Below are 54,757 nucleotides of genomic sequence, written 5' to 3'. Positions count from 1 at the left end.
TAGGGGTAGCCCTCCGTGAAAATAGCTCGATGCCAGGTTTAATATTTAACAACAACGCCTCCTCTATTCTTTTAGAGGGGGGTTTTGTTTTTTGGGTTGTTATTTACTCAAAGCGATTTGAGGTAAAACCTGATTTAATTTACCACTACGATAACCTTCTAAATCTAAGGTGACATAGATAAATCCCCAAGTTTGAAATGCAGATACTAGAGTTGGTAAATCTGTGTTCGAGACAAAATCTTTAATTTTATCTGGTGATAATTCAATTCTGGCTGTATCACCTTCGGAACGGACTCGTAAATTTTGCCACCCTAAATTTCGCAAATAAATTTCGGCTCTTCCTACTCGCTGCAATTTGGCTATGGTAATTTCTTCACCGTAGGGAAAGCGCGAACTTAAACAGGGTTGAGCGGGTTTATCCCACCAAGGTAAACCTAATTGTTGGGAAATTTGCCGAACTTCGGCTTTAGTCACGCCAATTTCTGCTAAAGGCGATCGCGCACCTCTTTCTTTTGCAGCTTGAATTCCTGGACGATAATCATGTAAATCGTCTGCATTTACACCATCTACTACATAAGGATAGCCTAGTTCTAAAGCCAAGGGTTTGAGGGTGTCGTGTAATTCGCTTTTACAAAAATAACAACGATTGACTGGGTTAGATGTGTAATTGGGATTGTCCATTTCCTGTGTTTGGACAATTTTATGAGATATTCCGATAGTTGTGGCTTGAATTTTCGCGTCTTCTAATTCTTCTGGTAATAGAGAAGGGGAAACGGCTGTTACAGCTAACGAGCGATCGCCTAACACATCATAAGCAATCTTAGCTACTAATGTACTGTCAACTCCGCCAGAATAGGCTATTAAAGCCTGTTCCATTTCTGTAAATAACTCTTTTAACTGCTCTAGTTTTTCTGTCCAACTCATTTTACTAAAACCCCGTAATGCCTAATCACTTCTATTTTAATCATTAGTTATTATTAGATTACCAATATTTTCGATGATTTTTCACCTAATATGTCAACTATGTATTATAATATTTTTTATGATCTATTATTTACTTACTATTGAGTGAATTACAAAGATGAGATAAAATATCATTAATTTCGCTAATTTTTCTTGAGAACTATGAGAATTAAACAGTTAAAAATGCAATCTTTTCGCGGAATTGGTGATTTAACAATAGATTTTGATGAAAAAGAACCAACAGTATTTATTGGTATTAATGGTGTAGGTAAATCAAGTATTCTTGATGCTATTTGTTTATTACTTTCTTATTTTATGCACTGGATAGGAGGTACTGTTGATTCTGAGAACGTTAAAACATTTAATGAATTTGATATTGCTAATAAAAATATTATTACAAAATTGGATATTAAAATATCATATCGTGGAGAAGATAGTTGGACAATTTACCGAGAACGCGATGGAGTTACCAAAGTGTCAGGACACGAAAAGAGACAAAATGCTTGTAATGGGATTTGGAGACATTGGTATAATGAGCCACAATATAATATACCTCTAATAGTTTATTATCCTACTAATCGAGCAGTGATTGATATTGATTTAGAAGTTCCTATTCAGTCTGAATTTAAACAAATAGATTCTTATGATAAAGCTCTAGCAGGTGGTAGGATTAGCTTTTCTCATTTATTTCAGTGGTTTAGAAATAGAGAAGATATAGAAAGTGAATTACGTCTAGAAAATAATCCTGATTATCGAGATAAACAATTAGAAGCAGTAAGACAAGCCATATCTTCATTAATACCGAATTTTACAAAACTGCGTGTACGTCGTTCTCCTTTGAGAATGACATTACAAAAAGATGGTGAAGAATTGATAGTTAATCAATTATCTGATGGTGAAAAGTGCTTATTAGCAATGGTAGGAGATTTAGCGAGAAGATTAGCTATTGCTAACCCAGGTTTAAAAAATCCGCTTGATGGTTTTGGAGTAGTTTTAATTGATGAAATTGAACTGCATTTACATCCAAAATGGCAAAGAGAAATTATCCCAGCTTTAACTAGAACTTTTCCTAATTGTCAATTTATAGTTACTACTCATTCTCCTCAAGTGATTAGTCAAATTAAACCTCAAGGAATTTATATTCTAGAAAAAACAAATGATGGTATAATTGCTAAACGTCCTGAAAGTTCCTATGGTAGAGATAGTAATCAAATATTAGAAGATTTAATGGATGTTCCTGAACGTCCACAAGAAATCAAACAAGACCTTTTAAAATTATTTCGTTTAATTGATGAAGGAAACTTAGAAGTTGCTAAAGAATTAAGAAAAGAGTTAGCTGAAATAATTGGTGAAGATGAAGCACAATTTGTAAAAGCGGATATTTTAATTAGGAGAAAAGGACTTTTACGTAAATGAAATATATTCAAAAAAGTGCAGAACCAACTAGTTTATCTACATGGAAAATCAAGCAAGGTGCTAAAATTCCTACTTGGAAAAGTTTTGGAAGAACTGTAGTTAAAGGTCAGCTTTTAGAAATTTTATTAAAAGAACAAGGTTATATTTGTTGTTATTGTGGTGTTGCTATAGATAAAGGAAGTTGTCATATTGAACATTTTAAACCTCAAGGTATAGATGAAACTGTGAAATTTGATTATTTTAATCTTATAGTTTCCTGTCAAGGAGAAGATCAACAACCCCGTGTTCCTGTACATTGTGGACATCAAAAAGATAATTGGTATGATGAAAAGTTGTTAGTTTCACCGTTAATAGCAAATTGTGCAGAGTTTTTTAAATGTTCTGCTGCTGGTGAAATTTTACCGACAGAAGAAACTATTAAAAGACTTGCTGCTGAAACAACAATAGAAAAATTAGCTTTGAATATTCCCAAGTTACAAAGAATGCGTAAAGCTGCAATTGATGCGGAATTAGAATTATTAGCAGATGAGGATTTTAATGAAGAGGAAATCAGGAATATTATTAAGGATTATTTAGAATTGAATAATGATGGAAAGTATCAACCATTTTGTGCTACCATTGTTTATTTTTTGGAAAATTATTACTGCTAACTTTTAATAGTATTTTAGTATAAACTCCATCTTAAAAGTAAAATTCTGGGTTTAGAAAAGAAGAGAAAAAACTTGTAATTAAATTAATCCAGGTTAAAACATATTTTGTGGACAATAAGCAGTATAATAATGTAAAGATATTAAGGAGCTTACATATTCCATGCCAACTATTAAACAAAGATTTACTGTAATTATTGAAAAAGAAGACAATGGGTATATTTCCCTTTGTCCAGAATTAGATATTGCTAGTCAAGGAGATACCATTGAAGAATCAAAAGATAATTTAAAAGAAGCAATTGAATTATTTTTAGAATTTGCTTCACCTTCAGAAATAAAAAATCGTCTCAAAAGCGAAATTTTTATTACTAATTTGGAGGTTTCGGTTGGGTAAATTACGCGTACTATCAGGTAAAGAAATCTGTAAAATTTTACAAGATAATGGCTTTACAGAAGTTAGACAAAAAGGAAGTCATATTGTTATGCAAAAAGCAATAGAAGACTCTACTCTCACTGCTATTGTACCTAACACTCATCTGTTAAACTGGGTACATTAATGTCAATTATTCGACAATCTCAACTACCTCGTTCTTTATTTGAATAATAATTTTATCATAATTTTATCTAAAATCTCAAATCACTATGACACAACAACCGATACAAGTAATTGGCGGCGGACTCGCAGGAACAGAAGCAGCATGGCAAATAGCCCAAGCCGGCGTGCCTGTAATTCTCCACGAGATGCGCCCTAAACGCTTCAGCCCTGCCCATCATACGGAAAATTTGGCCGAATTGGTCTGTAGTAACTCTTTCGGGGCTATGGCAAGCGATCGCGCCGCCGGTCTATTACATGAAGAATTACGCCAACTTGGTTCTATTGTCATCTCCAAAGCAGATGAACACGCAGTTCCCGCTGGTGGAGCTTTGGCGGTAGACAGAGGACAATTTGGGGAAGATTTAACCCAAACCTTAGCAAACCATCCTTTAATTGATTTTCGTCGGGGAGAAGTTACCGCAATTCCCGAAGGGATTGTCGTATTAGCCAGTGGTCCTTTAACCAGTCCAGATTTATCCGCAGATTTACAGCGGTTTACGGGGATGGAATATCTCAACTTTTTTGATGCTGCAAGTCCGATAATTCTGGGAGATTCTATCAATAAAGATATTGCATTTATGGCTTCTCGCTATGACAAAGGTGAAGCCGCTTATCTGAATTGTCCCATGAATAAAGAGCAGTATTTACATTTTTGGGAAGAATTACGTCAAGCTGAACAAACGGAATTAAAAGACTTTGAAAAGGAAACGGCGAAATTTTTTGAAGCTTGTTTACCAATTGAAGAAATGGCGAGAAGAGGTGAAGATACCATGCGTTATGGACCTCTCAAACCAGTGGGTTTATCTGATCCTCGCAATGGAGAACGTAATTATGCGGTAATTCAATTACGACAAGAAGATAAAGCCGGTCAACTTTGGAATATGGTCGGATTTCAAACTAATTTACGCTGGGGTGAACAAAAAAGAGTTTTTCAAATGATACCTGGATTGGAAAAAGCCGAATTTGTCAGATTAGGAGTAATGCACCGCAATACTTTTTTAAATGCACCGCAGTTGATGTCTGCAAGTTTGCAATTTAAAGAACGTCCAACTTTACTAGCTGCGGGACAATTAATAGGAACAGAAGGTTATACTGCTGCATCTGCGGGAGGTTGGTTAGCGGGAACAAATGCAGCTAGATTAGCTTTAGGAAAAGAACCTCTAATTTTACCTATTACAACGATGATGGGGGCATTATTTGAGTTTATCAGATCCGCTGCACCAAAACATTTTCAACCGATGGCTCCTAATTTTGGAATTGTGCCAGATTTGGGTGTGAAAATTAAGAGTAAACCGGAAAAATATGGACGTTACCGCGATCGCTCTTTGGCAGATTTAGCAACTTGGAAAATGGAAAATTTAGCCGTTTAAATTAATAGGAGGAAGTGTTTTAATCTTTCTCCTTCAACATCACTAAACCATGTATTCCCACTGCTGTAATCACACCTCCCAATAATCCCCAAGTAGCATCAGCAAAAACATTAATTCGATGGGCTAAAGCTCGATGATATGCAAATTGCAAAGTTCTTTCATTAGGCTTTTCCTCTTTTACCAATTTTTCTAAATAATTTTCAGCTTTTATTAGTGCGTCATAATCAGTACCAAAATAATAAAGGGATATCAATACTACCAATAAACCAGGTATGACTAAAGTAAGTAATAAAATTCCTGGGCGTGTCTTCATAAAAACGATATTATTAAATACCAACTAACAACTGATGAAAAAGGCAAGCTGACTGCTACTAACGCATCTATCGAGGAAAAAATGCCAGCGTGGATAGTCGTTTTTCTCATTCTATCAATATTACCTATTTGGGGAACATTATTTATCCATAAAACTTGTTGATTTACTAAATCTCTACAATTTGGCTTTCTTTTCCGTTAAATTCAAGGTTAGAATGACAACATTAAATTGTGCTTGAAACTAGAAAAAATTGCTAAAACAACTAACTAACAACGTGTTTCCCGGTTCAGTTATCAAATTAGATAACGGCTTGACATTCATTCACCAAGAAATATCCACTACACCCGTAGTCATAGCTGACGTTTGGGTGCGTGCGGGAGCTAACCTAGAACCAGAACCTTGGTTTGGAATGGCACATTTTCTAGAACACATGATTTTCAAAGGTACACCAAACTTGCTGCCTGGAGAATTTGATTATCATATTGAAAAAATTGGTGGTGTGAGTAATGCCGCTACGAGCCACGATTATGCCCATTATTCGATTACAACCGCTGCTAATTACCTAGAGCATACTCTACCACATTTGGGAGAATTACTCCTGAATGCAGCCATTCCTGACGATGAATTTATCAGAGAACGGGATGTGGTGCTAGAAGAAATCCGTTCTTACAACGATGATCCTGATTGGGTAGGTTTTCAATCTCTTGTTAAAAATGTTTACCAACAGCACCCTTACGGACGTTCTGTATTGGGAACTGAGGAAGAATTAATGCAGCATTCCCCTGAAGCTATGCGCTGTTTTTATCGCAGTTATTACCAACCAGAAAATATGACTGTGGTTGTGGTGGGGGGAATTGGTGAAAAAGCTGCGAGGGACTTGGTAAACCGGACATTTGTAGATTTTCCGCAACGTGATCATTGTCCCCAATTTACCAAAGTTACAGCACCGGTAATTTCAGGAATTCGTCGTCATGAGTTAATTTTACCTAGACTGGAACAAGCGCGGTTAATTATGGGTTGGAAAGTGCCAGGAGTAGAAGAATTTCGGGCTGTTCATGGTTTAGAATTATTATCAGCACTGTTAGGAGAAGGGAGAATTTCTCGATTAGTATCTGATTTGCGGGAAGAAAAGCAACTTGTTCAAGACTTATGCTGTGATTTCTCTTTACAACAAGAATCAAGTTTATTTACAATTACGGCTTGGTTGGAATCAGAATATCTGGAACGAGTTGAAGAGTTGATTTGTGATCATTTACAAGAATTGCAAAATCAAGAAATTAGCAAGCCAGAACTAAATCGTATTCAGAGGTTTTTATGTAATGATTATGCCTTTTCTACAGAAACACCAGATCAGCTAACTAATTTTTATGGTTATTATCATACCATTGCTAACGCTGAATTAGCTGTTACCTATCCCCAAGAAATCCAGTCTTTCAATCCTCAAGAACTGCAAAAATTAGCTCAACAATATCTTTCCCCAGCTAATTATGCTGTGACAATTCTCAAACCTTGTTAATTATTAAGTAAAAAATGCAAACTATTAATAGTCGCTCTCTGATTCATCGCACCGTATTAAGTAATGGCATTGTTTTATTAGTCTCAGAAAATCAAGCTGCTGATATTATTGCGGGACGGATTTTTATTCGCGCTGGTAGTTGTCATGAACAGCGAGAAAAAGCTGGTTTAGCGCATTTGTTATCAGCAGTAATGACAAAGGGATGTGATGGTTTATCGAGTTTAGAAATTGCCGAAAAAGTTGAATCTGTAGGAGCTGGTTTAGGCACAGATGCAGCTACAGATTATTTTTTGCTATCGTTGAAAACAGTAACTGCTGATTTTATTGATATTTTAACATTGGCTGGACAATTATTGCGATCGCCTACCTTTCCCGAAAACCAAATAGAATTAGAAAAGCGATTAGCAATCCAAGATATTCGTTCCCAAAAAGAGCAACCTTTTGGACTGGCTTTTGAACAACTGCGTCAGGTAATGTACCCAAATCATCCCTACTCCATGTCAGTTTTAGGTGATGAAACAACCATGAGCAGCATTACCCGTGATGATTTAGTAGAATATCACCAAACTCATTTCCGTCCTGATAATATTGTCATTAGCATTGCTGGACGCATTACACCAGCACAAGCAGAGAAATTAGTAAATAAGATCTTTGGTGATTGGCAAATACCAAATTCCAGCAAACCTACTCTTAATTTACCACCAATTACTGGATCACCTAAATCTTGCCTGAAACCCTTAAATACACAACAATCAATTATCATGTTGGGTTATTTAGGACCATCAGTAACCAACCCAGAATATGCGTCTCTCAAGTTACTTGCTACCTATTTAGGGAATGGTCTTTCTAGTCGTTTATTTGTAGAATTGCGAGAAAAGCAAGGTTTAGCTTATGACGTATCTGCTATTTATTCGACTCGACTTTTTCCCGCTTCCTTTGTAGTTTATATTGGGACTGCACCAGAAAATACCAAAATTGCTTTTAATGGACTCCGCCAAGAAGTAGAATTGTTATGTACCACCGAACTGTCAGCAGAAGCATTACAAACTGCTAAAAACAAAATTATCGGTCAATATGCGTTGGGTAAACAAACTAATGGACATATTGCACAGATATATGGTTGGTATGAAATTTTGGGTTTAGGAATTGAATTTGATCAAAAGTTTCCCGAATTAATTAATAATGTCACTGCAACGGAGGCAATGACAACCGCTTGTAAATATTTACAAGCACCATATTTATCTCTCGTTGGACCAGAAGAAGCCATTCAGACAGCTACTTTCTAAAACCTTAAATTGCGTAGGTTGGGTTGACGTATGTTACCCAACAAAATCAAGTCTTGGAAATATTCGATTATGTTTTATCTTCACACCAAAAAGATTAAAGGCAAACAAAGCGATCGCCACAGGGTAAGATCAGCATCGGAAAGTTATACAAAAATTCTATGAAATTTAGTTTGATAGCAAGTATTCCCAACTACATGAGCGCAAATTCTTGGTATTGCTTACTCTTGTTAACCACCACACCCGCGTTAATTAGTTCCTCTGCTTTTATATCAACAGCAGCAGCGGTTAAAATTGCCCAAGTCAACACAGAAGTTAAAATTAATCGTCCTCCTCTAAACTTAGGTAGTCAGGGTGAACGAGTTACAGAACTTCAAGCCGCTTTGACGATTTTGGGTTTTTATTCAGGTGCTGTGGATGGTACATATCAACAAAGTACCATTATTGCCGTTGCCCAATTTCAGCAAGCTGCTGGCCTAAATCCCACTGGTAATGTAGATAATATCACTTGGCAAAAACTGTTTCCCAGCCCATCAAATATTATTACTTCCGCACCTAATGCTGCCAGTAGTTTTACGACTGTTCCTACCCAACCGACCAGATTCACAAAACCACTGACTACTAAACGCACCACCAATCAGCCTAATTCTAGTATTCAACCCACTCCTCTCAATCAACAAATGCCCGGTATTCAATATACTCCCGAAGGATGGCCAATTTTACATTTAGGTACAAGTGGACCGGAAGTAATTAAATTGCAAAAACAACTAAAAATCCTGGGTTTTTTAAATGGTAAAATAGATGGAGATTTCGGAAGATCCACAGAAGCCGCAGTCAAAGCTGCTCAAACTCGTTATGGTTTAAAACCTGATGGTGTTGTCGGTGGTGGTACATGGAAAGTGTTCTTGAACCGCACTTCCCAGTCACGTTAATCTTGTTCTCGTCATCAAACTATGAAGCACTTTCTTTTAACTTGGATCGGGACTGCGGTAGCATTATTAATTACGGCTAAAATTGTTCCTGGAATCATTCTCACTAGTTTTGTTGCTGCCTTAATTGCCGCTGTTGTGATTGGTTTAGTAAATGCCATTGTGCGACCAATTTTGCAGATTTTAGCATTTCCCATCACCTTAATTACTTTGGGTTTATTCACCCTAGTGATTAATGCCTTAACGCTATGGTTTGCCAGTGCGATAACTCCCGGTTATGGTTTTGAAATTCGGGGTTTTATTCCTGCTTTTTTAGGTTCAATTGTTTTATCAATTGTTTCTGGTATTATTAATCAGATTGTTAATGCAGTTGATTAAAATATCAGGTTTTCACTTTTAGCAACGGCTACTGTGATTGTTGCTGGTGCTTCTGGTAATCGGAAAATCTGTTTAGGAACTAATAACATTATTTCCGTAGATGTGATTTCTGAAGCTGCAAGAATCGCGGAAGCCTCTGCTACGCTAGATGTTCCCACTAACTTAGTAATAGTATTATTAGGATTGGGAACAAATACATTATTTAAAAGTTCGGCACTAAAGGTTTTTAAAGGTAGTTTTTCTAAGTTACAAAATTCCAATAAACCAATTTCTGAGGCTTTTTTATCAATAGTTGCAATTCCAGCTATTTCATGATATATAAGTTGATTTTCCTGAAAAACTTTTTTGATTACTAAATTAATTAATTGTTGGGAAATTCCTTTTTGACAACCAATTCCTACCCATAATTTTTTTATAACCATATTATCCACTTTCTTTGACAACACTAATAAATGGGGTGTAAAAATAGCGAGCAAGATGCCCGCACTACAAGATTGATAATATTTCTCCAGAAAAATGGCAAAGGTATTGCTATTTAACTCGAACATTTTGCTTGATATCGTCCCAAAGCCATTAAAGGAAAATACTGCTGATAAAGGTGATACTTCAAATAAAAATGGCAAGGGAAGCCCGTTCCGGTAAAGTATTCTTCATCCCAAGTACCATCTAATTTTTGTGTTTCTAACAGGTAATTAATCCCCTTTTCAATACTATCAATAGCTAATTTATCCGTAGCTTCACCTGCTGCTATTAACCCAATTAAAGCCCATGCTGTTTGGGATGCTGTACTGTCACCTTTTCCTTTTAAACTAGGATCATTGTAACTAAAACAAGTTTCTCCCCAACCACCATCAGAATTTTGTACTTTCACTAACCAAGCTGCACCCTGATTTATATCTCTAGCATATTTCAAAGGATTAATTAAAGCCAAAGCTGATAAAACGCCGCTAGTTCCATAAATGTAATTTACACCCCAACGTCCAAACCAACAACCTTCTATTTCTTGTTCCTTCAAAAGATAATCTAAAGACTTTTCTAAATTATTTGCTGGAATTGATAAATTACAAGCCCCCAACATTTCCAATACTCTAGCAGTGACATCAGCCGTATTTGGATCAATCATCGCTTTCAAATCACCATAGGGGACAGAATTGAGCCATTCTTGATCATTATCAAGATCAAAAGCCGCCCAACCACCTGGTTTACATTGCATTGTCGCAATCCAATTTAAAGCCCTATCAATAGCTTGTTTTTTTAGTTCCTCATTCCGCAATTTTGCTTGATGTAAAGCCATGACAACCACAGCCGAATCATCCACATCTGGGTAAAAACGATTTTCAAATTCAAACGCCCAAGCACCGGGTTTTCCCTGCTTGTTTTTGACATTCCAATCACCATAATCGAGAATTTGTTTCTCTATTAACCATTCTCCAGCTTTAACAATAGCCGGATCATTTGGGGCAAAACCTGAATCAATCAAAGCCCGAATCGCCCAAGCTGTATCCCATACAGGAGAAACACAAGGTTGGACACAGTAACTATTTTCTGTTTCAATGGCGAAATTATCAACTGCTTTTAAACCTCGTTCGATCACCGGATCATTAGCATCATAATCTAAACACTTTAAAGCTAACAGAGAATTTAACATTGCGGGAATAATTCCCCCCCAATCACCTGTAACTTCTTGACGTTCTAGAATCCATTTTTCTGCGGCTTTAATTCCTTCATTTCTAAAAGGAACAAAATTAATACTTTCTGCTAATTTAAAGCCATCATCAAGGATATTAAAAATATCTGACCAATCACCATTTTTTGGTAATTCCCAGCAGACATTATTTACACCTTCAGCATATAATTCATCTAAATTAATTGGCTGATCAATGTTAAAAATTGGTTTTCGATCAAAGACAATTAATAATGGTACAGTGCTAGAACGCGCCCAACTCGAAAGTTCATAAATGTTGAAGAAAAAATTATCGGGTAGTAACATTACCCAAGGTGGCAAAGAAGGCAGTCCGCGCCAATTATAACAGCCAATTAAAGCTAGATGTAACTTTGTAAAAATCCGAGTTTTGCTAATACCACCTTTAGCTAAAATTAGAGATTTCGCTTTCAGCAATGCGGTATCTGTAGCGGGTACACCTAACAATCTTAAAGCCATATAGGCTTCTACAGTTGTGTTTAAATCTCCACCATCACCATAAAACAATTCCCAACCTCCATGTTCTCGTTGTTGAGAACGGAGATAATTTTCAACTTTATGTAAAGGTCTGGTTTTCTCAGTTCCCCAAATCTTATGTAATAAAACAGCTTCGGAAGTGATGGTAACATTAGACTCTAACTCAGCCCACCAATAACCATCGGGATTTTGAATAGAAAGTAGATGTTTTTGACTTGCGGCTATCGCATCAACAACTTGCTTGACTTTTATCCTATCTTGTGTTTGCATCAAATACCTACCTCAGCACCAAACAATATTTAAATAACATAACCGAATTACGAGAAAATTCTTCCGCAAAATCAGCAAACATTGTATTATATGCAAGTCAGTAAAAGAATTAAATTTGTCTGTTAAATTTTAAATTGGAGTACAGCAACAGTTATGGCAACAATTATATTCAGTTTGACCCTTCTATCCTTAGTCATTTGGTTATTTTTAATCTTATTTTGGGGGCAATTTTGGCAAGTTAATCACCAATTAGAAGCAAATCAAGATAAAGATATTGATAACAACATCTTACCGACCGTGTGCGTAATAATTCCTGCCCGTAATGAAGCCGATGTCATTCCTGTTAGCTTGCGATCGCTCCTCCTTCAAGACTATCCTGGTAAATTCACCATCTTCTTAGTAGACGATCAAAGTAGCGATGGTACAGCCAATGTTGCCCAAGAAGTAGCCCACAACCTCGACAAAACCCAGCAATTGCAAATTGTTACCAGCACCTCATTACCCCCAGGTTGGACAGGCAAATTGTGGGCAATGGAACAAGGTTTACAAACAGCCAGTACCTTGACACCAGACTATTTTTTACTTACTGATGCCGATATAGAACATGATCCCAGCAACTTGCACCGCCTAGTTGCCAAAGCCGAGGCACAGAAATTAGACCTCGTATCCATCATGGTACGCTTACGCTGTCAAAGTTTTTGGGAACAACTATTGATACCCGCTTTCGTCTTTTTCTTCCAAAAACTTTATCCATTTTCCTGGGTAAATAATCCCAAAAAAGCTAATGCTGCCGCTGCTGGAGGTTGTATTCTCATTCACTCAGAAGCCCTAAATAGAATTGGTGGGTTGCAAATAATTCGTCAAGCCTTAATTGATGATTGTTCCCTAGCCAAAGCCGTTAAATCAACTCACGGAAAAATCTGGCTAGGATTAAGCACCCTAACCTATAGCTTACGTCCTTACGACTCCCTGAAAACAATTTGGGATATGGTCGCCAGAAGTGCTTACACACAACTAAATTATTCCCCTTTCCTGCTAATAGGCAGCCTGTTGGGAATGACTTTAGTTTATTTATTACCACCGATAGCAATTATTTTCGGTCTGGTATTGGGGAATTGGATAATTACCCTGATTTCTTTCATCGGATATCTACTGATGACTTTTGCTTATTTCCCAATTATTCGTTTTTATAAATGTTCTCCAGTTTTTGCTTTTAGCTTACCCATCATTGCTTTTTTATATACTTCTATGACAATAGATTCAGCATTACAACATTGGCAAGGACGTGGAGGTGCATGGAAAGGTAGAGTATATACCCGTTGACAAGATAAGAGAAGCAAGAGAAGCAGAGAAAGAAATTTCCTTCTCTCTTCATCCTCTTTTTTTGGCTACAGTATTGTCAGGTTTGAGAATATTTATGAATTAGATCCCCGATTTCTTAGAGAAGTCGGGGATCTTGTTAGGGGTAAATAATAATTGTGTGACTGCTGTTAAAGTTTTGAGTCCTTTTAATGAACCTGTAATTAATCGAGTCGCTGCTAGGGGTTGACGGATGAATTCCCAAGCTAAGGGTAAAGGTTGTAATGAACCGTCTGCACCAATGGCTGATGTGATATTGGGGATGTCATGATGAGCATCATCGCTAACTACTCGCAGGATGGCTATTTGTACCTGTGGAGAAACTGGTTGCTGGAAAAATTCTAGAAAAGCGTATCCTTCCATATCTACAACGTCAGCACCGGATTGTTCATATAACTGGCGTTTTTCTGTGGCTTTATATAAGAGGCGATCGCTCGTTAACCCTTTGACTAAAGATACACGATCACCAAGTTGATTATGTATATCTGCGGTGAAGGAATTATTGCCCTCTTGCAGATTTCCTTGATAAAGACAATTTTGATATAAAACAATATCTCCAATTTGATATTTTTGGCTCAAGCTACCGCACAAACCCATCATCAGCATCCGATTTGCTTGACCATGGGTGAATTGTTGTAAATATTTCCGCACTGGTTCGATTCCCATTGGTATCGCTAATACCTTGGCTTGGGAACTGGGGACGCGACTTAATCCGCGACAGACGGCTTGATATTCTGCTCCCTGGGGGACTAAGATCGTAACCATTGTTATCCTAGAAGTTCTATACTAACCTGTCAGTTATCAGTGATCAAAAGACCGATGACTAATTAATGACTAATGACTAATGACTAAGATAATAATTTTATCAGATGGTAAAGACTAATAACTCAGAATCCGCCCGCGAAAGCTTCAATATTTCCAAATTAGCGATTAAGTTTTCTTGGTTGACGGTGTGTTTTTGGATAGGTATAGCGGTAGCTGGTGTCCTGGCCTTGAGTTCCCTCAAATATGCTTTATTTCCAGATATCACCTTTCCGGTAGTGGTGGTAAATGTCCAAGCACCTTTAACATCGGCCTTAGATACGGAAGAAAAACTCACTAAACCACTGGAGGAAAGTCTCAAATCACTGGTAGGACTTGAGGATATTCGTTCATCAACTTATCCTGGTCAAACTGCTGTAGTTTCCTCTTTTGTGGTGGGTACAAATTTAGAAACTGCGACTAATAAAATTTCTCAGATCGTTAATCAATTAAATCTACCTAAGAATGCCACTAAAAAAATCATCCCTTTGAATCTGAACGAATCAGCGGCTGTTAGCTATGCCATTGAAAGTTCTTCTGGGAAGATTGATAATTTACGGCAACTGGTAAAAGATAAAATTGTCCCTAGCATAGCTAAATTACCAGGAGTTCTGAAAGTCTCTCTGTTAGGGGAAGTGAGTACGAATGCACCACCAGCAACAGCAACAAATGGATTACCCCCAGCCGGTACTTTAATCAGATTCAATGGTAAACAGGCTTTAGCCTTTCAGGTCATTAAAAAAGGTGATGCTAATACCTTAGAAGTAGTTAATCGGGTAGAAAAAGAAGTACAACAGCTAAGGTCTGGCTTAAAAGATGTTACTCTCACTTTAGCTGCTACCCAAGCTGAATATATCCGCAACGCCACCCATTCCACCATAGATGCCCTGATCGAAGCGATAATTTTATCAATTGTCGTCATCTTTCCCTTTTTATGGAATTGGCAAGCTACCCTAATTTCTGCCTTAGCTATTCCCATATCTTTGTTAGGAACATTTATCGTCATGGCGATATATGGCTTTAACTTAGAAACTATCACCCTGTTAGCCTTAGCTTTAGTCATTGGCTCGATAGTAGATGATGCCATAGTTGATGTAGAAAATATCATGCGGCATATCGAAGAAGGGAAAACCCCCCGCGAAGCCGCTTTGATAGCCACTAATGAAATTGGTTTAACTGTCACCGCAGCTACTTTGACAGCGGTAGCAGTATTTTTGCCTATTGGTTTAATGGGTGGAGTCATTGGTCAGTTTTTTAAACCCTTTGGGATTACCGTTTCTGCTGCCATGCTGACATCTTTGTTAGTAGCCCGAACCTTATCACCAGTCTTAGCTATTTATTGGCTTAAAGCTAAACCATCCAGTTCTCCTCAGAAGCAAAGTAAAATTTGGCTAGAATTTGATCAAGCTTATCGTAACTTGTTAGCCTGGTCTTTGCAGCACCGCTTGATAGTTGTTGGGTTAGCTATAAGTAGTTTAATTGCTGGTCTTGCCCTGATTCCCCTAATTCCCAAAGGATTTATTCCTAAACTTGACCGAGGAGAATTTAATATTGTCTATACTGCTCCTCTACCTAGTGTTCCTGGGGATCTTGCACAAGGGGTACAAGGAGGACTAGGACAACCAGGAGGACAAGCAGGACAAATGGAACAAATGGAACAAGAAGATAAATTAGGAAATTCTTCTTTATCTGCTGCGGCTTTGGCTGCTGCATCATCTTCTATTCCTTTAAACGATTCTTTGGATGTTGCTAAGAAACTGGAAGAAGTAGTGAGAAAGTTACCCGCAGTGGCAACGGTATTTACTACTGTGGGTTCTCGTGAAGGTGAACCAAACAAGGGGACGCTATACGTTAAACTCAAAGCAGAGCGAGAAGTGAAAACGGCAGAAGTACAAGACCAACTCCGTGCCGCTTTGCCAAAATTGGCGGGTGTAACTACAAGTATAGAGGATATTCAGTTTGTTGATACGGGTGGACAAAAACCTTTACAAATAGCTTTACAGGGTGATGATCTCAAAGCTTTGACGACAGCAGCTAAAGCGGTAAAAGCTCGAATTGAGAAAATATCTGGTTTTGCTGATGTGACTATTACAGGTGCGTCTCATCAACAAGATGGGATTTTGCAAATTGAAAGGTTGAATAATCAGCGAGTAGTTTATATCGGCGCTAACCTGGGTCAAAATTTAACTTTAGGTAATGCAACTGATCAAGTCGTAGCTGAAGCTAAAGCTGTGATGCCGGCTGGTGTGTCTTTGAATTTAGGGGGAGATTCTGCCCGTCAAAATCAGGTTTTTGGGAGTTTTGGCACAACTTTGGGATTATCGGCACTTTGTATTATTGTGGTGCTAATTTGGTTGTTTAAAAGTTGGGTAGATCCCATAGTTATTGGTCTTTCTTTACCTTTAGCAGTGGTTGGGGCGTTGCTGGCACTGCTATTTACAAAAAGTGATTTTGGGATGATATCTCTGATTGGTTTTGTGTTTCTGCTGGGGATTACTAACAAAAATGCGATTTTAATCGTAGATTACATTAATCAGTTACGGGATTCTGGACTAGAACGGACTGAGGCAATTCTTAAAGCTGGACCTGTACGTTTACGTCCCATTATGATGACAACTGCGGCAACAATTTTGGGGATGGTTCCTATTGCTTTGGGTTTAGGTGCGGGTTCGGAATTGCGATCGCCTATGGCTGTATCTATAGCTGGTGGTTTGGTAAGTTCTACTATTCTCAGCTTGTTTGTTGTCCCGGTATTCTACGCCATTTTAGATGATTGGTTTCCCAGGAAGAAGGTGAAAGGAAACGGATAAATCTTTCAGATCCCCGATTTTTTAGCTAAGTCGGGGATCTTAGTATTTTATACTATGCTGATAAAGCTTAACTTTTCCTGGAAATGTCGTCAATTTTTTTTCCTCCACTTATTCAACAAATTAATAGTGAAATCTGTGCTAATGCAGATGTTAAGTTATTCGGATTACGCCTGGATCTCATGCACTCACAAATCAACGGTAATAAATGGTTTAAGCTCAAGTATAACCTGGTAGAAGCTAAAGAGAGGAAATTAACGACAATTCTCACCTTTGGTGGTGCTTATTCTAATCATATTTATGCTACCGCTGCCGCAGGAAATCTGTTTGGTTTTCGCACTATTGGCTTAATTCGTGGAGAAGAAAATATTCCTTTAAATCCTACTCTAGAATTTGCAGTAGCACAGGGAATGCAATTAATATATATTGATCGTCAGACCTATAAAAAACGCCATACAGAAGAATTACAAAATCAGTTAAAACAGCGATTCGGGGAAGTATTTATGATTCCTGAAGGGGGTTGTAATTTAAATGGTATGCGTGGCTGTACAGAAATATTACAAACAGTTAAAGGATTTGATACTATCTGTTTAGCTTGCGGTACAGGAACAACATTAGCCGGGATGACACTATCATTAAATCAAGAACAAAAAGTAATTGGTTTTCCTGTGTTGAAAGGTGGTGATTTTCTCTATGAAGATATCAATAACTTATTAACAAATTATCTAGCTTCTGATTTACCAACACCTGTTAATTCTCCCGCACCTTGGCAACTTGTATCTGATTATCATTTTGGTGGTTATGCTAAGGTGACAAATAAATTAAAGCTCTTTTGTCAAGATTTTCAACAACAACATGATATCCCTTTAGATTATATATACACGGGCAAAATGTTTTATGGAGTTATGGATTTAATCACCAAAGGGTTTTTTAAATCGGAATCTTTGCTATTAATCCATACTGGTGGTTTACAGGGGAATTAAGCGTGTAAATTAGCCTGTTCTTGTAACCAAGGATCTACAGGTTGTCCGTCTTTGCGTTTTAATTCTATTTCTATGACCATGACTTCTTTTGAACCGGGAGGTGCAGGTTTTTTGTGAAAGATAATCTCGAAATCTAAGGGGTTTTGATTATGTTCTTTTAACCAATCTTGAACTTTTGTCAAGGCAAAAAATGATTGTCCTTGAGCAAACATTTGGGTAATTTGCATTTGTAAGGTATAAGGATTAATGCGACTCATTTTTATTGACTCCTTTGGTATTTATTTGGAATTATTATCTGACGCAAAGGCGCAAAGGCGCAAAGAGGAAGATTGAGTTTTTCATTCTTCGGTGTTGAAATCTACTTTATCATAAATATCTGCTAACAAGATTTGGCAGGGAATAGAAGATAGGTTTAAGCTACTATCTCCATCTGTAAATTCAGAAAATATCCATTTATTATTATCGGTTTTAAAATATTGTTCAATGTGCATTGTGTATTGGTCAATTAAAATATATTCTTGTAAGCTGGTAATTGTCCGATAAGCTGCAAACTTTTCATCTCTATCATAGCTTTTGGTAGATTTTGATAATACTTCTGCAATCATCACAGGATTTACTAAGGTGTCTTTTCTTCCTTGTTCATATTCTAAGGGAGTTTTCACAACCATAATATCAGGGTAGGTATGAATTTTTCTGGTGGGAATCCAAAGACGTTGATCTGTGACAAAGACTTGATAAGGTTGACGTTTGAGCGCAAAATTTAACATTGCGTAAAAATTGCCTGCAAGTTGGTTGTGATTGGGTGTTCCGCCTGTCATGGGTATAATTAATCCGTTGATATATTCGTGACGTATTTCTGAGTTTACCTCTAATTCTAGGTATTCTTGGGGTGAATAGTAGCGTGTTTGTTGTGCGAGGGTCATAATTTTAATTTATAGGTTTTATGGGTTGGATGTCGCTTCTACAAATTTCTCGACTAAGTTATAATTATAGTCTAGCAGTTTGTTTGAATTGATAAAACATGAGTGGTGAGGACAAAGAACTTATGGTGATATTGTTGTCTTTAAATTTTGAGATTACAAATCATACAAATCCTTAAACCATTTAACAAATATTTGTGCTTTAGGATGTTGTGGATTTAGAATTTCCTCCTGAATAGCATTATGTAATTGTCTTCCTGGGGGTTTTTGCCAAGCTAACCAGGAATAAATATAGGCTTTATCAATATGTTCATCTATAAATTTTGCACCTTTAGTCTTTGCTTCTGTCACTACTTCCTGTGCATATTGCCAAAGAGGTTCGCTTTCAGATGGAATCATGTAAGCTAAAAATGTTTCTAACATACCTTTCAGTTGATTATCTGGCATAATCCAAACACCAAACTTCTTATCATCTAGTGTCTTAATAATTAATCCTGTTTCTGGAATTTGTTCAGGAAGAGGAGGAATACTTTCAATTTGCGAACAAGCATTTCTGATACTTTGCCAACGCTCGGCAGCATCTTCATCCGCGTCTAATATCAAACCTAGATGAGTTAATCCTGTTTCTTTTAGTCGGGTTGATATCATATAAGGATTAATAAATCCATCACCCCCATGAGGTTGAATATCAACAGGTTCTTTACCTTTTTTCCAAGTAATTCCATTAGCTTCGATCAGATATGGTATCACTCGCTTATCTTGTTCACCTTCAACAATGAGCCGTTTGGTAATCATGAGATGCTTGGATTTATCACTGCTTGCCATTATTTAACGTACCTCAATATTTTCTTCAGCAGCAATGACAATTTCAGGCTCAATAAATACTACACTCTTTTTTTTATTTCTCTCAATTCTATGAATTCTAATACCATGATTAGTTACATCTTCTTGTTCTGCAATATCAGCCAAACTTTTCCAACAATCACTATTATGTGTAGTTGCAAAAACTTGTACATTTAATCTTTTCGCTGTATCCCAAATCATTTTCCACATACCCAACATTGTCGTAAAATGCAGTCCAGTATCAATTTCATCTACAAATAAATATCCATCTTTAGCTGATACTATAGCTAATGCAAGTCCTAAAATTCGCCAAACTCCATCTCCCATGCTTCCAATAGGTACACGCTGTTTTTTATCACTAAGACGCACAAAAAAACCAGTATGTGAATCAGCAGCAGCAGAACGTAATCTCGCTATCTGAGTAGATTTTTGAACATTTGCTGTAGCAATACGTTCAATGTTTGGATCAATAATTTTCAGAGCTTCTGTTGCTAGTTCTTCTTCGGGAGTTAATACAACTGCCTCAAATAATTCTTTCATATTTGTGGTATTTAAAGAAGCAGAATTGACAAATACAGTCCTAGATAATTGATTTTTTTTGTCCCGGCTAGAACGTTTAATATATCTTAAAGATAAGCAATTATTATCTAATAAAGGTAGATTTAAAATTTCTTTAGCTTCATCTTCTCTATTCCAAACTACTCTGAAGTTTAGGCTTTTGAGATTACTTGATAACTCGTCGATAAGTTCTCTTTTTACTTCTGCATTTAACTCATTCAACTCTTCTAAATCAGCATCAATATGTAACTTTCGGCTTCCTATATTGACATAAAACTCTTCTTTAACATTGTCGTTAATTCCTGAAATAGAAAACCGACCATCTATATCAAATTGATGATCATAAAATAAATGACAAATATCAAGTTCGCGTTCTTCTCTTGGATCATCACTCCAAAAATACTCACCTCGGTTAATCATTATTTCGCCGAGTGGTTCAAGATTAGTTCGGGAACATAAAAGTTGAACCGCTTCTAATATAGAAGTTTTCCCGCTATTATTTTCACCAACCAGTAAGTTAATTCTGCCTAATTGCTGAAGTTCAAAAGATTTGAAACCTCGAAAGTTCTCTATTTTTACACTTTTCAACATGATTTTTAAGATGAAGACAACAGAGAAATAATGAAAGTAGGTTTATTATAACACCTCAGATCCCCGACTTCTCAAAGAAATCGGGGATCTAAATCCTATTTCAACGCTGCTAATAAATCACTTTTCGCAGTTTCTAAAGCTTCTGGTAATTTACTTGCGTCCCTTCCCCCAGCTTGCGCGAGGTTGGGTTTTCCACCACCTCCACCTCCACAGATTTTAGCTATGTTACCAACAAATTTCCCCGCTTGTACACCTTTTTTATTCACTTCAGGACTAAATGCTGCAACGATACTAACCTTCCCTGCTTCGGGAATAGAACCTAAAACCACAGCACCATTACCGATTTTTTGCAGCAATCTTTCCGCAGCAGCTTTTAATGATTCTGCGTCAATATCTTCCATTTGGGCGATAATTATTTTGTGTTCTCCGATTATTTCCGCAGTTTGTAATAAACTGTCAGATTTAACTATTGCTATTTGTGATTTCAGGCTTTGAATTTCTTTTTCGTTGTTGCGGAGTTCAGTTTGTAAAGTTGTGATTCTGTCGGGTATTTCTTCTGGTTTGACTTTAAAGCGATCGCACAAATCCTTCACAACTATATCACGCACATTCAAATAATCCAATACCGCAGCGCCAGAAACCGCTTCTATTCTTCTCACTCCAGAAGCAACTCCCGCTTCAGAAATGATTTTGAAAACGCCAATTTCCGCAGTATTATTAACATGAGTTCCCCCACATAATTCCATCGAAACACCAGGGAAATCAATCACGCGCACTTGATTACCGTACTTTTCCCCAAACATTGCCACTGCACCTTTAGCTTTTGCTTGTGCTATGGGCATCTCTTCTATTGTAGCAGGATGAGCTTCAGAAATCCAACTATTTACTAACTCTTCAATTTGGATAACTTCCTCAGCAGTTAAAGCGCGGGGACAGTTAAAATCAAAGCGCAATCTATCAAAAGAAACCAAAGAACCAGCTTGAGAAATTCCCTCATCAACAACTTTCTTTAAAGCAGCTTGTAATAAATGAGTTGCTGTATGATTAGCTTGAGCGCGACGACGACAAGCGGTATCTATTTGTGCGGTAATTTCATCACCAATTCTAATCGTACCACGTTCAACATATCCGAAATGAATAAAGAAATCAGACTCTTTTTTCACATCTTCAATTCTGACTAAAACACCATCACCAGAAATATATCCTTTATCGCCAATTTGTCCCCCTGATTCCGCGTAAAAAGGAGTTTTATCTAAAACAATTTGCACTTCCGTTCCTGCTTCTGCTGCTTCTTCGGAAACACCAGCAACTAATAAAACTTCGATTTTTGCAGTTGTTGTTAATTGGGTATAACCAATGAATTGTGTGGAGTGAATATGTTCTGCAAGTTTATCTAAAGAACCTTGTACAGTTAAATCTATGGTTTCATGTGCAGCTTTTGCGCGTTCTACCTGTTTTTGCATTTCTGCATTGAAACCATCAACATCAACAGTAATGTGATTTTCTTCAGCAACTTCTTGGGTTAATTCTAATGGGAAACCGTAGGTATCATAGAGAGTAAAAGCACTTTCACCACTAATGGAAGTTTGTCCTTGCTGTTTTACAGTTTGGATAATTTCTGCTAATAGCTTTTCTCCTCTATCAAGAGTTTTCAAGAAGTTACTTTCTTCTCTTTGCAATTCGGCTTTAATTGCAGCTTCTCTTTGTCGCAAATTGGGATAAATTGATTCCGAAAGAGAAATTGCGGTTTCTGCAACTTGGTTAATAAATTCCCCAGAAATTCCGATTAATCTCCCATGTCTGACGACGCGACGAATTAAACGCCGTAAAACATAACCTCTTCCCACATTAGAAGCGCGAATTTCATCAGCAATCATGTGAACCACAGAACGGACATGATCACCAATTACCTTTAAAGAAACTTTCGTATTTTCATCACTTTCGTAATAATCAATTTTGGCAATTTTTGCCGCAGTTTCAATAATCGGAAAAATCAAATCTGTTTCATAGTTATTCGGCTTCTTTTGCAGGATTTGTGCCATTCTTTCCAAACCCATTCCCGTGTCAATATTTTGATTTTGCAACGGGGTTAAATTACCTGACGCATCCCGATTATATTGCATGAAAACCAAGTTATAAAACTCGATAAATCGGGTATCATCTTCTAAATCAATATTATCTTCACCGCGTTCTGGGTGAAAATCATAATAAATTTCCGAACAAGGACCACAGGGACCAGTAGCGCCAGAAACCCAGAAATTATCATCTGCACCCATGCGTTTGATGCGTTTTTCCGTTACACCAATGGTATCGCGCCAAATGGTAAAAGCTTCATCATCGTCTTCAAACACACTGACAACGAGATTCTGGGGGGAGAAACCAAAGACTTGAGTGGATAATTCCCAACCCCATGCGATCGCCTGTGGTTTAAAATAATCACCAAAGCTAAAATTCCCCAACATCTCAAAAAATGTATGATGGCGGTGAGTTCGTCCCACATTTTCGATATCATTGGTACGGATACATTTTTGCGAAGTCGTAGCGCGTTTAAATTCCGGTATCCGTTGTCCCAGGAATATCGGCTTAAATGGTAACATCCCTGCGATCGTCAGCAGCACAGTCGGATCTTCAGGAACAAGAGAAGCACTTGGAAGCGGTTGGTGTCCGCGTTGGGTGTAGAAATCAAGGAATAAAGCGCGAATATCGTTACCGCTAAGATACTGGGGAGTTGAAGACATGAGTTTTTAAGAAATCAAATTTAATGAATTTAGGAAAATCTGCACAAAGCATCATTACTATTTATAACTTATGGGAGGAAATATGAAATATGCCCAATTAAGTTTATCAAACAAATAAAGATTGAATAAATGTTACAAAATGGATTTTTATTGGAATATTACTCGTCTTGTTACCAGTATCGAAGAAATATCTTTAACCAAGATTGTAATGTTTGAATGCGTCGTTTAGCTGTACTCTCTGCAACTGATGGACATACTTCAATTAAAAAGTCAGCCGCACTTTCAGGTTTAATATCTGAAAGATCATTTGCATTTTGCCAGTTAAACCATGCTGATCCAACATTTGATGATATAAATTGGTAAGCAAGAAATCTCTTTTTAGCTTCATTTTGTAACCGATGCAGTATATAACAACTAGCTGTTGGTTCTTGTCGTTCATTTGCCAAACCAAGAATTTCTGCTGCTCTTCGATAGTACCAATATTGTCTTTCGTGCAGTGCATCTATTTCCAAAAACTTCTGCCTGAGTGTTGATGGAGATGATGGATATTGAATTAATAAATATGCAAAATCTAGAACTCGTTCAAGGTTATCAGCTTGGGGAATATCACGAGAGAGAACTCTAATATTCTGCTGAACAGATTCTTCTACTTTGGGAATATCTTCTGTAGATATAGAATTAACAAAATATAGCTCTGGATTGTTGCTAGAAACTGCTAAATTGACTCGAAGTTCATTTTCTTGAAATTTTGCTACACAGTCTTGCCAGCTATTAACAATAGATGAGTTAATTTCATTTTTTGCGTCTTCTGCTGAAGAAAGAGATTTGATTGCATTTGCAAGTAAATTTGATTGATGATCACTTATATCAAGATGGAGGATTATTGTCCATGATCCTGGGATTGCTTGTGCTGGTGTGAAAGTGGGAAGTTTATTTATTGTCCCAATGTCTGCAATTTCTTGAAATAATCTTTCTAACTTATCAACTACATTGGCAAGAATTGACCAAGGCTTGTTTTCTTCAGGATTATCAATACGCACTGCAATTGATAAACTATCATTACTAAAAACTGTTCCCAAAGCGGCAAGACATGAGGTAATTAGTCGAGAGATATTGTCTTTCACTGGAAAATAATTTGCACCTTGATCAGAATTTAAAATTGCAGGACTATATATTTTTTTGAGTAAATTACTAGCATCTGACCAAATACGTTGATCTGAGTATTGATTGTATTGCTTTTGCCCTGCTATTCTTAAAAATGTCTCTACTCCTTCAGACCACTCATCTTTGATATCTAAATCATCTACTTTATCTAGAACTAACTGAATCAAAGATTGAAACTGTTTAATTTGCTTCCTTGTCCGAGGAGCTTTTGCATAATTTTCTCCCCAGGTAGAGATAAAATCCACCGTTTGTTCAGAAATAAGAGGATTATCTTCATAAAGACTCACCATCAAAAAAGAGTCTAGTGCAGGACTTAATAGTGCAAAACTAGGTAATTCCCAGTTGTTAACACAAGAAATAAGACCAATAATACTAATTCTTAATGGACTATCAGCAGTTATGTTATGTCGAGACAATATTGATGCTAGAAATAACCAAATTACATCATTGTTGATTTCTTCTATATCTGTTTTAAGAAGTTCACGTCCCAAAACGCCCAAACCTATTTCTACAACTTGCTGTGATCCTAGTACAAGCAAGGTTGTAAAATCTCTCACACTTGTATCTAATTTTGTTAGATTAACAGATATTTTGGCAACTTCTTCTCTCGCTCCGTCGCTATCGCCAGAGTCTAAAAATTGCTGTACTTTAGTGAGAGTAGTTGTCATTCTGCTTGTTGTGTAGGAATAAAAGTGATACCGCAGCGAATTTCAATGTCAACACGAGCATTGCCAACTGTACGCTTAGGATCTTGAAATGATGGAGGTTGGGACTCAGGTCCGACACCACCTTGTTTACTGGCATTCTCAACGAAACGTCTAGCTCTCTTAAAAGGATTTTTTCTTTGTGCTTTTTGAGAGTCGCTACATTCCCCTTCAATCTTAGCAAGAAATGATAATCCCTCTTCATCAGTAACAGGTTTTTCTTCTGCCCAAGAACGGGTGTAGCCTCCTTTCTTTGTTATATCATCTCCTTGAGCTTGTACTGCTCCACGGTATGGCGCTTGGGAACTGGACATATCAAAACCTGAAATCTAGCTAATTTACTGTCCCAAATTTTACCACAAATAGATATTAGACTGGAGCAAATGTATATATAACTACTACATATCTATTTACGCAATAAATATCAGATTTTTGTATATAAAGGATTTCAGGCGTAATTAAGAGATCCAAATCACAGCAAATGCTGATATTGTCAGGAATACACAAGCTTTCTGTATTTTTGCAGAGTGAATAATTTATCCTAATTACAAAAAATGTATTTTATGATACAGAATATTTTTTCTCATTAAATAGAGAATTAACCAGCTTTATGAAGAAATAATTCAGAAGTCAGAATTTAATTCTGATTTATTATGTAATTCAAGTTGATAAATATTCCACTTAACTAAAAGCAGGAATTATCAAATAAGTTTCTGTTATTGTTCTATGTTTATTTTTGATAACCATATTGAACAGACATAACAGATTTACAACCATCAACATCAGATAAAAAGCCTAACTTAATTAGAGCTTTTCTAGCCGGAAAAACAGCAATGAATAAACGTATTCGCCCCTTATATCGCCTTCTAGCACTAGCTATAGGTTCAATGGTCTTGGCAATTTTCGCGCCCACAGTTGTCCAGGCCGCAGATCCTGTGACACTGGAATCATTAGACGCAACAACCAAACAATTACAAATTTCCATTGATACTACCTGGGTACTACTCACAGGCTTTTTAATATTCTTCATGCAGACTGGATTTTCGATGTTAGAGGCAGGTTTGCTACGCCAAAGAGGTGTAGTAAATGCCCTATTGGAAAACTTTATTGATGCCGCTGTCACCATTCTCATCTGGTGGGGTGTGGGTTTTGGCATTGCCTTTGGTACGAGTGCTGGTGGGTTTATTGGTACAGATACCTTTTTCTTGAGTCAATTACCCGTTAATGGTGCTTTTACCAATGGTGGTGTTCCCGGAATCGCTTCTGGACTCAATGCTTATACTTTGTTCTTCTTTCAGTTTGCCTTTGCGGCTACTGCCAGTACAATTACTACCGGGGCAATGGCTGGGAGAACGGACTTTATCGGTGATTTAATTTATAGTGCCATCATGGCTGCATTCAGCTATCCCGTAGTTGTACATTGGGTATGGAACTCCAGTGGCTGGTTAGCGAAAATTGGTTTTCACGACTTTGCTGGTAGTACGGTAGTTCACACCGTTGGGGGTTGGACAGCTTTAGTTGGTGCTTTTTTACTTGGACCCCGTCCTGGACGAACTCCTTGGGGACAAATTCCCCCCGCCCATAACTTAGGTTTGGCAGCTTTGGGAACTATGATTCTCTGGTTTGGCTGGTATGGCTTTAACCCCGGTTCAACCCTTGGTACTGGTAATCCTGGCTTAATTGGTTTAATCACCCTGAATACGACCCTGGGGGCTGGTGCTGGGGCGTTATCAGCGATGTTTTATCAATATAGTCGTTCAGGTAAATGGGATTTAGTCTATTGTCTGAATGGTTCTTTGGCAGGTTTGGTAGGTATTACCGCTGGTTGTGCTTTTATAGCACCTTGGGCTGCGGTTGTGATTGGTTTAACTGGGGGAATTTTAGTAGTTTTGGGTATTGATATTATTGAAGCGTGCAAAATTGATGACCCTGTGGGAGCATTTGCAGTTCATGGTATTAATGGGATGATGGGTACACTGGCAGTGGGCTTTTTGGGTCAATCAGAATTGACTTTGAATAAAAAAGCCGGTCTGTTTTTAGGTGGTGGTTTTGATTTGCTGGGTGTGCAGATTTTGGGCGTAGTCGCAGTATCAGTTTTTACTATTGCTTTTACCCTTTTAATGTTCACTGGACTCAATGCTATTGGTAGACTGCGTGTTAATCTTGAAGCCGATAAAGTTGGCATTGATAACTATGAACACGGTGCAACTGTCTGGCCTGATGTTTATGCAGTTGAGGAGTTTTTAGAGGAGGAAAAAAATCACTCCAAAAATCCTCAAGTAAGTCCGTAGGGTTTGCGAAATCAGTTGTTGGTGGGTTAGGTGCAAGCTAACCCACCCTCTGGCTAACACAAAAACACCAACCGGAAAAAAGTGATTTTATGGTGTTGACAAAAAATTTTCAGTGTGTTATCATATAATAGACGAGGAAGAACTATTTTAAATTAATAATGAAAATAGCCAGATCCCCGACTTCTTAAAGAAGTCGGGGATCTAAATTAAATTCTATTAATTTTTAGCTGCTGGTTGAGTGCCGGGAATGGTAATATCTATTGATGTTACATTGGCTGCTAAATCAGTTAATGGTTGTTTCATAGCAGCTTGATTTCCGACTACTAAAGTCACTAAATTCTCTGGTTTCAGGTATTTCTGTGCCACCCGTTTAACATCTGCTGCTGTAGTAGCAGTAATGGCTTTTTGATAACGAAATAGGAAATCAGCGGGATAACCATAATATTCGTATCGCATTAATCTGGATAATGTTTGGCTAGGATCTTGAAAGTTGAAAACAAAGGAGTTGAGTGTGGAGTCTTTGGCTTTATTTAATTCTTGGGTTGTGATATTTGCAGTTTGTAACCGTTTAATTTCTGTTTCCAGGGATTTAATGAATTGAACTGTGGTTTCTGTACGGGTTTGTCCTCCAGCTACGAATGTTCCTGGGTAGTCGAAACGGGGACTCCACATTCCATATACAGAGTAAGCTAAACCTTGACGCGATCGCAATTCATTAAATAAGCGTCCCCCAAAGCCATTTAATACGCCATTCATGACATCCAAAGCTGGATAATCAGGATTGTCGAATTTTCCGCCCAAATGACCAATTAAAACGCTACTTTGGGTGAGTTGGGGTTGATTAACAGAAAATACACCGCCTAAATTAGCTTGTGTGACTTGTGGTAATGGGGTTTTAGCAATTTGAGTATTTGCTTTCCAATCACCAAACTTGGCTTGAATGAGCGATCGCATTTTTTGAGAATTAAAATCACCCACAATCCCTAAAATGATCTGATTGGGGTGAAAATACTGTTGATAAAATTTCAGCAAATCATCACGGGAAATTTTATCAAGAGTTGCATACTCAACAGTTCGGGAGTAGGGACTTTCTTGCCCATAAATTAATTTTCTCAACTCTCGACTAGCAATACTATTAGGACTATCATTGCGACGAGCAATACCACCCCGAATTTGAGTTTTATCCAAATCCAACTTTTCCTGTGCAAAAGCCGGTTCTCGTAATACCTCACTAAATAGCCCAAATGCCATTTCTAGATCTTCACTCAGGGCTTCAAAACTAGCACTACCAGCAGCTTCTCCCATATCTGTTTCCACAGACGCAGCCCGTTGTTCTAATATCTCATTTAATTCATCTGCGGAATGCTTTTTAGTACCACCACTTCGCAATGTAGAACCCACCAAACTAGCTAAACCTGCTTTTTCGGGTTGTTCCCAACGGCTACCTGTTCTGATCAATGCTGTACCTGTTACCAATGGTAATTCATGATCTTCCATCAAATAAACTACCAAGCCATTTTTAAGTGCATACCGCTCATACTTGGGTAATTTAATTGCGGAAACGGGGGCAAATTTTAACTCATCGTAATGCTTTGCTGTTGTTGCTGCCCAAGAAAAATTCAAATTTACGAGCAAACAAGCAACAACAATCACCAATGTGAAAACAAATTTTTGTCCCTTAGCAAACTGGAATTTTTTGCTTTTCAAATTTAACCTCAACATATTTGTCTTCAATTTTGGTTCAGGATTGAAAGATTAATCCTTTTTGAATTTAAGAATTTTTAGGACAACACGGCGTAAATCAACAAATTATTAAAAATCTCCAAAAAGCTGGGATAATTTGCTTTTTTAATTTTTAATTATTAATTTTTAATTCCGCCCTGCGGTACTATCCTGGTTGTTTGGATAACAACTTCCCAACTATGCGATTTTCTGGTGTAAATGTGGCTTGGGCGACTCTTTGAATATCTTCAGGAGTGACTGCGGCAATTTTTTCTAATTGCCCAAATAAATTGCGCCAAGAACCGGTTTTGACTTCATATTCTAACAACTGCTCTGCCATGCCTGAGTTAGAATCAAGGCTGCGTAATAATCCGGCTCTTGCTTGGGTTTTTATTCTTGTTAATTCCACCGCAGATACAGGTTCTGTTTTCAATTTATCAATTTCTTGGCGTAAAGCGATCGCTACTTGATCGACTGTTTTCCCAGGAGATGTGAGAGCATAAAAGAAGATGAGATTAGGATATTTATCCCCTGGAAAGCCACTAGAACCTTGAGCATTTAGGGCTAAACTTTGTTTTTCTACCAAAGACTTAAACAGTCTTGATGTTCTGCCGTCACTCAATAAACTGCCAATTATTTCATAAACTGCATTATCAGGATCAGTAACGGCAGGACGATGATAACCTTCTAAATACCAAGGTTGAGTAGCTAATTCTAAAGTAACTTCTCTAGTGGCAGTTTGTTGGGGTTCTACAGGTAGTTTTTGTTGGGGTTTGGGTTTAGCTGCATAACGCCCAAAATAAGTTTGTGCCAGTTTTTTCACTTCCGCAGGGTTGACATCTCCCACAATCGCAATTGTTAAATTACTGGGAGCATAATAAGCATCAAAAAACTTCTTAACATTCTCTGGTGTTAAGTTGCGAATATCTTGATCATAACCAATTACTGGTCGGCGGTAAGGATGAACTTTGAAAGCAGCATCTATGAATTTTTCCACCATTTGTCCGATAGGAGAATTTTCGACTCGCAGCCGTCTTTCTTCCAAAATTACTTCTTTTTCTTGATAGAATTCCCGAAATACAGGATCTAAAAAGCGATCTGATTCTAAAGACATCCACAATTCTAATTTATTGGCTGGAAAACTGTAAAAATAGCGAGTAGCTTCGGAGGAAGTAGTTGCATTTAAACCCACACCTCCAGCTTGTTCAACTATTTGCCCCATTTCGTTTTGTTTAACTAATTTGATGGCTTGGGATTCTACTGATTTAAATTCAGTTTCTAACCGCGCTATTTCATCTTTCTTACTATTAGCTTTTCCAGTTTTGATTTGGTTATCTAACTGTTCTAACTTGGCTAAAAGTGGTGCTTCGGCTTTATAGTCTGTAGTCCCGATGCGTTTTGTGCCTTTAAATGCTAGATGTTCAAGAAAGTGGGCTACTCCTGTTTGTCCATCTGGTTCATCAATCCCACCGACATCAGCATAGGTGAGAAAGGAAACTACTGGGGCTTGATGTCTTTCTAAAACGATGAATTTCAGTCCATTATCCAGGCGAAATTCTGTTAGGCGATTAATTACTTGTTCTAGGTAAGGTTGAATGGAATTTGGGGATTTTTGCAGGGCTAAAGCTGTTTCTGGGATCAATCCTCCACTAAATACCATTAATGCCAAAGTGGTGGCTAATAGCCGCCGGAATGGGGAATTTTTAACGTTACCCATGAAGAAATTTAAAATTGTCTGGTGCATAAGCAAAAGTTAAAGTAAGTTTACATTACTTGAGAAATAGACTACTTAACAAAAAGAGAGTTATCTTCTATTAAGCTTTTTGTATTTTTAGCATTTGATGTTGCACAATAGGGCTACGAATCTTGTTTTAAATATATCAAAATAACTACCATGCGGATTTTTAGTTCTCCTCCATCATCAGAAATGCAGACGCGTACACGCATTTTGCAAGCAGCACAACGATTGTTTGCAGCCAAAGGGTTCGAGGGAACTACAACCCGTGATTTAGCACAAACCGCAGGGGTAGCTGAAGGAACTCTCTTTCGTCATTTTGCCAATAAAAAAGCAATTTTGGTGGAAGTGGCTACTAGCGGCTGGGTGGATCTTCTCACGGATTTACTGACAGAACTTAGCGAAATGGGTAGCTATAAGGCGATCGCTGAAGTTATGCGCCGGCGGATGTGGAATTTACAAAAAAACGCCGATACCATGCGCGTTTGCTTTATGGAAGTGCAATTTCATCCAGATTTGCGCGATCGCATTCAAACAGAAGTTATTGATAAAATGACAGCCGTTGCTGAAGCATTTTTTCAAACCGCAATAGATAAAGGCATCTATCGTCAGATGGATGCCAAACTTGGAGCTAAAGTTTTTTTAGGTTTATTTGCGATCGCCGGTTTCTCCGATAATACCCTCATAGAACCCAACGCCTCCCCCCAAGAAATGCAAAAAATGGCGGAGGGACTAGCGGATATTTTCCTTAACGGTGTCTTAGCAAAAGAATAGGCAGGAGGCAAGAGGCACTGTACGGGCGAAGCATTTGGAGAACTATTTTTGGCAATGACCGATAATTTATCTTCCAAATGCTTCGCCCCTACTGACCACTGACAACTGTACGGGCGAAGCATTTGGAGAACTATTTTTGGCGATGACCGATAATTTATCTTCCAAATGCTTCGCCCCTACTGACTAATTACCCATTGCTTGCGCTTGATGACTCCACTGTTGCACTAATTCAACTGCTGGACACAAATCCCGATTATGCAATGTTGCTACTTGCAAACGCATAACTTGTCTATGTAATCTGTGAGTCGGAGTTTGGGCTAATTGGGCTATGGAAATAACCCCAGAGTGAAGCAATATACCGCAATATTGAGTTCCTACACTGGGAACACGGGCTAAACCTGCCAAAACAACCCATTTATTCACAGAATGGATATTTACCTGTAATTTACCCGCTAATACTATTCTCTCTTCTGGAGTTTTTCCTCTTTTAATTAGTTCTTCTGTGGTATTAATGCCACAATTCTTTAATTGAGCTTGATCTTCTGCACTCAATCCTGGTAAATCTTTTACAGGCCAATCTGATTTTTGAAGTAAATTTCTATTAGCTGCACGGTTAATGGTCATTTTTTGAGTTTTTAGTATGGGTTAATTTATGTAAAAATTCAGTATTTACAGGGATTTCTCCTTCTGAACTCTAACATTTTTATCAAATCACCATCCCTCTTTAGGACGGTATTACTAACATTATCACCTATAAAAAATGGAAACCTCAATTTATTTACTGCTCAACTTCCTGCATTAAAGGAGGTTCACCGTCAATAATGCCCGATAAGTGTCATCTGAAATCTAAAAATTTAATTACAAATATTAACTTAATCCTTGTCTACTAAGATCTCCGACTTCTTTAAGAAGTCGGGGATCTGCGGGATGTCATATATTCTTAACCTATAGTTAATTTTCCTTGCATTACTGTTACAGCTTGTCCAGATATAAAGACGCGGTTTGCTCCAGGATAGTACACTTTGACTACTCCACCCCGACTAGAAGCTTGATAGGCTAAAAATTCATCTTTTCCCAATTTATCCCGCCAAAATGGGGCTAAACAACAATGTGCCGCACCTGTTACCGGATCTTCATTAATCCCTAAAGTAGGGGCAAAAAAGCGGGAGACAAAATCATATTCCGAGTCAGAATCAGCAATGCTAGTAACGATAATATCAGCCTTAGTGAGAGTTTTCATCTGTTGGAAATTCGGCTGCATTTCTCTGACTAATTGCTCAGATTCTACTTCTACTAAATAGCCGAGAGAATTTTGGACAACAGATTTACAATTCACTCCTAAAACTTGACTTAATTCTGGAGGTGATTCTACAGCTTGAGAAAGGTTCACTGGAAAATCTAACTGAATCCAATCATTTTCTAGTTTCGCTGCAAGTACACCACTTTTTGGATAAAAACGCGCTTCTTGATTTGGTAATAAATGCCCTTGTGACCATAATACATGAGCGCTGGCTAAGGTAGCGTGTCCACACAAGGGAACTTCTACCGTCGGAGTGAACCAGCGCAAATTGAAACCGTCATCTTGTTTAATTAAAAAAGCGGTTTCTGATAGATTCATTTCCTGGGCAATATTTTGCATCCATGCTTCAGATTTTGGACTATCTAAAACACATACAGCCGCAGGATTTCCTTTGAATGGAGTATTAGTGAAAGCGTCTACTTGAGTAATAATTTGGGTCATTTGTAAACTATCTAAATCTATGATTCTGTGTGAGATTTTAGCCATTGTTCTAAATCGTTAATATCTCCAAAATCTAATAATGCTTCTCCCAGGTCTTCTAGCTGTGCTATTGTCAAGCTGTTAATACTTCCGATGTGGTGAGTAATCAATTTCCCAAACCGTTTCGATAATATTCGCAGCAGCAAGTTTTTCTCACCTTCTTGTCTTCCTTCTTCCTTCCTGTTCACCCTCCTGTTTAGCTTCTTGATATACCCTTGTTTGCTTAATATCACTCACTAAAAACATGGCTTCTATCTCCTGACGACTTAATTGTGAAAACTTTGACATCAAAACACTTTCCAGTAATTCTATAATACCTTGTCTTTCACTATCATTGCTAACTTCTGTCTTTGTTCTTGTCATCAAGTTTTTCACCAATTCCTGTGATTGGTTTTCTTTACTGACAATTAATTCAATTAATCCCATTCCTATTGACCCTGATGCTATTTCATCTAAATAAATTCGTTTGATTCGACCACTATTGACTAATTCTTGTTGGTAATTCGTTAATTTCTCTACATCTAAACTCCGTTTAGCAAATAAAGCTACCGCTTGCCAATCTTGTTCGGGTTTATATTGATTGAGATAAATGTTGATTTCTGTAATTAATTCCCAGTAAAACTCTGGTTTGTTTTGAAATTGCACCTCGACAAAATAGATAGGTTTTTCTTCACTATTTGGCATGAATATCCCATCAAATCGAAAGGCTTTTTCTTTGACTTCTATCTGGGGGTTGTCCCAGTAGTTCAAATAATAGAGTATGGAAGGTGAGGAAGATTTGGTAGAATATGGTATCTGTGTGCATTATTTATGATTTAATTCTGAGTTGGTAGCTTCTGCTAAATGTTTAATTAGTGTAGACTGAGGTAATGGTCCATGCAAGTGATTCCAAGGTAGAATTTTCTCAGTTGACCAATTACTATGAACATAAAAATCTAAGTCGGGAATTTGTCCTTTTAGTTGTTTAAAAGCCCGTTTGTAACTTCCCAAAGAGTCACCAAAATTGCGGGTTAATTCTAATAATTGAGAAAGTCGGCGATCGCCTCTCGACAACAAAGCCTGTATAATTGACCAATTATAGCTTTCTGGTCGAAATTCTATCCCTTGGGGTTTAATTTGCTTTTGTAATAACTGTAACCGCTTTTCTGCTTGCTTATTAACCCCAAACCATTGAAATGGTGTATGAGACTTAGGAACAAAGGTACTACATCCCAGGGTTAAGCGCAGTCCAGGTGCAGCTTTTTTAACATTTTCCATCATTTTTATAGTTGCGTCCACATCTTCCGCTGCTTCCCCAGGAATTCCCACCATTCCATAGAGTTTTAAACTAGACAAACCACCAGCTTTTGCATTGATAGCTGCTTGGATAATTTCATCATTATCCAATTTTTTATTGACAATTTTCCGAACTTTTTCCGAACCACTTTCGACAGCAATTGTTAATGATCTTGTATCGCGTTTTGCCAAAGTTTCAGCTAATTTAACAGTAACTGTATTGGTTCTCACCGACGCGACACTTAACCGCACATCATCATATTTTGGTTGACTAATATAATCTAATAATTCTGTAAATTCTGGATGTTGAGTAACAGAAGCCCCCAACAAACCCAAACGATTTGTAACTTTTAAACCCCGTTCAATTCCCGGAATTAAAGAATTTTCTAAACTCGCAGTTCTAAAAGGTAAAGTTAGATAACTAGCTAAACAAAAGCGGCACATTTCGGGACAACTTCGCACCACTTCCACCATATAAATATTTTCCCAAGCAGCTTTTTCTGTGACAACAGTAGAAGCAGAAAGAGTATTTCCTCGGTAAGTTTGCTTTTGGATAATTGGGGGAATTTCCGATGAAATAGGATTAATTGATTTTATTTCCCCATCGGGTGTGATATATTCAATTACATATAAACTAGGAATATAAATTCCCGGAACTTGGGCTAAAGTTTTTAACTGAGTTTCTCTATCAGCATTTCTGACTTTTTTATAAGTATCTATAAAATCACCCAGCAGATTTTCACCATCTCCCAATAAAATCACATCAAAAAATTCAGCATAAGGTTCAGGATTAGCTGTTAGAACTGGTCCACCACCAAAAATTAAAGGATGATTTTGATTGCGAGAATTAGCCCGAATCGGAATTTCTAAAGATTCCAAAAGATTAAAAATATTCACATAATCTAATTCCCAAGACATAGAAAAACCTAATAATTCTGGATGTCTAGGAAGTTGTTCCCGAATATCAGTAAATAAGCGACTTACCTGCAAATCATCACGCATAGCCAGAGTCGCCCATACCACCTGATAACCCAGACTAGTTATCCCCACCGTATACTCATTAGGAAAGGCGAAAATTACGGGAATAGCATCGTGATTGGGGGTTGCGGGCGTAAACAGAAGGCGTTCAGAGTTAAATACAGATGATGTCACAGTTTTTTTAGTAGAGTTATCTATATTTAATTTTAAGCCATAGAATAATCAAGTTAAAACATAATGTCACCGCGTTGGCGAGAATAACTGGGAAAGCACCGAGAATAATCCCATAGACTAACCACAGAAACAAACCACTCATGAAGACAATCAGCATCACATAGGAGACATCTTTCGCTGATTTTGTGCGCCATATTTGCAACATTTGCGGTAAAAAGGCAATAGTGGTTAATCCACCTGCAACTAATCCTAAAATGGTGATAAAATCCATGGTTAACAATATATCCTGATTTTCAAGATTATACGCCATTAATTGCACATATTTAGGCAAACACCCTCTAAATTAACTGTTGAAAATTTTTGTGAGATCATGTTATTTGAAGATCAGATTCAGAAAAAAATATTATTTGTAAGTTATTGTTTTGATGATAATTTGGGCATTCTCTAAGGATAGTTATCAATTGCAATCTCTAATTGGCTAGGAAATGAAACGATACATACCCTTTTTTTTTATGGCCTTTATTCTCTTTATAACAGTGGGAGATCAGGTATTACCAGGTGCTTTGGGAAAATCCAGCACTCAAACCCGGATAGCTTTGAATAATTTTGCTATTGACTTATTTTCTAATATTAAGCGTCCCAAAAACCCCAATACCCGCACAGACAAAGCACTAAAAGACCTAGAACAAAAAAGGTAGAAATATCAATCAACTTGCGGACAATCATCCCATAAAGTTGTAATTTCTCTTAAACTCTGATGAGTGCCATTACCTAAGATTAAATGATCTAAAATGGAAATAGCTAAAAGTTCCGCACCGGCTAATAATTGACGAGTCAATTCTATATCTGCTTCACTGGGTTCTAAACTCCCTGAAGGATGATTATGGGCAACTATTACCCTGGTAGCACCTTGACGAATAACTTCTCGAAAGATATCACGGGGAGAGGCTAACGTTTCCGTCGCCGTCCCAATTGTAATTACCTTTGTGCCTAATAACTTATTTTTCACATCCAATAATAACACGGCAAATCTTTCTTGATTTTGCCACATCAAGTCTTGACTCAGCACCGCAGCCGCAGCCATGGGACTATCAATCACTGTTCCGTCGGAGGGACGAGATAAAAAAGTCCGTTTACCCAATTCAATTGCAGCGAGGATAGTTGTCGCTTTTGCTGGTCCGACACCGGGAATTTCCATTAATTCAGCGGGGGAGACATTTCGTAAAGCAGCTAAGGGGTCACACTGACCTTTACCCAATTGCTGTAATATATATTGCCCTAAACCAACTGCGGATAATTTACCAGGGCCTTGTCCAGTACCCAGCAAAATAGCGATTAATTCCGCTGTAGCTAAAATTTTCGGTCCGTGAGTCATTAACCTTTCACGGGGGCGTTCATTTTCCGGTAAGTCGGCTATTCTCAGGCAATAAGTCATACCAATTGGGAATTTTGAATTGGGAATAATTGTCATAGCATTCAGCTATCAGCTATCAGCTATCAGCGAAAAGCAGAAATAGCAAAGAAGAGGGGGTATTGATTTAATTACCTGTATTTCAGATTTTCAGGTTGATTGCTGAGGACTGGGGGCTGAATGCTAACTCATTATTTATCCCTTATTTGTGCACACAATTATTCCTTTTTGACAATATCTTTAATTTTTGTAGATACTACCCGGAATTACTTATTGGTAAATTTGCGTAGCTTTGAGCATATGGTAAGTGATAATTAACTGAGTTAGTGCTAAGGGATAACTTTGCAGTGTTTCTCCAGTTGTACCCGCAATTTTACCCAATTCTGGATTACTTTCGCGATCGCACACACTATTTAAATGCGGCATATCATTACACATAATCTGTTCGATTTTATTCACCTGTTCCAAAGTTGCATGACCGTCAACTTCTAAAACATCCACTGGTTTTCCCATGTCTCTATCTAGTCCCAAGCGGATAGCTGATTGGGAATCACTACGACCTGCATGGATAATTTCTGTAAAATCGGGATGAGGAATTGAAGGACGCAGCACCAAGCGCACATTTAAACGTCCATTAGTTTCATCTATTTCATCATTGGGAGGATAGAAACTGACCACAATATCAGACCATTGCCGCTGAGGACGGATATACTGTTCCGAATCTGGTTCGCGTTTATCTAATTCTGCTAATACTTGTTCTGGAGTGTATCCCCGCTTTTGAGTATCCCGCTTCACCTTCCAATTAGCACGAACTGATTCAGGTGGTGCAAGATAGACTTTAACATCATAAGCATCACGGGCTACACGGGTGGAATAACCTAGTAACCCTTCAATAATCACAAATTTACTGGGTTTGATATATTGCGGTGGTTCAAAAGTGCCTGTGGAGTGGCTGTAAACCGGCTTGAGAATCGCCTGTCCTGTCCGTAACAGCGATAAATGTTGCTGCATGATATCCAGGTAGTTACAATCAGGATGGAGGGCTGTAATGCCGATTTCTGCCCGTTGTGTGCGATCGTAACGGTGGTAATCGTCTGTACAGATAATAGTCACATTTTCCGGACCGAGTACCTGAGCAATCCCTCTAGTCAGAGTTGTTTTCCCCGCAGCACTATCACCCACAATACCCAGAATAATTGGACGGCTCATGAATACCCCCTCTGACGCGAGTAAGTTTATAGAATAATCTTCAATTTTAGAGGGCAAATAAGCCCTTTCTTCAGAAAATCTTATCTTTGCAACATCTCTACATAAACTCCCTGGATTTTAATTATTCCCCACCAACAACATCCGCGCTTCTATTCCTTCCCATGTTGTCGGTGATACCCGCACGGCTGCTTCTTTGCATTGGATAATTAGAAAATTGGCGTAGAGATAATTATCTAGTGCCTTTGTTTCTTCCCCAGATAAATCAACCATTTCTGGAGTGAGATTAAAACCATTGAGTAATGTTTCTCTCAATGTTTTAGCAAAAGCTTGACGTACTTCTTCTGGTTGTTTATCATCAGGTATTTTAGCTTTTAGTGCTTCTAGTCGAGTAACTAACAAAGTGAAGTTTAGCTTTTGATTATAAATGTTCAATTTACTAACTTCATCAATGTATTTAGTAATATTAAATATAACGTAGCTGATGGGGTTGGTGATGCGGTTGGTAATGACTTTGGTGACAGTGCTGGTGTATGTTTTGTCGTTCTCAATGGTGATGGCGTAGGCATAGGAATTAGCGTTAGTGTAGGCGTAAGTGAGGGCATTCGCGTTGGCTTTGGCGTATTCCAAAGCATATGCGAAGGCATTGGCGTTAGCGTAGTCAAGGGCTATAGCAATGGAGAAGGCTTTGGCGAGGGCGATCGCAACTGCACGTTTCCCAACTGGTTTATAATCACCTTGAGATCCTACTGTGACTTCTTCCGCCCAATTTAATAAAGCTTGTAATTTTGGGGTATTGATATATTGTTGTCCTTCCTTTTCCATCAATAACAACAAATCATCTGCACCACCGCGCATGACTCCCGCAACTAACAAAAATACCTCTTTCCAACGTTCATCTGTCAAATGTTCCGTTACTAATTTTTCAATTAGACGATGATCATCAATATATTGGGCTGTTAAATATTCCTGTAGGGTTAAATGAGAAAAAGAAAATACATCTCTAGCACGTTCGACTAAAATTCCCTGTTCAATAGTAATAGCATCTAATATTTTCCCAGGATCTAAATTTTTCGGTGCATTATCATTATTAGATAGAAATTTTTGAATTTGATTTAAAACTTCTTGCTGAGAAAAAAATAACTTATCTTTTGCAAAATTATTATAAGCAATTTCAGCCAACATGATTTTTTCTAAATCAATGCCTAGTTGACGATAAATTGGTTCATAAGGTAATCTTTTTTCAGATGCCCATCTTCTCAATAAAATATCTAAAGCATTACCATATAATGTAGCTTTCTTTTTTGGTAAATCTTGAGACTCATCATACTCTAAACAAAGAAAAGTTAATAATAAGGGAGTTCTGGCTAATTCTCTAGTAGCTTTTTCACTGTTTATTTTATTCCGGCATTTTTCCGCAGTCCCTAATTTTTTATCAACTTCCGAATAAAACCAGTTATTAATAAACTGTTGAATTTGTTGATCATCAAAATCTGCAATAATGAATTCTTTGAAGTTATTGAACTTTTGACGATAGGCAGCAGTACGACAAGAAATTACAAATTTATTTTGCTTGTATTGCTTAACAAAATTTTGTATCCTATCAATCACTAATTCAAAATTTCTACTAGGTACTTCGTCTAATCCATCTAATAAAAGTAATAATTTACCTTGATTTAGTAATTTATTAGTAAATGCTTCTGCTTGTGGTAATTGACAAGCTAAAAACTCATTTGCAATAATATTTAAAATATTAACTTCATCCCCAGTAAATTGTTTTAATTCTATTAAAACTGGAATATATTGACTCTGAATTTGTCCAGAATTACCTTTAAGTGTTTCTAGTCCTATTTTCCTTAAAAATGTAGACTTACCCGCACCCGGTTGTCCCAATATCATTAAATGTGCATATTGGTTAGCAATTGTTATTCCATTTTGTCTAGCAGATTTTTCATTAGTCAATTTGCGACTACCATTTTGCCGATAATTTTCTTCTAATGCTGTTACTGATTCAAAATTTTTAATTTCACCAGGTTGTAAACATTGGACTTCTGTATAAATATCATCTAAGTTAACAAATTGAGACATTCCTAAAACTCGCAACCGATTATATCGCTTGTGATAGTTAAGAATGTATTGTTTAGATGCTTGATAAATTGATTTTTTGGTTTTCTGATCTAAGTCAATTCCTAAAATATTAATATACAATTCAGCAAAATGATTCACTGCTTCATCAGGTGCAACTTCCGGTAATCCCACCAATTGATCTAAACTAACATTATTTACGCCAGATAATTCTAATGAATTTAATATATCTGTTGCTGAACCTTCCACAACTACAACACGGCTCATTGTGCCACCTACAGGTTTTAAAGACAAGTTTCGTAATTCTTGAATTGTGTCACCTATAACCTGAGAAAGTTGATTTTTTCGCCGTTCAATTAATGCTTGTTTATAAGCAATAGATGAAGAAAAATTCCCAGGTTCAAGCATTGGCAATGCTTGACTATTCCTGAGTTGATTTTCATCACCTAAAGTCATAATTACTCGCATCTTTTCATCACCCCTTGCATTCATTAACGCCTCTTCCAGCAAAGGGTCAATTTTACTAATTTGGTCTTCTTTAAGGTTCATATAGTGTAGTTGGTATTTGAACTAAACCTTGACCTTGACGTTGCTGATTTGCTCCCAAATCTTGACAAGATGTCAAAATTTCATTTAATAAATCTAGCACCGACATACTTTTATTATACCGTTCTAATATTAACGCAGCCACACCAGAAACTATAGGTGTGGCCATAGATGTACCATTCCAAGCTTCATAACCTCCTCCTAGAACCGATGAATAAACACCTTCTCCCGGTGCAACTAAATAAGGAACATTATAAGATTGATAGTTAATTGTCATAGTAGTATTACCGCTAAAAGATGCAACTTGATGTCTATTGTTGATAGCACCTACAGAAAGTGAACCTTTACAGTTACCAGGTGTACGAGAACGGTTGAATCCTTCATTACCTACCGCACAAATAGGAAGTACACCTACAGTTATTAAGTCATCAATTAAGGAACTAAATAGCTCAAAATAACCTGATGGTAATGAAAGTTCACCCGCAGAAAGATTGATAATATTAATTTCTGGTTGTAGTGCTAACCAATTAAACCAAGATATCCAATCTGTTAAATTACATATACCGTTCGGAAACATAATACTGTTGATGATTTTTGCTTCGGGTGCAACACCAACTTTATTTCCACAAATTAACCCGGCAACATGAGTACCATGTCCATGTGTATCTTCAAATGGTACGGGTTGGATTTCTTGTGTTCTGGGATTTAAACTATAAGATTCAATTATTTTACCTTTTATTTCTGGGTGGTTTGCGTCTATACCAGAATCGAGAACTGCAACAGTTATTCCTTTACCTGTGCCTGTAAATCCTTGCTGACGGGCTTTAAGAAGAGATATAGCTTCTAAATGCCAAAGATCATCTGTTGTCAGAGTGGTTTTAGCACCTGCTATACTTCTTTCTGGTTTAATTAATTCTATTGGCAAATCCCGTAAAATTAAAGCATTAGGTAAATCTTGCCGTAGTTGTTCAACTTCTTCATCAGGTATATCAACAATTTTAGCACCTGTAATATTTGAATGAGTTGGATATTCGCTAATTGTATCTGTATCTTCCAAATAACTAATTATTTCTTGATATCCAGAATCTTCTTGCCAAAAATTCACCACTTCTGCAACTTGTGAGGGACGACTTTCGGGAGTGAATTTTCTCGATGCTAATTTTAAAGAACGTGCTACCGATGTCGTCTTAGGACGAATAATATAAACAGTCATCAAGAACCCCTCAACCAACTATTGTTATGCAACGTACTAACATATTAGCAAAATAATCGGCTTTAAAAGAGGATTTGGGGGTTGACATTTGATTTTAAATTTGTTATCATAGAGTTGATGAGGAAGAACTATCATAAAATAATTAATAAACATAAATCATGTCAAAACAAACACTAGGCTTAGAACAAAACTTATATGATTATTTGCTTTCAGTTTCCCTACGCGAACCAACTATTTTAACCCAACTGCGTCAAGAAACCGCTCAAATGCCAAGGTCTATCATGCAAATATCTCCTGAACAGGGGCAATTTATGGCATTGCTGGTAAAACTGATAGGAGCAAAGAAAACCTTAGAAGTCGGTGTATTTACTGGCTATAGTTCCTTAGTAGTAGCTTTAGCTTTACCCGCAGATGGTAAAATAGTCGCCTGTGATGTTAGCGAAGAGTATACCAGTGTAGCTCGCCGTTATTGGCAACAAGCAGGAGTTGCTGATAAAATTGACTTGCATATTGCCCCAGCTTTGGAAACATTAGATAATTTATTAACAACCGGAGAAGCAGGAACTTTTGATTTTGCGTTTATTGATGCTGACAAAAGTAACTATAATAATTATTATGAGCGATGTCTTGAATTAATTCGCCCAGGTGGACTAATTGCTATTGATAATGTGTTGTGGTCAGGTAAAGTTGCAGATACAGAAATCCAGGATAATCAAACTAATAAAATTCGGGATTTGAATCGCAAATTACATGAAGATTCCCGAATTACCCTCAGTTTAGTTCCCATAGCCGACGGATTAACCTTAGCTATGAAAAATTAGGAAAATCAAGCCAATGGAAGAACTACTTACCCTCAAAGAACTCCTGCACCAAGGCAATATAACAGAAGCCTTGTTAATTGTCGAAGAATTAGAAGAAATGAGCAAATCTGATAAACTGAATAAAATATTTAGCTATGGCATCATTTTACTTCTACACCTAATTAAACAAGCTGCTGAAAACCGCACCACTAGGTCTTGGAATCTTTCCATTCGCAATTCTGTCAAACAAATTCAACGCAGTAATTCCCGTGAAAAAGCAAAAGGAACTTACATGAGTGAAACAGAATTAGCAGCGACTCTAGAAGATGCTTATGATTTAGCCTTAGAAAAAGCCGCAATTGAAGCTTTTGAAGGTCAATATGAAGCAGAAGAATTAAGCAAATTAGTCCAACAAGAAGAGATCATAAAAAAGGCAATGAACTTAATTTGGGAAAGATAAATAAGACCCCTGACTTCTTTTTTATCTTCTTCAAGTGAGGTATAATGGGAGGGAGTTAACCGCAGATGGAAGAGGATAGACGCAGATAAACGCAGATAAATTTGTACTTCATTAGATTAAGAGGCATTGCTGAATTGATGTATGAAAGTAGAAAATTCCATCTCTTGAACTCTTACTCTCTGTGCCTCTGCGTCTCTGCGAGAGATAAATTCATACTTTTATTCAGCAACGCCGATTAAGAAATGTTCTAAATCTCCAACTTATCACCCCGAATTGAATAATCTAATAACTCCATTGGGTGCATGACAGAAATAGTTTTCCCCTGTAAATATTTACTAATCTGCAAACTACAACCAGGATTAGGAGAAGCAATTAAATCAGCGCCAGTATTTAATAAATTCTGGGCTTTTTGTTTACCTAATTCTTCCGCAACTTCCGGTTGTAACATATTATAAACCCCCGCGCTACCACAGCACAAAGCCGCGTCAATAGGTTCTTTTAAAGTCACACCGGGAATTTGTTTTAACAGTTGACGAGGTTGAACACTAATTTTTTGACCATGTAATAAATGACAAGCATCTTGATAAACTAAGGTGAGATTTTTATCAGTCAAAGGTGAAAGTTTAGCTGTTAAACCCACATTAGCTAAAAACTCCTGTGAATCCTTAACTTTCGCGGCAAATATTTTCGCTTTTTCAGCATATTCTGGATCATCTGCTAAAATATGACCATATTCTTTCAAAGTATGACCACAACCGGCAGCATTGATAATCACAAAATCCACATGAGTATCAGCAAAACTATCAATCATTTGTCTTGCTAAAACTTTCGCTTGTTCCGTTTGTCCTTGGTGTTCAGGAAGCGCCGCACAACAACCTTGAGACTTAGGAATTACCACCTCACAACCGTTCGCAGTTAAAACCCTTACCGTCGCTTCATTGACACCAGAGAAAAACAGCCTTTGTACACATCCTAAAATTACACCCACCCGATATCTTTTTTCACCCTTCGCTGGGATGATATCTGGTAAATTATCCTGAAAAGATTTAAGAGTAATTTCCGGTAAAATAGATTCCATAGCAGCTAACCGGGGAGATATGGCTTTAATTAACCCAGTTGCTTGTAATACCTTAGAAATTCCTAACTTTTGATAAACTAATAATGGAAAAAGTAAAATTCTTAAAAGATCAGGATTAGGAAACAGAGAAAAAATCAATTGTCGAACCAACTTATCAGGTAAACTGCGATTATAATTTCTTTCCACCTGATGTCTAGTAGCCGAAATCAACTTATCATACTGCACACCAGAAGGACAAGTAGAAACACAAGCTAGACAACCCAAACAAGAATCAAAATGTTCAACAGTAGCCGTATTGAGAGCAATTTCACCCTCATTAATAGCATCCATTAAATATATCCGTCCCCTGGGAGAATCCATCTCCTTACCTAATACCCGATAACTAGGACAAGTAGACAGACAAAAACCACAATGAACACAACTATCAATTAACTTAGGATCAGGTGGATGACTTCCATCAAAACCCTTCAAATTCTTAATACTAGCAGTATTATTAACAGCACCCTCTGAAACTTGCATTTCTCTTCTCCCTCTTCACTTCGTGTTCTTTGCGCCTTCGTGGTTCATTTTCTTATTTCTTAAATCCCACCCACAAACCGACCAGGACTTAAAATAAAATTACCATCAAACTGTGTTTTAATTCCCCGCATTACTGCCAAAGCATTACCATTATACCCCCAAACATCAAACCTTTCCTTTAACTCAACAGGTGCTGATAAAATACTTAAAAAACCAGAATTTGCTGCACATAAATTCCGCAAAGGTAAAATCTGATCTTTATTTTCTAAACGGACTAAACCCAAACCACTGCTAATATGAATTAAACCAATATCTATTTGATTGATAATCTCCACAGCCGCAGTTGGTAATACTCCTACTTTGCAGGTAATTGTAGATTCTGTCACATGAGAATGTATTTGTTCTGGTAATCGTTGCCATAAATCAGCCTCATTATTTCCTGAATAAATTACCCCTTGTAAACCCAACTTTTCACCAATTACTAAAAGTCGTTTTGATTGTTCCTGGACACTTTCATTAATATTTTGAAAGCGGGTAATTAATCCTATTCCTGTTCCCAAATCTAAATTAGTAACTAACTTACTTGATAATAAATCAACTTGAGTTGGTGTTAATTCCGAACTTTGTAAAGTTCTCACTGCTTGGGATATAGCTTCAGGTTTACCAGTTAATATTACTGTTCCCGAAGTTTCAGGAATGGGATAAACTCGAAAAGTGACTTGGCTGATAATTCCTAATGTCCCGTAAGCACCAGTAAATAATTTCATTAAGTCGTAACCAGCCACATTTTTAACGACTCTTCCCCCAGCTTTGGCGATTTGACCATCTGCGCGGATAAAAGTTATACCTAGAAGTTGGTCACGCACACCACCATAACGTTGCCGCAGAGAACCCGTATCGGCAGTAGCAACCATACCACCAATAGTAGCAGAATTAGGAAAAGCGGGATCAAGTGCTAAAAATTGGTGATGTTTAGCTAAAATCTCCTGAAGCTGGGCAAATTTCATCCCGGCTTCGACGGTGACAGTTAAATCACCTACAGCGTGTTCTATGAGTTGGTTAATGCGTTCGGTGCTGACAATAATATCAATATTTTTAGCTAAACCACCCCAATTGATTTTACTACCGCTACCACAGCTTAGAACACGCCATTTGTGACTGTTGGCAGTGGTGATAACGGCGGCTAATTCTGCTTGGCTATGGGGATAAATGACACAACTAGGCTGGCTTTTAGGGTCTATTCCTTGTTGGATATTATGCTGTTGGGTGGGGCTGAGATTTTCCCACGATATAACGGCGTTTTCGGTGCTGAGAATAGAAGTTAAGGTAGATGCTATTGAATTCATTAGTCTCTTTTTTATTCTTAATTTAATATGAATTATATTTTGCGTAAAGCTAAGAGGTTATCTCGTTCCCAGTCTCTGACTGGGAATGCCATGATGTAGGCTCTGCCTAATTGTATTATTAAAGGCAGAGCCTTATAGAATTCATTCCCATACAGAGTATGGGAACGAGAGATATTTCACAAATAAGTGTAGGGGTTTAGCACTGCTAAACCCCTAACCATGCGACTAAACTCGCTAAATCCCAACTACTAATCTCAGTTGATTCTAGAAAGTGAAGGTAGTCCGTAAAGTACCAACGTACTCGGTGCTATTCTTGTCGTTATTCTCAGGATTGAAGATTACCAATACACCAGGAGTAACAAGGATATTATCAGAAAGCTTTATCTTGTAAAGACCTTCTGCATGATAAGAATTACTTGATTCTCTACCTGTAGTTTTTAGTGTGCTGAGAACTGATTTCCCACTTACTGTAGCTTCAGAGATTTTAGGTGATTGACCGAAGATCAAACCCAATGTATTACCTTCTTTACCGAAGTCTTTAATACCTAATGTAGTAGCCCAGTACCATGTCTCAGTGCTTGCTGGAGCAGCAGCCTTTAATGTACTAGCTGTTGTATAACCTGCTGAACCGCCTAATGTGATTTTAGCTGTGGGTTGCAAGCTAACTTGTACACCATAGTGGTTAGCTTCAATTGCGGTAGCAGTAACACCAATACTGTTAAAAGGGTTATTAGCAACAGCACTACCTGTACTTCCGAAGAGGTTAAAAGCGTTATTTTGATATGAGTGGGCGTAGGTTAGACCAAGGTTGATGGCTTTAGTAGGCTTCAAAGCTAACTGACCAAAGATGGTATTGTTACCATCAAATAGTCCTTTTCCTGGGGATGGATCATTTGCATTATTATCTCTACCTGTTGCAAAATAAGCCGCACTCAATGCTAATTTATCATTAGGAGTCACATTAACAGTTAGACCTGCACCATCGCCTGCTTGACGATAAATGGGGCTGAAACGTCCATAACGAGATAAAGAACCTGAACCACTACTTCTAAAGTCAGGGTTGAAAACATTGACGTTCTCGTTTAACTCAGCGCCAGTAGCATCAATCTTGACACGGATTGCTTTGCTCAAGTTGAAGGAGTAGTTGAGTTTGTCAATGGTGATGCTGTTATTATTATTGGCAGTAGTGGTGCTACCGTCATAACCTAAACGAGTCATGCCAGTACCAGTACCACCAGTACCTACACTATTTGGGTTGATATTTATCGCATTCAACCGAGTTTGCAATTGGTCTGTTCCTGTGAAACTGCTGTTCAAGGTTAACCGCACTCGGTCAGAGAAAGTAGCGTTGGAATCTAAGTCAACGTTCTTAGCAGGAGTATTAGCATTGGCAGTTGTCTTATCCGCAAATGCTACTTTATCCCCAAAAGCTTGGGATACGCTGAAAATTGCTTCACCAGATAGCTTTGTGGTGGTTGAGAACTGATTAGCTTCCAGTTCGCCGGTCCGAGCTTCTAAAGCATCTACTTGACCGCGAATAGTTGCTAGTTCAGTGGAATATTCTTCTTGCAAACGCTGTAAGGTAGCTAAATCTTGCTTGCTCACCATGTCAGCGGTTGCGGTAGCAATGAGTTCATTAACGCGGTCTAAGCAGGAATTTAAACCAGCCGCAAATTCATAACGACTCAAGGCGCGATTACCACGGAAAGTACCGCTAGGATAACCAGCTACGCAACCATAACGTTCAACTAAAGATTGTAATGCTTGAAACGCCCAATCTGTGGGTTGTACGTCGGAAAACTGAGAAACAGATGTTACTTGACCCAAGCTGTTGGACTCTTGGGACAATTGAGCAACACTTGTTACTTGTTCCTTAGCTTCACCAGCAAAGGCACTGTTACCTGTCAATAAGGTCAAAGCTAGGACGGGGCTAACCTTGAGGATATTCCAAAAAGCTTTTTTCATAAATTTCAATCTCTCTCACACCTATAATGAATCCAGTCTATGGTAAAGTCCCAAGGGAACTTATACATAAATGTTCTATAGTGATTCTACATCATTAATGGCAATTAAAACAACTAAATATCAAAATTTTTATACAAGGTTATGATTTATTTATTATTTGATAAATTTGAGATTATACCCTGTCTATGGTATGTATTGATGGCGATCAATATCCAATTTACGATCGCTGACCTGTAACAATATATGTAACTCGTTGAGCAATATTAGTTGCGTGATCTGCCATGCGTTCTAAACAACGAATTGCTAAAGTTAACAAGAGAATTGGCTCAATTACGCCAAAAGTATTTTCCTGTTGGGCAAAGGTTTGATAAAGATGCTCATAAGCATTATCTACAGTATCATCTAACTGCTTCATTCTTTGTACACTGGTTTCGTCTAAATCTGCCAATGCGACTAAACAAGTTGCTAACATTGCTTGGGCGTACTGGGACATAATTGCAATTTCTGGTAAGGAGCTATGTTGAGGATAAGGGAAGAGTTTAATGGCAATTTCCCCTAGCTCTTCGGCATAATCCCCAATTCGTTCTAAGTCACGCACCAATTGCATAAAAGCACTTATACAGCGCAAATCTCTTTCTGTGGATACTTGACGAATGATAATAGTTGTGCAATCTGATTCTATTTGCCGATAAAAGCGATCAATTTTTTTATCTAACCGGGGTATTTGTTCCGCTGCGATTAAGTCACCGGCAAATAGGGCTTGGTGACTCAGCCGAAATGATTGTTCTACTAAAGCCCCCATACGTAATAAATCCCGTTCTAAACGTCTAATGGAGCGTTCTATTGGTAGTATTTCGTGATTGGGAGGATCAAATACAGTTTTCATAGTGGTTATATTAAAAGTGTATATATTTTCTTAACTATAGTCTTGACTAAGTAGGTGAACGGAAAAAAACCGTAGACCGAAAAGTAAAATCGCCCAAACCCTCTTCACTCTTGCCTCTTGCCTCAAGCCTAGTGCCATAACGACGATTTTCAATGCTAACCTACTTAGGTAAATTTGTCATAACTTGAGATGAGAAAATTGAATTTGTATCCAAGCACCACCTGTTTCTGGATGGTTCATGGCTTTAATTACACCACCGTGAGCCATGACTATTTGCTGGACAATGGCTAAACCTAAACCGCTACCAGCAATTCCCGTTGTCGAATTTACTTCATTGACTGGTGAACGATACCGGGCTTTATCTCCGCGATAAAACCTTTCAAATACATGAGGTAAGTCGTCAACAGCAAACCCAACACCGAAATCAATAATATTTATTTCCAACATTTGACCGTTATCAGTAGAAATTATTTTAGTCTCAATGTCAATAGTTGTGGTAGCTGGACTATATTTGATGCTATTATCTAGCAAGTTGACAAATACTTGATAAAGTCGAGATTTATCTGCCTGAATGCAGATGCTGTCTAGTCCAGAATAGTTAATACTGAGAGAATGACGCTGGGCAATTGGTTCTAGGGTTTCCCATGCGGAGATGATGAGCGATCGCATTTCCACCATTTCCAAATTTAACTGCATGGTGGGATTGTTTTCCATTTGCGTCAACTCCAACCAACTTTGGACTAAATTAATCAGTCGGTCAACTTTTTGCATCAGCCTATTAACCCAACGGTCTAAAGGTGGTTCTAAACGGGTTTGCAGAGTTTCCACCACGAGACGAATTGCCGTCAAGGGGGTGCGGAGTTCATGGGCTAAATCGGAAAAAGAGCGATCGCGTTCTTGCTTCATATCTAGCACAGATTGGCGATTTTCCAAAAATACTCCCACCTGTCCCGTGGGTAATGGCAAGCTAGAAGCCCGCAGAAACATGGGCTTTAATTCTGTCATCACCTTAGCATCTTCACAAGCGGGATGAAAAACCCATTCCTGCACCTGGGGTTTTTGCCAATCACGAGTTTGTTCAATTAACTGATCTAATTCATAAGACCTCACCAACTCTAGCAACAAACGCACCTGTCCAGGTTGCCATCTTTGAAGATATAAGATTTCCCGCGCTTGTTGATTGCACCACAACAATTGATTTTCCTCGTCTACCTGCAAATATCCCAGCGGAGCAAAATCCAGTAATTCCTTATACATGGACAATGATTGCTGCAAATTTTGTTGCTGTCTATTCACCATAGAGATTTCCTGCCGTAAGCGAGGTCTTAGCAGCAGTTTAATATTAGTAATTTTATGGAAATTAGAACTTGGCGATTGTAGTAATTGTTCTAAATACCAGTGCAAATGAACCTGTTGCCAAACCCAAAAACCCAGGCCAACAGCTAAACCCAGCGAAAATCCCATTAAAAACATTGAGGTCGTTAGTTGGTGTATTATTACTCAAAACTAACAACTATCGGCACCAATTACCCAAATCTGTAACCAAAACCCCTCACAGTTACAATATATTCTGGATGACTAGGATCTTCCTCCAACTTTTCCCGTAACCAGCGGATATGAACATCCACAGTTTTGCTATCCCCCACAAAATCTGGACCCCATACCTGATCTAATAATTGCTCTCGTGACCATACCCGACGGGTATAACTCATAAATAATTCTAACAGTCGGAACTCCTTGGGAGACAAACTTACCTCTTCTCCACGGACTATAACCCGACACTCTTGAGCATTTAAAGTTATATCTTTGTGCTTGAGGAAAGTAACCTGTGGCAATGAACTTAAACGTTGACGACGAAGTAACGCCCGACACCGCGCCACCAATTCTCGCATACTAAATGGTTTTGTCAAATAGTCATCAGCACCCACTTCTAAGCCCAGGACTCGGTCAGTTTCACTACCTTTAGCACTCAACATTAAAATTGGCACTGAGTTGCCTTGATGACGTAAAAAACGGCAAATGTCTAGGCCATTAATTTGCGGTAACATCAAATCTAATAGCACCAAGTCTAAAGGCAGTTCTTCAGAATTATCTTCACAACTTTTCAGATATTCTATCGCTGCTCGGCCATCACTAGCGGTAATTATTTCATAGCCTTCCCCTTCCAAGGCCACAACTAACATTTCCCGAATCAGTTCTTCGTCTTCCACTATGAGGATACGGTTGGTTTGTCCAATGTCCGTTCTCACAGAATATTTAGCTAATTCACTGGTATACATTAATTTTTTTCAGTGTATAACAAAGTCTAGTATATTATAAATCATACCAATGATAGATTTATTTTGTTGTTGTTCTTCTTTGGTTTAATTGTAAATTTTTGGATCACTATCGCCCAAACCCTTGTTGAGAAATCTTCTCCTCTTAAGAGCGTGTTTGACAAGTTCCCGGCGATCATAAATCGCGACTACACAAGCAAAGTCCACCTATTCCTGCGGTCTCCTAAGGGATACGTGGACTAACACAAAATTAAGGGTTTCAAACCTACCTGCATGGGTTTCGCCTGTGTAGCCTCCTCTGGCTGGCTGTTCTTAGTGGAAAATACTGGTATGACTGGTCTAAAGGTAAAAATTGATAATTGACAATTACCAAAAAAGGGAACAGGGAACAGGGAACAGGGAACAGATAAGAAACACTCATTTGCACCAGTTTAGAGCTTCTGTCAAAAAAAAGCAAAAAAACAGTGTCATTATTTCAATCTCATGTTTAACTCAAACATGAGTTTTTCCTGTTAGAAAGTTGCCCGTTCCCTGTTCCCTCTGAACAATTATGAAGATTAATGTAAAAGCCCGACCACGTGCAGTAACCCTTTACCAGTAACTAACTCAATAATTAGCCCGATAAATCCTAGCATGGCTATCCGACCATTCCAGACTTCGGCACTGGTGGTTATTCCCCATGCCCAACGTTCTTGGGGATACATTTTTACCCTTTTTTTCATTTGGGTGACTTGAGAGAGTTTCAGGTCAGGTTGTTTGAGAGCATCAATGATCAAGTCGGATAGGGCTTTAATAAATACCGGATTAGTGTTGGGCGCAGGGACACGTCCGAAGTTGTGTATTCCTGCTTCTTCCGCTATTTCTCGATATTCAATGTCAATTTCTTGTAGGGTTTCGATGTGTTCGGAAACAAAACTAATGGGGACAACTATTAAATCTTTCACGCCTTTTACACCGAGTTCCTTCAGTGCATCTTCTGTATAAGGTTTTAGCCATTCAACAGGACCAACACGACTTTGATAAGCTAGGGTGTGGGGATTGGGACGGTTGAGGGTTTGCATAATTAAGTCGGTGCATTCCTCAATTTCTTGCTGGTAGGGGTCGCCGGCTTCCTCTACATAGCTTTTAGGTACACCATGGGCGCTAAAGAAGATATGCACGTCCTGAGGACGGGGAAATTTCTCCAGTTCGCCAACTATAAGTTCTGCCATTGCTTGCAGATAACCTGGTTCTTTGTACCAAGAGTCAATAACGGTATACTCAAGATTTTGGAGTTTGGGGTTTTCCTTCCATAGTTGTTCTAATAACCGGAAACTAGAACCGCTGGTGCTGATGGAAAATTGGGGGTAAAGCGGGAGAATTACCAATTTATCAAGGTTATCTTGAGTAATTTGGGCGATCGCTTCTTCTGTGTAAGGATGCCAATAACGCATTCCCACGTAGATATTAACTTCTTGTCCTAATTCACCTAACTGAGCTTTAATGGCTGCTCCTTGCTCTTCTGTAATCCGTCGCAATGGAGAACCGCCGCCGATTTGCTGATAATTTATTTGAGATGTTTTTTCTCTACGCGTAGCAATAAACCAAGCTAGAGGTTTTTGCATCCAGCGAAACGGTAAGCGGATAATTTCTGGATCAGAAAACAGATTATACAAAAACGGTCCGACATCTTCTGGTTTGTCGGGACCGCCGAGATTAAGTAATAATACCCCTATACGACCCATAGCAGTTACTTTCCCCCAATCCTTACAGATTTTTCACTAATGTTAACAATATATCTTTATTAAATATAAAGCTTTATCGGCAGGAAAAAAACAATGACCACAATTTTTAGAGATTTAAGTTACAGATACCAATGGCTATATGATGGCATCTCCCGATTAGCGGCTGTGACTGTGGGTGGTGAACCCCGGTTTCGTCAACTGGCTTTACAAAATTTAAAATTGCAATCGGATACTCAGATTTTAGATTTATGCTGTGGTAGTGGTCAAGTAACCAGATTTTTAGTGAATTTTTCGGAAAATGTCACTGGCTTGGATGCTTCCCCATTATCTATCCAGCGAGCGCAGAAAAATGTCCCAAATGCTAAGTATATAGAAGCGTTTGCTGAGGATATGCCTTTTGCAGATAATTTATTTGATGTGGTACATACTAGCGCGGCTTTACACGAAATGCAATCTGAACAACTGCCAAAAATCATTAAAGAGGTTTATCGGGTGTTAAAACCGGGAGGAGTTTTCACTTTGGTAGATTTTCACTCTCCCACAAATCCGATATTTTGGCCGGGGTTGGCGGTATTTTTCTGGTTGTTTGAAACCCAGACGGCTTGGGAATTGTTGAAAACGGACTTACCTGGTTTGTTAAGAGATTATGGTTTTGATGTGGGAGAACCTAGTTTATATGCTGGTGGAAGTTTACAGGTGATTCAGGGCAGGAAGATGATTTGAGTTTCTTGTACTAATTCATAAGTTTAAATTATTGATTTGCTATTTTTAAATAAGTTTTTTTGAAAAAATTTTTTATTTTGAGGGTGTGGGGCGGGCTAAATGTGCTAATATAGTTATATTATTATAATGGGATGTAAGCAAAATTTTTATTTAGGCACGCATTCCCATTATCAAAATATCACGCCGAGAAAATAAAGTCAATAGGTTTTGACCCCAAAAAAAGAAATTTTTTTTATTTTTTTGAACATTGAGAACATCAGTACCAATATTCAGTTGAAAAAATCATACCACAAATACAATCTGCCATAGCGATCGCCTAGACTTGCTCTTCTTGAAAATCTGTTAATCTAGCTGTATCAAGAATTAGTAAAAGAGTAAAGAATAGGACATCAAATCTTCAGACATCTATTGACATTTTCCGACAATAGGTTCATAATATTAAATATATACGAGAGTTTTGTAG

Annotated in this window: 48 protein-coding genes and 1 pseudogene; 18 read left to right on the top strand and 31 right to left on the bottom strand. The window is 37.8% G+C overall.

Annotation, left to right across the window (positions count from 1 at the left end):
• Positions 1-99 precede the first annotated feature (99 nt).
• Positions 100-924, bottom strand: a complete 825-nt coding sequence (larE, locus tag AN490_RS01975; protein WP_299999467.1) for an ATP-dependent sacrificial sulfur transferase LarE — start codon at positions 922-924, stop codon at positions 100-102.
• A 201-nt stretch (positions 925-1,125) separates the two neighbouring features.
• Between larE and AN490_RS01970 the strand changes: the two genes are divergently transcribed.
• The 5 genes from AN490_RS01970 to trmFO all read left to right on the top strand — a co-directional run bounded on the left by AN490_RS01970 (position 1,126) and on the right by trmFO (position 4,991).
• Positions 1,126-2,379: an AAA family ATPase gene (locus AN490_RS01970; protein WP_299999465.1), complete on the top strand. Its 1,254-nt coding sequence runs from the start codon at positions 1,126-1,128 to the stop codon at positions 2,377-2,379.
• Entirely contained in the window at positions 2,376-3,029 is a 654-nt protein-coding gene (locus AN490_RS01965; RefSeq protein ID WP_299999463.1) for a retron system putative HNH endonuclease, read from the top strand. Before AN490_RS01970 ends, AN490_RS01965 begins: the two co-directional genes overlap by 4 nt.
• A gap of 160 nt (positions 3,030-3,189) precedes the next feature.
• Positions 3,190-3,420, top strand: coding sequence for a type II toxin-antitoxin system HicB family antitoxin (locus AN490_RS01960; RefSeq protein WP_148766249.1), 231 nt, complete (start codon positions 3,190-3,192; stop codon positions 3,418-3,420).
• Positions 3,413-3,583, top strand: a complete 171-nt coding sequence (locus tag AN490_RS01955; protein ID WP_299999459.1) for a type II toxin-antitoxin system HicA family toxin — start codon at positions 3,413-3,415, stop codon at positions 3,581-3,583. Before AN490_RS01960 ends, AN490_RS01955 begins: the two co-directional genes overlap by 8 nt.
• A gap of 85 nt (positions 3,584-3,668) precedes the next feature.
• The gene (gene trmFO, locus AN490_RS01950) at positions 3,669-4,991 is read left to right on the top strand and encodes an FADH(2)-oxidizing methylenetetrahydrofolate--tRNA-(uracil(54)-C(5))-methyltransferase TrmFO (protein WP_299999457.1); all 1,323 of its coding nucleotides are present in this window, start codon (positions 3,669-3,671) and stop codon (positions 4,989-4,991) included.
• A 19-nt stretch (positions 4,992-5,010) separates the two neighbouring features.
• Here the strand turns inward: trmFO and AN490_RS01945 are convergent, their stop codons facing one another.
• Entirely contained in the window at positions 5,011-5,304 is a 294-nt protein-coding gene (locus tag AN490_RS01945; RefSeq protein ID WP_053540358.1) for a hypothetical protein, read from the bottom strand.
• Positions 5,305-5,578: 274 nt separating this feature from the next.
• Between AN490_RS01945 and AN490_RS01940 the strand changes: the two genes are divergently transcribed.
• From AN490_RS01940 to AN490_RS01925, 4 genes are all read left to right on the top strand, one after another.
• Positions 5,579-6,820: a pitrilysin family protein gene (locus AN490_RS01940; RefSeq protein WP_299999471.1), complete on the top strand. Its 1,242-nt coding sequence runs from the start codon at positions 5,579-5,581 to the stop codon at positions 6,818-6,820.
• A gap of 14 nt (positions 6,821-6,834) precedes the next feature.
• Positions 6,835-8,106: a pitrilysin family protein gene (locus AN490_RS01935; RefSeq protein ID WP_299999454.1), complete on the top strand. Its 1,272-nt coding sequence runs from the start codon at positions 6,835-6,837 to the stop codon at positions 8,104-8,106.
• A 158-nt stretch (positions 8,107-8,264) separates the two neighbouring features.
• Entirely contained in the window at positions 8,265-9,035 is a 771-nt protein-coding gene (locus tag AN490_RS01930) for a peptidoglycan-binding domain-containing protein (RefSeq protein WP_299999452.1), read from the top strand.
• Between the two features lie 21 nt (positions 9,036-9,056).
• On the top strand, positions 9,057-9,410 hold the full coding sequence (locus tag AN490_RS01925) for a phage holin family protein (protein WP_015080630.1): 354 nt from the start codon (positions 9,057-9,059) through the stop codon (positions 9,408-9,410).
• Here the strand turns inward: AN490_RS01925 and AN490_RS01920 are convergent.
• Entirely contained in the window at positions 9,407-9,832 is a 426-nt protein-coding gene (locus AN490_RS01920) for a cobalamin biosynthesis protein (protein WP_168650929.1), read from the bottom strand. The two genes, AN490_RS01925 and AN490_RS01920, sit on opposite strands and share 4 nt — an antisense overlap.
• A gap of 113 nt (positions 9,833-9,945) precedes the next feature.
• Positions 9,946-11,859 (bottom strand): squalene--hopene cyclase, encoded by a 1,914-nt coding sequence (shc, locus tag AN490_RS01915; RefSeq protein ID WP_299999448.1) that lies wholly within the window; start codon positions 11,857-11,859, stop codon positions 9,946-9,948.
• Positions 11,860-12,012: 153 nt separating this feature from the next.
• Here shc and AN490_RS01910 point away from each other — a divergent pair, with 153 nt between their 5' ends.
• Positions 12,013-13,182 carry a glycosyltransferase gene (locus AN490_RS01910; RefSeq protein WP_299999446.1) on the top strand — a complete coding sequence of 390 codons (1,170 nt, stop codon included), beginning with the start codon at positions 12,013-12,015 and terminating at the stop codon, positions 13,180-13,182.
• 99 nt (positions 13,183-13,281) lie between these two features.
• Here AN490_RS01910 and AN490_RS01905 read toward each other — a convergent pair whose 3' ends face one another.
• Positions 13,282-13,983, bottom strand: coding sequence for a phosphorylase (locus AN490_RS01905; RefSeq protein WP_015080624.1), 702 nt, complete (start codon positions 13,981-13,983; stop codon positions 13,282-13,284).
• Between the two features lie 104 nt (positions 13,984-14,087).
• Between AN490_RS01905 and AN490_RS01900 the strand changes: the two genes are divergently transcribed.
• Positions 14,088-16,829: an efflux RND transporter permease subunit gene (locus AN490_RS01900; protein WP_299999444.1), complete on the top strand. Its 2,742-nt coding sequence runs from the start codon at positions 14,088-14,090 to the stop codon at positions 16,827-16,829.
• A gap of 83 nt (positions 16,830-16,912) precedes the next feature.
• Positions 16,913-17,809 carry a 1-aminocyclopropane-1-carboxylate deaminase/D-cysteine desulfhydrase gene (locus AN490_RS01895; RefSeq protein ID WP_299999442.1) on the top strand — a complete coding sequence of 299 codons (897 nt, stop codon included), beginning with the start codon at positions 16,913-16,915 and terminating at the stop codon, positions 17,807-17,809.
• Here AN490_RS01895 and AN490_RS01890 read toward each other — a convergent pair.
• The 7 genes from AN490_RS01890 to AN490_RS01860 all read right to left on the bottom strand — a co-directional run bounded on the left by AN490_RS01890 (position 17,806) and on the right by AN490_RS01860 (position 25,641).
• On the bottom strand, positions 17,806-18,066 hold the full coding sequence (locus AN490_RS01890; protein ID WP_148766275.1) for a hypothetical protein: 261 nt from the start codon (positions 18,064-18,066) through the stop codon (positions 17,806-17,808). The two genes, AN490_RS01895 and AN490_RS01890, sit on opposite strands and share 4 nt — an antisense overlap.
• Before the next feature lie 81 nt (positions 18,067-18,147).
• Positions 18,148-18,732 (bottom strand): Uma2 family endonuclease, encoded by a 585-nt coding sequence (locus AN490_RS01885; protein ID WP_299999438.1) that lies wholly within the window; start codon positions 18,730-18,732, stop codon positions 18,148-18,150.
• 153 nt (positions 18,733-18,885) lie between these two features.
• Positions 18,886-19,554, bottom strand: a complete 669-nt coding sequence (locus tag AN490_RS01880; RefSeq protein ID WP_299999436.1) for a DUF3226 domain-containing protein — start codon at positions 19,552-19,554, stop codon at positions 18,886-18,888.
• 3 nt (positions 19,555-19,557) lie between these two features.
• A complete protein-coding gene (locus AN490_RS01875) occupies positions 19,558-20,721 on the bottom strand; it encodes an AAA family ATPase (protein ID WP_299999434.1) in 1,164 nt (387 codons plus the stop codon).
• A 95-nt stretch (positions 20,722-20,816) separates the two neighbouring features.
• Positions 20,817-23,459 (bottom strand): alanine--tRNA ligase, encoded by a 2,643-nt coding sequence (gene alaS / locus AN490_RS01870; protein ID WP_299999432.1) that lies wholly within the window; start codon positions 23,457-23,459, stop codon positions 20,817-20,819.
• Between the two features lie 170 nt (positions 23,460-23,629).
• Positions 23,630-25,291 (bottom strand): hypothetical protein, encoded by a 1,662-nt coding sequence (locus tag AN490_RS01865; protein WP_299999430.1) that lies wholly within the window; start codon positions 25,289-25,291, stop codon positions 23,630-23,632.
• Positions 25,288-25,641, bottom strand: coding sequence for a hypothetical protein (locus AN490_RS01860; RefSeq protein WP_299999428.1), 354 nt, complete (start codon positions 25,639-25,641; stop codon positions 25,288-25,290). The genes AN490_RS01865 and AN490_RS01860 overlap by 4 nt, the downstream gene beginning before the upstream one ends.
• A 519-nt stretch (positions 25,642-26,160) precedes the next feature.
• On the opposite strand from AN490_RS01860, the gene AN490_RS01855 reads away from it, so the two are divergent.
• Positions 26,161-27,618: an ammonium transporter gene (locus tag AN490_RS01855; RefSeq protein WP_168633282.1), complete on the top strand. Its 1,458-nt coding sequence runs from the start codon at positions 26,161-26,163 to the stop codon at positions 27,616-27,618.
• Between the two features lie 216 nt (positions 27,619-27,834).
• Here AN490_RS01855 and AN490_RS01850 read toward each other — a convergent pair whose 3' ends face one another.
• Both AN490_RS01850 and AN490_RS01845 read right to left on the bottom strand, forming a co-directional pair.
• Positions 27,835-29,340: a pitrilysin family protein gene (locus AN490_RS01850; RefSeq protein ID WP_299999425.1), complete on the bottom strand. Its 1,506-nt coding sequence runs from the start codon at positions 29,338-29,340 to the stop codon at positions 27,835-27,837.
• Between the two features lie 166 nt (positions 29,341-29,506).
• Positions 29,507-31,084 (bottom strand): pitrilysin family protein, encoded by a 1,578-nt coding sequence (locus AN490_RS01845; protein ID WP_299999423.1) that lies wholly within the window; start codon positions 31,082-31,084, stop codon positions 29,507-29,509.
• Between the two features lie 150 nt (positions 31,085-31,234).
• On the opposite strand from AN490_RS01845, the gene AN490_RS01840 reads away from it, so the two are divergent.
• Positions 31,235-31,849, top strand: coding sequence for a TetR/AcrR family transcriptional regulator (locus tag AN490_RS01840; protein ID WP_299999421.1), 615 nt, complete (start codon positions 31,235-31,237; stop codon positions 31,847-31,849).
• A gap of 183 nt (positions 31,850-32,032) precedes the next feature.
• Here AN490_RS01840 and AN490_RS01835 read toward each other — a convergent pair whose 3' ends face one another.
• From AN490_RS01835 to AN490_RS01810, 6 genes and pseudogenes are all read right to left on the bottom strand, one after another.
• Positions 32,033-32,473: a DUF4332 domain-containing protein gene (locus AN490_RS01835; protein ID WP_299999419.1), complete on the bottom strand. Its 441-nt coding sequence runs from the start codon at positions 32,471-32,473 to the stop codon at positions 32,033-32,035.
• 316 nt (positions 32,474-32,789) lie between these two features.
• A complete protein-coding gene (locus tag AN490_RS01830) occupies positions 32,790-33,590 on the bottom strand; it encodes a PhzF family phenazine biosynthesis protein (RefSeq protein ID WP_299999469.1) in 801 nt (266 codons plus the stop codon).
• A 17-nt stretch (positions 33,591-33,607) separates the two neighbouring features.
• Positions 33,608-33,775: a DUF4351 domain-containing protein gene (locus AN490_RS01825; RefSeq protein ID WP_299999417.1), complete on the bottom strand. Its 168-nt coding sequence runs from the start codon at positions 33,773-33,775 to the stop codon at positions 33,608-33,610.
• A gap of 7 nt (positions 33,776-33,782) precedes the next feature.
• Positions 33,783-34,434: pseudogene (locus AN490_RS01820) on the bottom strand (Rpn family recombination-promoting nuclease/putative transposase).
• On the bottom strand, positions 34,434-36,056 hold the full coding sequence (locus AN490_RS01815) for a radical SAM protein (RefSeq protein ID WP_299999415.1): 1,623 nt from the start codon (positions 36,054-36,056) through the stop codon (positions 34,434-34,436). Before AN490_RS01815 ends, AN490_RS01820 begins: the two are co-directional and overlap by 1 nt.
• A 16-nt stretch (positions 36,057-36,072) precedes the next feature.
• Positions 36,073-36,327 carry a SemiSWEET transporter gene (locus AN490_RS01810; RefSeq protein WP_015080604.1) on the bottom strand — a complete coding sequence of 85 codons (255 nt, stop codon included), beginning with the start codon at positions 36,325-36,327 and terminating at the stop codon, positions 36,073-36,075.
• A 241-nt stretch (positions 36,328-36,568) separates the two neighbouring features.
• Between AN490_RS01810 and AN490_RS01805 the strand changes: the two genes are divergently transcribed.
• Complete coding sequence (locus tag AN490_RS01805) at positions 36,569-36,754, top strand: hypothetical protein (protein WP_299999410.1); 186 nt, start codon at positions 36,569-36,571, stop codon at positions 36,752-36,754.
• 5 nt (positions 36,755-36,759) lie between these two features.
• On the opposite strand, the gene radC is transcribed toward AN490_RS01805, so the two are convergent.
• The 4 genes from radC to AN490_RS01785 all read right to left on the bottom strand — a co-directional run bounded on the left by radC (position 36,760) and on the right by AN490_RS01785 (position 42,517).
• Positions 36,760-37,491 carry a DNA repair protein RadC gene (gene radC, locus AN490_RS01800; RefSeq protein ID WP_299999408.1) on the bottom strand — a complete coding sequence of 244 codons (732 nt, stop codon included), beginning with the start codon at positions 37,489-37,491 and terminating at the stop codon, positions 36,760-36,762.
• Positions 37,492-37,737: 246 nt separating this feature from the next.
• Positions 37,738-38,676 carry a phosphoribulokinase gene (locus tag AN490_RS01795; RefSeq protein WP_299999407.1) on the bottom strand — a complete coding sequence of 313 codons (939 nt, stop codon included), beginning with the start codon at positions 38,674-38,676 and terminating at the stop codon, positions 37,738-37,740.
• Positions 38,677-38,793: 117 nt separating this feature from the next.
• Positions 38,794-41,307 (bottom strand): NACHT domain-containing protein, encoded by a 2,514-nt coding sequence (locus AN490_RS01790; protein WP_299999405.1) that lies wholly within the window; start codon positions 41,305-41,307, stop codon positions 38,794-38,796.
• Positions 41,297-42,517, bottom strand: a complete 1,221-nt coding sequence (locus tag AN490_RS01785) for a S8/S53 family peptidase (protein ID WP_299999403.1) — start codon at positions 42,515-42,517, stop codon at positions 41,297-41,299. Before AN490_RS01785 ends, AN490_RS01790 begins: the two co-directional genes overlap by 11 nt.
• A 158-nt stretch (positions 42,518-42,675) precedes the next feature.
• On the opposite strand from AN490_RS01785, the gene AN490_RS01780 reads away from it, so the two are divergent.
• Together AN490_RS01780 and AN490_RS01775 are read left to right on the top strand one after the other, a co-directional pair.
• The gene (locus tag AN490_RS01780; protein WP_299999401.1) at positions 42,676-43,338 is read left to right on the top strand and encodes a class I SAM-dependent methyltransferase; all 663 of its coding nucleotides are present in this window, start codon (positions 42,676-42,678) and stop codon (positions 43,336-43,338) included.
• Positions 43,339-43,351: 13 nt separating this feature from the next.
• Entirely contained in the window at positions 43,352-43,777 is a 426-nt protein-coding gene (locus AN490_RS01775; RefSeq protein WP_299999399.1) for a DUF29 family protein, read from the top strand.
• 247 nt (positions 43,778-44,024) lie between these two features.
• On the opposite strand, the gene AN490_RS01770 is transcribed toward AN490_RS01775, so the two are convergent.
• The 7 genes from AN490_RS01770 to hemH form a co-directional block, all read right to left on the bottom strand.
• Positions 44,025-45,374, bottom strand: coding sequence for a heterodisulfide reductase-related iron-sulfur binding cluster (locus AN490_RS01770; protein WP_299999396.1), 1,350 nt, complete (start codon positions 45,372-45,374; stop codon positions 44,025-44,027).
• A 59-nt stretch (positions 45,375-45,433) separates the two neighbouring features.
• A complete protein-coding gene (locus AN490_RS01765; protein ID WP_299999394.1) occupies positions 45,434-46,720 on the bottom strand; it encodes an FAD-binding oxidoreductase in 1,287 nt (428 codons plus the stop codon).
• Between the two features lie 264 nt (positions 46,721-46,984).
• Positions 46,985-48,685: an iron uptake porin gene (locus tag AN490_RS01760; RefSeq protein WP_299999392.1), complete on the bottom strand. Its 1,701-nt coding sequence runs from the start codon at positions 48,683-48,685 to the stop codon at positions 46,985-46,987.
• Positions 48,686-48,902: 217 nt separating this feature from the next.
• Complete coding sequence (gene phoU, locus AN490_RS01755) at positions 48,903-49,571, bottom strand: phosphate signaling complex protein PhoU (protein WP_299999390.1); 669 nt, start codon at positions 49,569-49,571, stop codon at positions 48,903-48,905.
• Between the two features lie 177 nt (positions 49,572-49,748).
• Entirely contained in the window at positions 49,749-51,044 is a 1,296-nt protein-coding gene (locus AN490_RS01750) for a cell wall metabolism sensor histidine kinase WalK (RefSeq protein WP_299999388.1), read from the bottom strand.
• 53 nt (positions 51,045-51,097) lie between these two features.
• Positions 51,098-51,850 carry a response regulator transcription factor gene (locus AN490_RS01745; protein WP_299999386.1) on the bottom strand — a complete coding sequence of 251 codons (753 nt, stop codon included), beginning with the start codon at positions 51,848-51,850 and terminating at the stop codon, positions 51,098-51,100.
• A 554-nt stretch (positions 51,851-52,404) separates the two neighbouring features.
• Positions 52,405-53,571, bottom strand: coding sequence for a ferrochelatase (hemH, locus tag AN490_RS01740; protein WP_299999384.1), 1,167 nt, complete (start codon positions 53,569-53,571; stop codon positions 52,405-52,407).
• Between the two features lie 93 nt (positions 53,572-53,664).
• Between hemH and AN490_RS01735 the strand changes: the two genes are divergently transcribed.
• The gene (locus AN490_RS01735) at positions 53,665-54,294 is read left to right on the top strand and encodes a class I SAM-dependent methyltransferase (RefSeq protein WP_299999382.1); all 630 of its coding nucleotides are present in this window, start codon (positions 53,665-53,667) and stop codon (positions 54,292-54,294) included.
• The last annotated feature ends 463 nt before the right edge of the window (positions 54,295-54,757 follow it).

Origin of the sequence: Anabaena sp. AL09 (assembly GCF_001672255.1) — a bacterium.
GTDB lineage: Bacteria > Cyanobacteriota > Cyanobacteriia > Cyanobacteriales > Nostocaceae > Dolichospermum > Dolichospermum lemmermannii.
This window is presented reverse-complemented; position numbering and strand designations above follow the sequence as displayed.

Coding starts and splice junctions, on each gene's coding strand:
- AN490_RS01840 (WP_299999421.1), top strand. CDS start 31,235: ATGCGGATTTTTAGTTCTCCTCCATCATCAGAAATGCAGACGCGTACA.
- AN490_RS01750 (WP_299999388.1), bottom strand. CDS start 51,044: ATGTTTTTAATGGGATTTTCGCTGGGTTTAGCTGTTGGCCTGGGTTTT.
- AN490_RS01865 (WP_299999430.1), bottom strand. CDS start 25,291: ATGACAACTACTCTCACTAAAGTACAGCAATTTTTAGACTCTGGCGAT.
- phoU (WP_299999390.1), bottom strand. CDS start 49,571: ATGAAAACTGTATTTGATCCTCCCAATCACGAAATACTACCAATAGAA.
- AN490_RS01905 (WP_015080624.1), bottom strand. CDS start 13,983: ATGGTTACGATCTTAGTCCCCCAGGGAGCAGAATATCAAGCCGTCTGT.
- trmFO (WP_299999457.1), top strand. CDS start 3,669: ATGACACAACAACCGATACAAGTAATTGGCGGCGGACTCGCAGGAACA.
- AN490_RS01935 (WP_299999454.1), top strand. CDS start 6,835: ATGCAAACTATTAATAGTCGCTCTCTGATTCATCGCACCGTATTAAGT.
- AN490_RS01860 (WP_299999428.1), bottom strand. CDS start 25,641: ATGTCCAGTTCCCAAGCGCCATACCGTGGAGCAGTACAAGCTCAAGGA.
- AN490_RS01920 (WP_168650929.1), bottom strand. CDS start 9,832: ATGGTTATAAAAAAATTATGGGTAGGAATTGGTTGTCAAAAAGGAATT.
- AN490_RS01830 (WP_299999469.1), bottom strand. CDS start 33,590: ATGACCCAAATTATTACTCAAGTAGACGCTTTCACTAATACTCCATTC.
- AN490_RS01880 (WP_299999436.1), bottom strand. CDS start 19,554: ATGGCAAGCAGTGATAAATCCAAGCATCTCATGATTACCAAACGGCTC.
- hemH (WP_299999384.1), bottom strand. CDS start 53,571: ATGGGTCGTATAGGGGTATTATTACTTAATCTCGGCGGTCCCGACAAA.
- AN490_RS01930 (WP_299999452.1), top strand. CDS start 8,265: ATGAAATTTAGTTTGATAGCAAGTATTCCCAACTACATGAGCGCAAAT.
- AN490_RS01925 (WP_015080630.1), top strand. CDS start 9,057: ATGAAGCACTTTCTTTTAACTTGGATCGGGACTGCGGTAGCATTATTA.
- AN490_RS01875 (WP_299999434.1), bottom strand. CDS start 20,721: ATGTTGAAAAGTGTAAAAATAGAGAACTTTCGAGGTTTCAAATCTTTT.
- shc (WP_299999448.1), bottom strand. CDS start 11,859: ATGCAAACACAAGATAGGATAAAAGTCAAGCAAGTTGTTGATGCGATA.
- alaS (WP_299999432.1), bottom strand. CDS start 23,459: ATGTCTTCAACTCCCCAGTATCTTAGCGGTAACGATATTCGCGCTTTA.
- larE (WP_299999467.1), bottom strand. CDS start 924: ATGAGTTGGACAGAAAAACTAGAGCAGTTAAAAGAGTTATTTACAGAA.
- AN490_RS01795 (WP_299999407.1), bottom strand. CDS start 38,676: ATGAGCCGTCCAATTATTCTGGGTATTGTGGGTGATAGTGCTGCGGGG.
- AN490_RS01785 (WP_299999403.1), bottom strand. CDS start 42,517: ATGACTGTTTATATTATTCGTCCTAAGACGACATCGGTAGCACGTTCT.
- radC (WP_299999408.1), bottom strand. CDS start 37,491: ATGACTTATTGCCTGAGAATAGCCGACTTACCGGAAAATGAACGCCCC.
- AN490_RS01760 (WP_299999392.1), bottom strand. CDS start 48,685: ATGAAAAAAGCTTTTTGGAATATCCTCAAGGTTAGCCCCGTCCTAGCT.
- AN490_RS01810 (WP_015080604.1), bottom strand. CDS start 36,327: ATGGATTTTATCACCATTTTAGGATTAGTTGCAGGTGGATTAACCACT.
- AN490_RS01945 (WP_053540358.1), bottom strand. CDS start 5,304: ATGAAGACACGCCCAGGAATTTTATTACTTACTTTAGTCATACCTGGT.
- AN490_RS01910 (WP_299999446.1), top strand. CDS start 12,013: ATGGCAACAATTATATTCAGTTTGACCCTTCTATCCTTAGTCATTTGG.
- AN490_RS01895 (WP_299999442.1), top strand. CDS start 16,913: ATGTCGTCAATTTTTTTTCCTCCACTTATTCAACAAATTAATAGTGAA.
- AN490_RS01900 (WP_299999444.1), top strand. CDS start 14,088: ATGGTAAAGACTAATAACTCAGAATCCGCCCGCGAAAGCTTCAATATT.
- AN490_RS01970 (WP_299999465.1), top strand. CDS start 1,126: ATGAGAATTAAACAGTTAAAAATGCAATCTTTTCGCGGAATTGGTGAT.
- AN490_RS01960 (WP_148766249.1), top strand. CDS start 3,190: ATGCCAACTATTAAACAAAGATTTACTGTAATTATTGAAAAAGAAGAC.
- AN490_RS01890 (WP_148766275.1), bottom strand. CDS start 18,066: ATGAGTCGCATTAATCCTTATACCTTACAAATGCAAATTACCCAAATG.
- AN490_RS01855 (WP_168633282.1), top strand. CDS start 26,161: ATGAATAAACGTATTCGCCCCTTATATCGCCTTCTAGCACTAGCTATA.
- AN490_RS01735 (WP_299999382.1), top strand. CDS start 53,665: ATGACCACAATTTTTAGAGATTTAAGTTACAGATACCAATGGCTATAT.
- AN490_RS01845 (WP_299999423.1), bottom strand. CDS start 31,084: ATGCACCAGACAATTTTAAATTTCTTCATGGGTAACGTTAAAAATTCC.
- AN490_RS01965 (WP_299999463.1), top strand. CDS start 2,376: ATGAAATATATTCAAAAAAGTGCAGAACCAACTAGTTTATCTACATGG.
- AN490_RS01790 (WP_299999405.1), bottom strand. CDS start 41,307: ATGAACCTTAAAGAAGACCAAATTAGTAAAATTGACCCTTTGCTGGAA.
- AN490_RS01805 (WP_299999410.1), top strand. CDS start 36,569: ATGGCCTTTATTCTCTTTATAACAGTGGGAGATCAGGTATTACCAGGT.
- AN490_RS01745 (WP_299999386.1), bottom strand. CDS start 51,850: ATGTATACCAGTGAATTAGCTAAATATTCTGTGAGAACGGACATTGGA.
- AN490_RS01850 (WP_299999425.1), bottom strand. CDS start 29,340: ATGTTGAGGTTAAATTTGAAAAGCAAAAAATTCCAGTTTGCTAAGGGA.
- AN490_RS01780 (WP_299999401.1), top strand. CDS start 42,676: ATGTCAAAACAAACACTAGGCTTAGAACAAAACTTATATGATTATTTG.
- AN490_RS01775 (WP_299999399.1), top strand. CDS start 43,352: ATGGAAGAACTACTTACCCTCAAAGAACTCCTGCACCAAGGCAATATA.
- AN490_RS01765 (WP_299999394.1), bottom strand. CDS start 46,720: ATGAATTCAATAGCATCTACCTTAACTTCTATTCTCAGCACCGAAAAC.
- AN490_RS01770 (WP_299999396.1), bottom strand. CDS start 45,374: ATGCAAGTTTCAGAGGGTGCTGTTAATAATACTGCTAGTATTAAGAAT.
- AN490_RS01885 (WP_299999438.1), bottom strand. CDS start 18,732: ATGACCCTCGCACAACAAACACGCTACTATTCACCCCAAGAATACCTA.
- AN490_RS01835 (WP_299999419.1), bottom strand. CDS start 32,473: ATGACCATTAACCGTGCAGCTAATAGAAATTTACTTCAAAAATCAGAT.